This is a genomic window from Limnohabitans sp. 103DPR2, from assembly GCF_001412575.1.
Classification (GTDB): domain Bacteria; phylum Pseudomonadota; class Gammaproteobacteria; order Burkholderiales; family Burkholderiaceae_C; genus Limnohabitans_A.
The window spans coordinates 848,496-904,006 of record NZ_CP011834.1 but is presented as its reverse complement, the minus strand read 5'-3'; the positions used below and the strand labels follow the sequence as shown (position 1 = coordinate 904,006).

60 protein-coding genes and 1 tRNA gene (2 of these 61 cut by a window edge) are annotated in these 55,511 nt (G+C 53.3%); 22 read left to right on the top strand and 39 right to left on the bottom strand.

Annotated features, from left to right (window positions below; all coding sequences use genetic code 11):
- From L103DPR2_RS04435 to pth, 3 genes are all read left to right on the top strand, one after another.
- A protein-coding gene (locus tag L103DPR2_RS04435) for a ribose-phosphate pyrophosphokinase (protein ID WP_055359929.1) crosses the window boundary here: on the top strand, positions 1 to 372 show its end. Its footprint begins 606 nt before the window's first position; 372 of the gene's 978 nt are visible here — the last part of the coding sequence; its start codon lies off the left edge, out of view; the stop codon is at positions 370 to 372.
- Between the two features lie 87 nt (positions 373 to 459).
- Complete coding sequence (locus L103DPR2_RS04430) at positions 460 to 1,086, top strand: 50S ribosomal protein L25/general stress protein Ctc (protein WP_055359928.1); 627 nt, start codon at positions 460 to 462, stop codon at positions 1,084 to 1,086.
- A gap of 77 nt (positions 1,087 to 1,163) precedes the next feature.
- Positions 1,164 to 1,772, top strand: coding sequence for an aminoacyl-tRNA hydrolase (pth, locus tag L103DPR2_RS04425; protein ID WP_055361846.1), 609 nt, complete (start codon positions 1,164 to 1,166; stop codon positions 1,770 to 1,772).
- Positions 1,773 to 1,800: 28 nt separating this feature from the next.
- On the opposite strand, the gene L103DPR2_RS04420 is transcribed toward pth, so the two are convergent.
- On the bottom strand, positions 1,801 to 2,052 hold the full coding sequence (locus L103DPR2_RS04420) for a YfhL family 4Fe-4S dicluster ferredoxin (protein WP_055359927.1): 252 nt from the start codon (positions 2,050 to 2,052) through the stop codon (positions 1,801 to 1,803).
- A gap of 73 nt (positions 2,053 to 2,125) precedes the next feature.
- Between L103DPR2_RS04420 and L103DPR2_RS04415 the strand changes: the two genes are divergently transcribed.
- The 6 genes from L103DPR2_RS04415 (at position 2,126) to L103DPR2_RS04390 (ending at position 7,326) form a co-directional block, all read left to right on the top strand.
- Entirely contained in the window at positions 2,126 to 2,980 is an 855-nt protein-coding gene (locus tag L103DPR2_RS04415; RefSeq protein ID WP_055359926.1) for a 3',5'-nucleoside bisphosphate phosphatase, read from the top strand.
- Positions 2,977 to 3,873, top strand: a complete 897-nt coding sequence (locus tag L103DPR2_RS04410; RefSeq protein ID WP_055359925.1) for a DMT family transporter — start codon at positions 2,977 to 2,979, stop codon at positions 3,871 to 3,873. Before L103DPR2_RS04415 ends, L103DPR2_RS04410 begins: the two co-directional genes overlap by 4 nt.
- Before the next feature lie 14 nt (positions 3,874 to 3,887).
- On the top strand, positions 3,888 to 4,511 hold the full coding sequence (locus tag L103DPR2_RS04405) for an L-threonylcarbamoyladenylate synthase (RefSeq protein WP_055359924.1): 624 nt from the start codon (positions 3,888 to 3,890) through the stop codon (positions 4,509 to 4,511).
- A 44-nt stretch (positions 4,512 to 4,555) separates the two neighbouring features.
- Entirely contained in the window at positions 4,556 to 5,212 is a 657-nt protein-coding gene (locus L103DPR2_RS04400) for a site-2 protease family protein (RefSeq protein WP_055359923.1), read from the top strand.
- Positions 5,213 to 5,257: 45 nt separating this feature from the next.
- Positions 5,258 to 6,595, top strand: coding sequence for a tryptophan--tRNA ligase (locus L103DPR2_RS04395; protein ID WP_055359922.1), 1,338 nt, complete (start codon positions 5,258 to 5,260; stop codon positions 6,593 to 6,595).
- Positions 6,596 to 6,726: 131 nt separating this feature from the next.
- A complete protein-coding gene (locus tag L103DPR2_RS04390; RefSeq protein ID WP_055359921.1) occupies positions 6,727 to 7,326 on the top strand; it encodes a response regulator transcription factor in 600 nt (199 codons plus the stop codon).
- Here the strand turns inward: L103DPR2_RS04390 and L103DPR2_RS14360 are convergent.
- From L103DPR2_RS14360 to L103DPR2_RS04360, 7 genes are all read right to left on the bottom strand, one after another.
- A complete protein-coding gene (locus L103DPR2_RS14360) occupies positions 7,323 to 7,496 on the bottom strand; it encodes a hypothetical protein (protein WP_197274908.1) in 174 nt (57 codons plus the stop codon). The two genes, L103DPR2_RS04390 and L103DPR2_RS14360, sit on opposite strands and share 4 nt — an antisense overlap.
- A 67-nt stretch (positions 7,497 to 7,563) precedes the next feature.
- Positions 7,564 to 8,247 carry an esterase gene (ypfH, locus tag L103DPR2_RS04385; protein WP_055359920.1) on the bottom strand — a complete coding sequence of 228 codons (684 nt, stop codon included), beginning with the start codon at positions 8,245 to 8,247 and terminating at the stop codon, positions 7,564 to 7,566.
- Positions 8,248 to 8,264: 17 nt separating this feature from the next.
- Entirely contained in the window at positions 8,265 to 9,350 is a 1,086-nt protein-coding gene (locus L103DPR2_RS04380; RefSeq protein WP_055359919.1) for a sulfate/molybdate ABC transporter ATP-binding protein, read from the bottom strand.
- Between the two features lie 21 nt (positions 9,351 to 9,371).
- Positions 9,372 to 10,286 carry a sulfate ABC transporter permease subunit CysW gene (gene cysW / locus L103DPR2_RS04375; protein ID WP_055359918.1) on the bottom strand — a complete coding sequence of 305 codons (915 nt, stop codon included), beginning with the start codon at positions 10,284 to 10,286 and terminating at the stop codon, positions 9,372 to 9,374.
- Positions 10,283 to 11,149 carry a sulfate ABC transporter permease subunit CysT gene (cysT, locus tag L103DPR2_RS04370; protein WP_055359917.1) on the bottom strand — a complete coding sequence of 289 codons (867 nt, stop codon included), beginning with the start codon at positions 11,147 to 11,149 and terminating at the stop codon, positions 10,283 to 10,285. Before cysT ends, cysW begins: the two co-directional genes overlap by 4 nt.
- 3 nt (positions 11,150 to 11,152) lie before the next feature.
- Positions 11,153 to 12,145: a sulfate ABC transporter substrate-binding protein gene (locus tag L103DPR2_RS04365; protein ID WP_082466854.1), complete on the bottom strand. Its 993-nt coding sequence runs from the start codon at positions 12,143 to 12,145 to the stop codon at positions 11,153 to 11,155.
- A 153-nt stretch (positions 12,146 to 12,298) separates the two neighbouring features.
- The gene (locus tag L103DPR2_RS04360; protein WP_055359916.1) at positions 12,299 to 13,315 is read right to left on the bottom strand and encodes a sulfate ABC transporter substrate-binding protein; all 1,017 of its coding nucleotides are present in this window, start codon (positions 13,313 to 13,315) and stop codon (positions 12,299 to 12,301) included.
- 207 nt (positions 13,316 to 13,522) lie between these two features.
- On the opposite strand from L103DPR2_RS04360, the gene L103DPR2_RS04355 reads away from it, so the two are divergent.
- The gene (locus L103DPR2_RS04355) at positions 13,523 to 13,756 is read left to right on the top strand and encodes an antitoxin (RefSeq protein WP_055359915.1); all 234 of its coding nucleotides are present in this window, start codon (positions 13,523 to 13,525) and stop codon (positions 13,754 to 13,756) included.
- On the top strand, positions 13,753 to 14,154 hold the full coding sequence (gene vapC, locus L103DPR2_RS04350; RefSeq protein ID WP_231717681.1) for a type II toxin-antitoxin system tRNA(fMet)-specific endonuclease VapC: 402 nt from the start codon (positions 13,753 to 13,755) through the stop codon (positions 14,152 to 14,154). Before L103DPR2_RS04355 ends, vapC begins: the two co-directional genes overlap by 4 nt.
- Positions 14,155 to 14,163: 9 nt before the next feature.
- Here vapC and modC read toward each other — a convergent pair whose 3' ends face one another.
- Together modC and modB are read right to left on the bottom strand one after the other, a co-directional pair.
- A complete protein-coding gene (modC, locus tag L103DPR2_RS04345) occupies positions 14,164 to 15,234 on the bottom strand; it encodes a molybdenum ABC transporter ATP-binding protein (protein ID WP_231717680.1) in 1,071 nt (356 codons plus the stop codon).
- 23 nt (positions 15,235 to 15,257) lie between these two features.
- Positions 15,258 to 15,938 carry a molybdate ABC transporter permease subunit gene (gene modB, locus L103DPR2_RS04340; RefSeq protein ID WP_055359912.1) on the bottom strand — a complete coding sequence of 227 codons (681 nt, stop codon included), beginning with the start codon at positions 15,936 to 15,938 and terminating at the stop codon, positions 15,258 to 15,260.
- A gap of 107 nt (positions 15,939 to 16,045) precedes the next feature.
- Between modB and kynB the strand changes: the two genes are divergently transcribed.
- From kynB to L103DPR2_RS04315, 5 genes are all read left to right on the top strand, one after another.
- Positions 16,046 to 16,672, top strand: coding sequence for an arylformamidase (kynB, locus tag L103DPR2_RS04335; protein WP_197274907.1), 627 nt, complete (start codon positions 16,046 to 16,048; stop codon positions 16,670 to 16,672).
- Between the two features lie 2 nt (positions 16,673 to 16,674).
- A complete protein-coding gene (gene kynU / locus L103DPR2_RS04330; protein WP_055359911.1) occupies positions 16,675 to 17,955 on the top strand; it encodes a kynureninase in 1,281 nt (426 codons plus the stop codon).
- Positions 17,956 to 18,011: 56 nt separating this feature from the next.
- A complete protein-coding gene (gene kynA, locus L103DPR2_RS04325) occupies positions 18,012 to 18,875 on the top strand; it encodes a tryptophan 2,3-dioxygenase (RefSeq protein WP_156339937.1) in 864 nt (287 codons plus the stop codon).
- Between the two features lie 61 nt (positions 18,876 to 18,936).
- Complete coding sequence (locus tag L103DPR2_RS04320) at positions 18,937 to 20,091, top strand: efflux RND transporter periplasmic adaptor subunit (RefSeq protein WP_055359909.1); 1,155 nt, start codon at positions 18,937 to 18,939, stop codon at positions 20,089 to 20,091.
- Between the two features lie 3 nt (positions 20,092 to 20,094).
- Positions 20,095 to 23,175 carry an efflux RND transporter permease subunit gene (locus L103DPR2_RS04315; protein ID WP_082466711.1) on the top strand — a complete coding sequence of 1,027 codons (3,081 nt, stop codon included), beginning with the start codon at positions 20,095 to 20,097 and terminating at the stop codon, positions 23,173 to 23,175.
- Positions 23,176 to 23,201: 26 nt separating this feature from the next.
- On the opposite strand, the gene L103DPR2_RS04310 is transcribed toward L103DPR2_RS04315, so the two are convergent.
- On the bottom strand, positions 23,202 to 23,663 hold the full coding sequence (locus L103DPR2_RS04310) for a winged helix-turn-helix transcriptional regulator (RefSeq protein WP_055359908.1): 462 nt from the start codon (positions 23,661 to 23,663) through the stop codon (positions 23,202 to 23,204).
- Between the two features lie 130 nt (positions 23,664 to 23,793).
- Between L103DPR2_RS04310 and L103DPR2_RS04305 the strand changes: the two genes are divergently transcribed.
- A complete protein-coding gene (locus L103DPR2_RS04305) occupies positions 23,794 to 25,149 on the top strand; it encodes a D-amino acid dehydrogenase (protein ID WP_082466710.1) in 1,356 nt (451 codons plus the stop codon).
- On the opposite strand, the gene L103DPR2_RS04300 is transcribed toward L103DPR2_RS04305, so the two are convergent.
- Positions 25,079 to 25,867, bottom strand: a complete 789-nt coding sequence (locus L103DPR2_RS04300) for an enoyl-CoA hydratase/isomerase family protein (RefSeq protein ID WP_055359907.1) — start codon at positions 25,865 to 25,867, stop codon at positions 25,079 to 25,081. The genes L103DPR2_RS04305 and L103DPR2_RS04300 overlap by 71 nt on opposite strands.
- Before the next feature lie 108 nt (positions 25,868 to 25,975).
- Between L103DPR2_RS04300 and L103DPR2_RS04295 the strand changes: the two genes are divergently transcribed.
- Positions 25,976 to 26,302, top strand: coding sequence for a DUF6172 family protein (locus L103DPR2_RS04295; protein ID WP_055359906.1), 327 nt, complete (start codon positions 25,976 to 25,978; stop codon positions 26,300 to 26,302).
- A 34-nt stretch (positions 26,303 to 26,336) separates the two neighbouring features.
- Here L103DPR2_RS04295 and L103DPR2_RS04290 read toward each other — a convergent pair whose 3' ends face one another.
- From L103DPR2_RS04290 to apaG, 6 genes are all read right to left on the bottom strand, one after another.
- The gene (locus L103DPR2_RS04290; RefSeq protein WP_055359905.1) at positions 26,337 to 26,684 is read right to left on the bottom strand and encodes an HVO_A0114 family putative DNA-binding protein; all 348 of its coding nucleotides are present in this window, start codon (positions 26,682 to 26,684) and stop codon (positions 26,337 to 26,339) included.
- Complete coding sequence (locus L103DPR2_RS04285) at positions 26,681 to 27,007, bottom strand: toxin-antitoxin system TumE family protein (RefSeq protein WP_055359904.1); 327 nt, start codon at positions 27,005 to 27,007, stop codon at positions 26,681 to 26,683. The genes L103DPR2_RS04290 and L103DPR2_RS04285 overlap by 4 nt, the downstream gene beginning before the upstream one ends.
- Before the next feature lie 164 nt (positions 27,008 to 27,171).
- A complete protein-coding gene (locus L103DPR2_RS04280) occupies positions 27,172 to 27,423 on the bottom strand; it encodes a hypothetical protein (protein ID WP_055359903.1) in 252 nt (83 codons plus the stop codon).
- The gene (gene feoB / locus L103DPR2_RS04275) at positions 27,416 to 29,173 is read right to left on the bottom strand and encodes a ferrous iron transport protein B (RefSeq protein WP_055359902.1); all 1,758 of its coding nucleotides are present in this window, start codon (positions 29,171 to 29,173) and stop codon (positions 27,416 to 27,418) included. The genes L103DPR2_RS04280 and feoB overlap by 8 nt, the downstream gene beginning before the upstream one ends.
- Positions 29,170 to 29,430, bottom strand: a complete 261-nt coding sequence (locus L103DPR2_RS04270; protein ID WP_082466709.1) for a FeoA family protein — start codon at positions 29,428 to 29,430, stop codon at positions 29,170 to 29,172. Before L103DPR2_RS04270 ends, feoB begins: the two co-directional genes overlap by 4 nt.
- 207 nt (positions 29,431 to 29,637) lie before the next feature.
- Positions 29,638 to 30,030, bottom strand: a complete 393-nt coding sequence (gene apaG / locus L103DPR2_RS04265; RefSeq protein ID WP_055361842.1) for a Co2+/Mg2+ efflux protein ApaG — start codon at positions 30,028 to 30,030, stop codon at positions 29,638 to 29,640.
- A 78-nt stretch (positions 30,031 to 30,108) separates the two neighbouring features.
- Between apaG and L103DPR2_RS04260 the strand changes: the two genes are divergently transcribed.
- Together L103DPR2_RS04260 and brnA are read left to right on the top strand one after the other, a co-directional pair.
- On the top strand, positions 30,109 to 30,372 hold the full coding sequence (locus tag L103DPR2_RS04260; protein WP_055359901.1) for a BrnT family toxin: 264 nt from the start codon (positions 30,109 to 30,111) through the stop codon (positions 30,370 to 30,372).
- A complete protein-coding gene (gene brnA, locus L103DPR2_RS04255; protein WP_055359900.1) occupies positions 30,362 to 30,604 on the top strand; it encodes a type II toxin-antitoxin system BrnA family antitoxin in 243 nt (80 codons plus the stop codon). Before L103DPR2_RS04260 ends, brnA begins: the two co-directional genes overlap by 11 nt.
- Positions 30,605 to 30,630: 26 nt before the next feature.
- Here the strand turns inward: brnA and L103DPR2_RS04250 are convergent, their stop codons facing one another.
- The 6 genes from L103DPR2_RS04250 to L103DPR2_RS04225 all read right to left on the bottom strand — a co-directional run bounded on the left by L103DPR2_RS04250 (position 30,631) and on the right by L103DPR2_RS04225 (position 36,652).
- Positions 30,631 to 32,898, bottom strand: coding sequence for a xanthine dehydrogenase family protein molybdopterin-binding subunit (locus tag L103DPR2_RS04250; RefSeq protein ID WP_055359899.1), 2,268 nt, complete (start codon positions 32,896 to 32,898; stop codon positions 30,631 to 30,633).
- Positions 32,895 to 33,347, bottom strand: a complete 453-nt coding sequence (locus L103DPR2_RS04245) for a (2Fe-2S)-binding protein (protein WP_055359898.1) — start codon at positions 33,345 to 33,347, stop codon at positions 32,895 to 32,897. The genes L103DPR2_RS04250 and L103DPR2_RS04245 overlap by 4 nt, the downstream gene beginning before the upstream one ends.
- A gap of 391 nt (positions 33,348 to 33,738) precedes the next feature.
- Positions 33,739 to 33,828, bottom strand: a tRNA-Ser gene (locus L103DPR2_RS04240).
- A 49-nt stretch (positions 33,829 to 33,877) separates the two neighbouring features.
- Complete coding sequence (gene serS / locus L103DPR2_RS04235; protein ID WP_055361841.1) at positions 33,878 to 35,200, bottom strand: serine--tRNA ligase; 1,323 nt, start codon at positions 35,198 to 35,200, stop codon at positions 33,878 to 33,880.
- Positions 35,201 to 35,229: 29 nt separating this feature from the next.
- Entirely contained in the window at positions 35,230 to 36,174 is a 945-nt protein-coding gene (gene ispH / locus L103DPR2_RS04230; RefSeq protein ID WP_055359897.1) for a 4-hydroxy-3-methylbut-2-enyl diphosphate reductase, read from the bottom strand.
- 34 nt (positions 36,175 to 36,208) lie between these two features.
- Positions 36,209 to 36,652, bottom strand: coding sequence for an FKBP-type peptidyl-prolyl cis-trans isomerase (locus L103DPR2_RS04225; protein ID WP_055359896.1), 444 nt, complete (start codon positions 36,650 to 36,652; stop codon positions 36,209 to 36,211).
- A 173-nt stretch (positions 36,653 to 36,825) separates the two neighbouring features.
- On the opposite strand from L103DPR2_RS04225, the gene radC reads away from it, so the two are divergent.
- Positions 36,826 to 37,500, top strand: coding sequence for a RadC family protein (gene radC, locus L103DPR2_RS04220; RefSeq protein ID WP_055359895.1), 675 nt, complete (start codon positions 36,826 to 36,828; stop codon positions 37,498 to 37,500).
- Between the two features lie 41 nt (positions 37,501 to 37,541).
- Positions 37,542 to 38,186: a Smr/MutS family protein gene (locus L103DPR2_RS04215; protein ID WP_055359894.1), complete on the top strand. Its 645-nt coding sequence runs from the start codon at positions 37,542 to 37,544 to the stop codon at positions 38,184 to 38,186.
- A gap of 2 nt (positions 38,187 to 38,188) precedes the next feature.
- Here L103DPR2_RS04215 and L103DPR2_RS04210 read toward each other — a convergent pair whose 3' ends face one another.
- From L103DPR2_RS04210 to boxC, 15 genes are all read right to left on the bottom strand, one after another.
- On the bottom strand, positions 38,189 to 40,768 hold the full coding sequence (locus L103DPR2_RS04210) for an ABC transporter permease (RefSeq protein ID WP_055359893.1): 2,580 nt from the start codon (positions 40,766 to 40,768) through the stop codon (positions 38,189 to 38,191).
- Entirely contained in the window at positions 40,761 to 41,648 is an 888-nt protein-coding gene (locus L103DPR2_RS04205; RefSeq protein ID WP_055359892.1) for a formate dehydrogenase accessory sulfurtransferase FdhD, read from the bottom strand. The genes L103DPR2_RS04210 and L103DPR2_RS04205 overlap by 8 nt, the downstream gene beginning before the upstream one ends.
- A gap of 90 nt (positions 41,649 to 41,738) precedes the next feature.
- Positions 41,739 to 42,125 (bottom strand): hypothetical protein, encoded by a 387-nt coding sequence (locus L103DPR2_RS04200; RefSeq protein WP_055359891.1) that lies wholly within the window; start codon positions 42,123 to 42,125, stop codon positions 41,739 to 41,741.
- 18 nt (positions 42,126 to 42,143) lie between these two features.
- Entirely contained in the window at positions 42,144 to 43,307 is a 1,164-nt protein-coding gene (locus tag L103DPR2_RS04195; RefSeq protein WP_055359890.1) for a formate dehydrogenase subunit gamma, read from the bottom strand.
- Between the two features lie 61 nt (positions 43,308 to 43,368).
- Positions 43,369 to 43,614: a hypothetical protein gene (locus tag L103DPR2_RS04190; protein WP_055359889.1), complete on the bottom strand. Its 246-nt coding sequence runs from the start codon at positions 43,612 to 43,614 to the stop codon at positions 43,369 to 43,371.
- Positions 43,611 to 44,222, bottom strand: a complete 612-nt coding sequence (fdh3B, locus tag L103DPR2_RS04185) for a formate dehydrogenase FDH3 subunit beta (protein ID WP_055359888.1) — start codon at positions 44,220 to 44,222, stop codon at positions 43,611 to 43,613. Before fdh3B ends, L103DPR2_RS04190 begins: the two co-directional genes overlap by 4 nt.
- 27 nt (positions 44,223 to 44,249) lie before the next feature.
- Entirely contained in the window at positions 44,250 to 47,213 is a 2,964-nt protein-coding gene (locus L103DPR2_RS04180; protein WP_055359887.1) for a formate dehydrogenase subunit alpha, read from the bottom strand.
- Positions 47,214 to 47,250: 37 nt separating this feature from the next.
- Complete coding sequence (locus L103DPR2_RS04175; RefSeq protein ID WP_055359886.1) at positions 47,251 to 47,454, bottom strand: hypothetical protein; 204 nt, start codon at positions 47,452 to 47,454, stop codon at positions 47,251 to 47,253.
- A 119-nt stretch (positions 47,455 to 47,573) separates the two neighbouring features.
- The gene (locus tag L103DPR2_RS04170; protein WP_055359885.1) at positions 47,574 to 48,191 is read right to left on the bottom strand and encodes a TorD/DmsD family molecular chaperone; all 618 of its coding nucleotides are present in this window, start codon (positions 48,189 to 48,191) and stop codon (positions 47,574 to 47,576) included.
- Positions 48,192 to 48,201: 10 nt separating this feature from the next.
- Entirely contained in the window at positions 48,202 to 50,334 is a 2,133-nt protein-coding gene (locus L103DPR2_RS04165; RefSeq protein ID WP_231717679.1) for a 4Fe-4S binding protein, read from the bottom strand.
- On the bottom strand, positions 50,261 to 50,902 hold the full coding sequence (locus L103DPR2_RS04160) for a DUF3306 domain-containing protein (RefSeq protein WP_082466707.1): 642 nt from the start codon (positions 50,900 to 50,902) through the stop codon (positions 50,261 to 50,263). Before L103DPR2_RS04160 ends, L103DPR2_RS04165 begins: the two co-directional genes overlap by 74 nt.
- The gene (locus tag L103DPR2_RS04155) at positions 50,899 to 51,459 is read right to left on the bottom strand and encodes a DUF3305 domain-containing protein (protein ID WP_055361839.1); all 561 of its coding nucleotides are present in this window, start codon (positions 51,457 to 51,459) and stop codon (positions 50,899 to 50,901) included. Before L103DPR2_RS04155 ends, L103DPR2_RS04160 begins: the two co-directional genes overlap by 4 nt.
- Before the next feature lie 104 nt (positions 51,460 to 51,563).
- Complete coding sequence (boxA, locus tag L103DPR2_RS04150) at positions 51,564 to 52,838, bottom strand: benzoyl-CoA 2,3-epoxidase subunit BoxA (RefSeq protein ID WP_055359883.1); 1,275 nt, start codon at positions 52,836 to 52,838, stop codon at positions 51,564 to 51,566.
- A 27-nt stretch (positions 52,839 to 52,865) separates the two neighbouring features.
- Positions 52,866 to 54,293, bottom strand: a complete 1,428-nt coding sequence (boxB, locus tag L103DPR2_RS04145) for a benzoyl-CoA 2,3-epoxidase subunit BoxB (RefSeq protein ID WP_055359882.1) — start codon at positions 54,291 to 54,293, stop codon at positions 52,866 to 52,868.
- Between the two features lie 108 nt (positions 54,294 to 54,401).
- On the bottom strand, positions 54,402 to 55,511 hold the 3' portion of the coding sequence (boxC, locus tag L103DPR2_RS04140; protein ID WP_055359881.1) for a 2,3-epoxybenzoyl-CoA dihydrolase. 549 nt of this gene lie beyond the right edge of the window; the window shows 1,110 of its 1,659 coding nt (coding positions 550-1,659); the start codon falls outside the window, past its right edge; it ends in the stop codon at positions 54,402 to 54,404.

The following is a 55,511-nucleotide window of genomic DNA, read 5'->3' as shown; positions in this document are numbered from 1 at the left end:
CGTCCCAAGGCCAACGTGAGCGAAGTGATGCACGTCATTGGCGACATCGACGGCCGCAACTGCGTCATCATGGACGACATGATTGACACGGCTGGCACCTTGGTCAAAGCCGCTGAGGTTTTGAAAGAGCGCGGCGCCAAAAAAGTTTACGCATATTGCACACACCCTATTTTCTCGGGCCCCGCCATCGACCGCATTGCCAAAGGTTCTGCCCTCGATGAAGTGGTTGTGACCAACACCATTCCGTTGTCACAAGCCGCTGCGGCTTGCCCCAAAATTCGCCAACTCACTGTGGCGCCGCTGTTGGCCAAAACCATTCAGCGCATTGCCCACGGCGAGTCGGTCATGAGTTTGTTCACAGATCAAGACTGATCTGGAACATCAATGTGGGCTGCTGTTCGGCAGTCCTTTTTAAAACAGAGTCGTACTGGTCGCGGTCGACTCAACTTGGAGTGAGTTATGAAATTTGTCGCTTTTGAGCGCTCTATGCAAGGTACGGGTGCGAGCCGCCGTCTGCGCAATTCAGGTAAGACACCTGGTATTGTTTATGGCGGTGTGGATCAACAACCCCAACTGATCGAACTCGATCACAATGCCCTGTGGCACGCCCTGAAAAAAGAAGCTTTCCACGCAAGCATCTTGGACATGGAATTGAACGGTAAAGAAACCAAAGTGTTGCTCCGTGACTTCCAAATGCACCCTTACAAACAATTGGTTTTGCACATCGACTTCCAACGCGTTGATGCCAAGACCACTTTGAACCGCAAAGTGCCAATCCATTACACAGGTGAAGACGTTTCTCCTGCTGTCAAAGTAGACGCTTGCTTGATCAATCACATCATGAATGAGCTTGAAATCGCTTGCTTGCCAGCCGATTTGCCAGAAGCCATCAACGTTGATTTGTCTGGTTTGAAGAAAGGTGTTTCTTTGCACCTGGCCGACATCACATTGCCCAAGGGCGTGAAAGCCATCACACACGGTAAGAAAAACCCCGTGTTGGTGTCTGTGGTGGCCCCAGCAGTTGAAGAAGCCGCTCCTGCAGCCGACGCAGCACCTGCTGCGGATGCCAAAGGCAAGAAGAAGTAATTCTTCACACCCTTTCAACACTTTTTGTGTTTCAAACAACCCGCCTTGTGCGGGTTGTTTTGTTTTTATACTCACACATGATCAAACTGTTTGTTGGCTTGGGCAACCCAGGCGCCGAATACGAGGACACCCGCCACAACGCTGGTTTTTGGTGGATCGACGCCTTGGCACGCGAACTCAATGCCAACCTGGTTCCCGACAAAAGTTATTTCGCCAAAGTGGCGCGCACCCAAGTCAAAGGACAAACCATTTGGTTGCTAGAGCCTCAAACCTTCATGAACTTGTCGGGCAAGTCTGTAGGCGCTCTGGCCAAATTTTTCAAAATTGCACCCCAAGAAATTTTGGTGGTGCACGATGAACTCGATGTGGTGCCAGGCCAGGCCAAGTTGAAGTTTGGCGGCAGCCATGCCGGCCACAATGGGCTGCGCGACATTCACGCCCAATTGGGTACGGGCGACTATTGGCGCTTGCGTTTGGGCATTGGTCACCCTGGCGCTAAATCAGAAGTGGCCAATTGGGTGCTTAAAAAGCCCATGGCCGAACAACGCGAATTGATTCACGAGAGCATTGCACGCTCGGTCAAAGCGGCCGATTTGCTGATGGAGGGCAACATGGAAAAAGCCATGGTGCAAATTCACACCAGCAAACCACCCCGTCCCAAGCCTCCCCGACCTGAAGGGGTCTAAGCACTGCCTCCTTTGGCAGCCCCTGCTTTCAAGCCGCGTTTTGCAGGCGCTGGTACTTTTGGAACAAGGTCTCTTTGGTTTCCACGTGCTGTGGATTGACCGGAATACAGGCCACGGGGCACACCTGCACACATTGGGGTTCGTCGAAATGGCCTACGCACTCGGTGCACTTGTTGGGGTCAATTTCGTAAATTTCCGGGCCGAGGTAGATCGCCTGATTGGGACATTCAGGTTCGCACACATCGCAATTGATGCATTCATCGGTGATCATCAAGGCCATAGCAATCTCACTGTTTCTGCCCGAATTATCAGGCAGACAAGACAGCCTGCACCACTGCGCCTAAAATACCCCTGTGGAACCCTTACTCAACGCCGATTTACATTGCCACTCCGTGGTCTCTGATGGCACGCTCACGCCAGAAGCCTTGGCCGCGCGCGCCAAAGCCAACGGCGTGCAATTGTGGGCCCTCACCGATCACGACGAGATTGGTGGCCAAGAACGTGCCATGGCGGCAGCCAAAGCCGAGGGCATGAAGTACCTCACCGGTGTTGAAATTTCCATCACCTTTGCAGGCAAAACCGTCCACATTGTGGGTTTGGGTTTTGACCATCAAAACGAAGCCTTGGTGCAAGGTCTGCGCAATACACGCGGCGGCCGAAGCGAGCGCGCCAAAGAAATGTCAGAGGGTTTGGCCAAGGTGGGCATCATGGGCGCCTACGAGGGCTCCCTCAAATACGTTGGCAATCCTGAACTCATTTCACGCACACACTTTGCACGCTTTTTGGTTGAAACCGGCGTTTGCAAAGACACCTCTGAAGTGTTTCGCAAGTACCTCACCGAAAACAAACCCGGCTTTGTGCCGCACCGCTGGGCTTCGCTTGAGAATGCCGTGAAATGGATCACGGGCGCTGGCGGCATTGCCGTCATTGCCCACCCCGCACGTTATGGCTTCACAGCCAACGAAGAGTTTGCGCTGTTCACTGAATTTAAAAACCACGGTGGCCGCGCCGTTGAAGTCATCACTGGCAGTCATTCCAGCGCCGATGCCTTGCAATACGCAGACACTGCGCTCGAATTCGAATTGGCAGCCTCTCGCGGCAGCGACTTCCACAGCCCCGAGGAAAGCCACACCGACCTCGGCACCTTGCCTTGGTTACCAGGGCAACTGACCCCCGTGTGGGAACTGTTGTCAGACCGGATCCAGTGAAACACGCCCCTGCTCAAACGCTCGCCGGCATTGGCTTCATCGTTTTGTCTGTTGCATGTTTTGCGATACTGGACACCACCACCAAACACGTCAGCGCCAGTGTTCCATTGATGTTGGCTTTGTGGTTTCGCTACCTGATTCAAGCCTTGTTCAGCACCGTTTTCTTTTTGCCACAACGCGGCATGGCCCTCTTCAAAACCGATCACCCTAGATTTCAATTGGCGCGCGGCGCGCTCTTGTTTGGGAGCAGCCTGTGTGCGTTTTATGGTTTGAAGCACATGCCTGTTGGCGAGTTCACCGCCATTGCATCCATCACGCCCCTGGTGGTCACTGTAGTGGCCGCCATGGTGCTTGGCGAGAAAGTGCGCAAGCTCCGTTGGGCCTTGGTGATTGGCGCCTTCATTGGCACCCTGATCATGGTGCGTCCTGGCACCCAACACTTTGATTGGGTTTTGATATTTCCCTTGATGCTGATTGTGACCAATGGCAGTTTTCATTTGCTCACCAGCAAAATGGCCAAAACCGAAGACCCCATCACCATGAACATTCTGACCGGCTGGGTGGGGACAGCACTGGGCGCCTTTGTATTGCCCTTCGTTTGGGAGCTTCCCACCGATGGATTTGTGTGGGCACAACTGCTCATCATGGGCAGCTTTGCCACGGTGGGGCATTACCTGTTGATCAAAGCATTTTCCAAAGCACCTGCTACCGTGCTCACACCTTATTTCTACACGCAAATTGGGTTTGCCATGTTGGGGGGTTGGTTGGTCTTTGACCACATGCCCGACCAATGGACTTTGGTTGGCATGGGCGTGGTCACCTTGTGTGGTGCGTTGGGCGCCTGGTTGACGGTGCGCGAAAGTCGCATCCAAGTTTTACCCATTGAGTCTTAAGCGTTTGAATTGACATGGCCCAGTATTTTTCTGTTCACCCCGAAAACCCCCAACAACGCTTGCTCAAACAAGCAGTGACCTTGCTCAACCAAGGCGGCGTGCTGGCCGTGCCCACCGATTCCAGTTATGCACTGGTCTGCCACATGGACGACAAGGCTGCGGCCGATCATTTGCGCAAAGTACGCGGTGTTGATGACAAACACCATCTCACCATTTTGTGCCGCGACCTGAGTGAGTTGGCCAACTACGCCAAAGTGGACAACGCCCAATTCAGAATGTTGAAGCAAGCCACGCCAGGGGCCTTCACCTTCATTCTAGAAGCCACCAAAGAAGTGCCTCGAAGAATGAGTCATCCTCAACGCAAGACGATTGGCTTGCGTGTGCCAGAAAATGCCGTACTGCAAGAATTGCTGGCACTGCATGGCGCGCCCCTGCTGGCCACCACCCTCATTCCACCCGATGAAACTGATCCGCTGAACGATCCCGAAGAAATTCGCGATCGTTACGAGAAACTCATCGCTGGCGTGATCGATGCCGGCGCCTGCAACCGTGAACCCACCACCGTGGTCGATTGCACAGGGGATGGCATCGAGGTGGTAAGGCAAGGTTTGGGCGACATTGCCCTGCTGGGTTTGTAAACAGCCGCCCCAAAACCAAGCCAACTCTTTGAGACAATCGCTCTGTGGACACCTCTAACCTCATCCAAACCGTTTCGGTCTATGCCCTGCCCGTGATCTTTGCAATCACCTTGCATGAGGCTGCGCACGGCTATGCCGCCAAATACTTTGGCGACCGCACGGCTTACATGATGGGACGCGTCACGCTCAATCCCTTTGCGCACATCCATTGGGTCGGCACCATCTTGTTGCCCTTGCTGCTTTACTTCAGCACCAGCGGCGCCTTGTTGTTTGGCTACGCCAAGCCCGTGCCGGTCAACTTTGGCAATTTGCGTCATCCCAAACGCGACATGATTTGGGTGGCCTTGGCAGGGCCGGGGGCCAATTTGATTCAATCCATCATGTGGGCCCTGCTGTATGTGGTCTACACCGACTTTGGCGTTACCGAAAAATTCTTCTTGGCCATGTGCAAAGCCGGCGTGCTGAGCAACGTGGTGATGTTTGCCTTCAACTTGTTCCCCCTGCCACCCTTGGATGGTGGCCGCATCGTGGTGGGCTTGTTGCCTTGGCGCCAGGCCTATCAATTCTCGCGCATCGAGCCTTATGGTTTTTTCATTGTGATGGCCTTGGCCATCACAGGTGTGGTCAATCACCTGTGGCTCGACCCGGTGATGAACACCACGTTTGGACTGATCGAACTGATTTTGAAATCTCTGACTTAAAGACCTTAAAGCCCTTAAAGCCCTCTTCTTGAAGCATCCATTGCCATGACGACCAACCACTCCCAACGCACTCGCGTTCTTACCGGCATCACCACCACAGGCACGCCGCACTTGGGCAACTATGTGGGCGCCATTCGCCCCACAGTGCAAGCCAGTCGCAATCCGACCACACAAGGCTTTTACTTTTTGGCCGACTACCACGCCTTGATCAAATGCGATGATCCAGCGCGCATTCAACGTTCTACATTGGAAATTGCCGCCAGCTGGATTGCAGCCGGCTTGGACCCTGATGGCGTGATGTTCTATCGCCAGTCCGACATTCCCGAAATTCCCGAACTCACATGGTTTCTGACCTGCGTCACAGGCAAAGGCATGTTGAACCGTGCACACGCCTACAAAGCGTCTGTCGACAAAAACAACTTGGCTGGCAACGATCCTGATGCCGACGTCACTGCGGGTTTGTTCATGTACCCCGTGCTGATGGGCGCCGACATTTTGATGTTCAAGGCGCACAAAGTACCTGTGGGCCGCGATCAAATTCAACACATTGAAATGGCGCGCGACATGGCGTCTAGCTTCAACCATTTGTATGGTGAGCACTTGGTGTTGCCCGAAGCAGTCATTGAAGAGTCTGTGGCCTTGTTGCCAGGCTTGGACGGCCGCAAGATGAGCAAAAGCTACGACAACACCATTCCTTTGTTTTCGTCGAGTGCGCAGCTCAAGAAATTGATTTCTGGCATCGTGACCGATTCACGCGCACCTGGCGAAGCCAAAGACACCGAAGGCTCGGCCTTGTTTCAAATTTACCAAGCCTTTGCCAGCGCCGAAGAAACTGCCAGCTTGGCCAAGGCCTATGCCGATGGCATTGGCTGGGGTGATGCCAAACAAATGTTGTTTGAACGCATTGACCGCGAAGTTGCGCCCATGCGTGCCAAATACGAAGAGCTGATCAACAACCCCGCCACGGTCGATGCCATTTTGCACAAAGGCGCGGCCAAAGCACGTGAGTTGGCCACCCCGTTCATCAAAGAGTTGCGACACGCCGTGGGCTTGCGCTCCTTGGCCAGCGCGGCAAGCTCGCAAGGCCATGCCAAAACAGCGCGCGCGGCCAGCCCCGCCTTCAAACAATACCGTGAACAAGACAGTCAGTTTTATTTCAAACTGGTCGACTCACAAGGCCGTGTGTTGTTGCAAAGCTTGGGTTTTGGCTCCCCCAAAGACGCAGGCATGGCCATTGCGCAATTGCAACAAGACGACGCCAAAGCATTGGCAGCCTTGGGCGCACAAGTCACTTTCGGTGAAGGTGTCAGCGCAGCGCTTGTGGCAGAAGCCTTGGCCACTTTGCGCGCCGAATTGGCCGAAAAGGCCAAAGCCAAGTCTTGACGCTTGCGCCAGCAGGTGTGGTTTGGAATCTGTTAAATCTGCAATAAGTGTTCAAATTACGCAAAAGTTGCTTGATTTGTTGCAGGCTTTGCTGATACGCTCATACTTTAAGTTTCATTCTTGAGCACACCATGACCGTTTACGTGATTGACGACCACCCGCTGATGCGCGATGCCCTCACCATGTTGGTTCAGCGGGTTCGCCCCGGTTTGAAGGTGGTGTCCGTTCACAAACTCAGCAGTTTGGAGTCCACGGTTGAACGCCAAGGCGAGCCAGAGTTGTTCTGTCTCGATTTGAAACTGCCCGACACCTTGGGCTTGTCGGGCGTGCATGCTGTGAAGGCCAAATTTCCCAATGTGCCTTTGGTCATTGTGACCGGCTCGGAAGCCAGCGAGTGCGAAGCAGCTTGCTTAGAGGCAGGCGCCAATTTGTTTTTAGAAAAAGCCAGCCCACCCAACACCATCATCGAAGGTCTGCGCACTTTCTTGCCCACCCCTGAAGAAGCGGAGGCCGCTGCCAATGCCGCCGCTCCGACCAAGCTGTCAAAGCGTCAGAAGCAATTGATTTTGATGCTGGACCAAGGACTGAGCAACCGCGACATTGCCGACAAACTGGCCATCAGCGAGCACACTGTCAAGGTTCACTTTTGGCGTTTGTTCCGACGCTTGGGTGTAAACAGCCGCACGCAAGCTTTGTACTTTGCGCGCACCAACGGCTGGCTCGGTATTTAATCTTTTTTCTTCTTGTTGACGATGTCGGGGGTGACAGCGTCAAGCACATTGATCACCGTTTTACCGGTGTAAATGACGGTCGAGGCCACCACATCGGCCACAGCAACCACAGCACATCCCTGCAGTAACAGGCAGGTCATCAGAGCGGCGCAAGCAGTTGCAAATTTCATGACAAAGATCTCTTGAGGTACGACACCCTGAGGGTGACTGAAATGGTTGGGCGTAATTTTACGGGGCTCAGTGACGTACAGGTGAGTCACCCGGATCGGCTTCGTGAACTTGTTTGTAAAAACGCTTGGGCAAGTGCGTGGTGAGACGCTCAATGGCCAAGTCCATCATGTTGGGATGAATTTCATGCCCAATGTAGGGCAACACATCGGCCGTGACATCGGCCTCAATGGCCACCAAGTGCTCAGCCGCACTGACCGCGTAGCCGTAATGAATCACGTTGTCTGATTTGCCGTGGAACAAATGGTAGGTGACGGTTTCTGGCGCATGCGTTGGCAAAGTGACAAATCGACTGCCAAAGCCCATCACGCGACCGCACAATTGAGGCTCTTGCAAACTGGCGGCCAAGGACATGATGCCGCCTTGAGAGAAGCCAACCAAAGCTGTGGCTTCATGGCTTACACCTGCGCGTTGTTGCCATGCGCGAATGAGTGATACAAAACCAAGCATGGCATCGTTCACCCGTTGAGGGCGGTTTTCTTCGGTCACACCTTGAAGCGGAAACCACTGCCAACCAAAACCAGCCTCTGCAGGGTCAGTGGCCTGCACGCACACCACACAGGCTTGCGGAAATTCATCTGCAAATCGTTTGGCCAAAGGCTGCATGTCTTGTGCGTCTGCGCCATAACCATGGAACAGCAAGAACAGTTGCGCAGCTTGCGCGGGGGCTTGAACGACGATGTCTTGAGTCATGCCCCTATTTTGCCTGATCAGCTCTCAACAAAGATGCGTGCCTTGCGAGGTGTGAGAACCAAAGTTTCGCCTTCTTTGTATTGCTGCTCGGCAAACAAGTGCGCAGACAGTTGGGCTTCAATGACGGTGTCTTTGGCAAATTCATGATGGTCCACGGGCTCAAACTCTAAGCGCGCAATGGGGCCTACCACGATGGCGCGGGTCAGCTTGGCTTTGATGCCTGCATCGCCATTGCTGTAGCGCTTGACTTCAATGTCATGAGGGCGCACATAGGCAAACGCTTTGCTGTCTTGCACGTACTGATGCTCGGGGCTGTTGAGGCTGACAGCGTTGTCGCCGCCTATCAGCATTTCACCTTCGTGGGCGCGACCATGGAACAAGTTAACATCACCCAAAAAGCCATACACAAAGGGGCTGGCAGGATGGTCCCACACTTGTTGGGGGGAGCCAATTTGCTCTACGCGGCCGCTGTTCATGAGCACCACTCGATCGGCCACTTCCAAAGCCTCTTCTTGGTCGTGCGTTACAAAAATACTGGTGACATGCAAATCGTCGTGCAAGCGGCGCAACCAACGGCGCAATTCTTTGCGCACCTTGGCATCCAGCGCACCAAAGGGTTCGTCGAGCAACAACACCTTGGGTTCTACGGCCAAAGCACGTGCCAACGCAATCCGTTGCCGCTGACCACCCGAGAGTTGTGAAGGGTAACGATCAGCCAACCAATCGAGTTGCACCAAGCCCAGCAAGTCGTGCACCTTTTGTTTGATGACGGCTTCTGACGGACGCACACTGCGCGGCTTCATGCGCAGGCCAAAGGCCACGTTTTCAAACACGGTCATGTGGCGGAACAAGGCGTAGTGCTGGAACACAAAGCCCACTTGGCGCTCGCGCACATGCACGTGCGTGGTGTCTTCACCGCTGAAAGCAATGCTGCCCGTGTCAGCTGTTTCTAAACCAGCAATGATGCGCAGCAAGGTTGTTTTGCCGCAACCTGAAGGTCCCAACAAAGCGACCAACTCGCCAGAGTCAATGTCGAGGCTGACATCACGCAGTGCGTGAAAATCGCCAAACTGTTTGTGAACGTTTCTGATTTCGATGCTCATGGGGATACTTTCTTTCAGCCTTCAAGCTGCTTTCACTGAGGCGCCCACAGGCGCTGCATTGGCGTTTTCTGGCGGTAAATCGCGAATGGCTTTCATCTCGCGTTCGTGGCGCCACTCGGCCACCGACTTGATCACCAAGGTGACCAGCGCCAGCAGGGCCAACAAAGACGCCACCGCAAAGGCCGCCACCGATTGGTATTCGTTGTACAAAATTTCAACATGCAAAGGCATGGTGTTGGTCTGCCCACGAATGTGACCCGACACCACCGACACTGCACCAAACTCGCCCATAGCGCGCGCGTTGCACAAAATGACGCCGTAGATCAAACCCCACTTGATGTTGGGCAAGGTGACATACCAAAAGGTTTGCCAGCCTGTGGCACCCAACACAATGGCCGCCTGCTCTTCTTCGTTGCCTTGCGCTTGCATGAGCGGAATCAACTCGCGCGCAATGAAAGGGAACGTGACAAACACCGTTGCCAACACAATGCCAGGCACAGCAAAAATAATTTTGACATCGTGTTCTTGCAGCCAAGGACCGAACCAGCCTTGTGCGCCAAACATCAGCACGTACACCAAGCCTGCCACCACTGGGGACACTGAGAATGGCAAGTCCACCAAGGTGGTGAGAACAGATTTACCTTTGAACTCGTACTTGGCAATGCACCATGCTGCGGCAATGCCAAACACCAAATTGAGAGGCACGGCAATCAAAGCTGTGATGAGCGTGAGGCGAATGGCAGACCAGGCATCGGGTTCTTTGAGCGCTTCCCAATACGCATCAAAGCCTTTGCGCAGTGCTTCAGCAAAGACTGCAGCCAGTGGCAATACCAAAAACAAAAACAAGAAGATCAGCGTGATGCCAATGAGGGTGTAGCGCACCCACGCAGACTCTGTGGTGCCGGCTTCTGCGCGGCGAATGAGATTCGTGCTCATGCAGGCGCTCCTGTGTGACGGCGCTGCCAAGCTTGCAAGCCATTGATGATCAGTAGCAAGATGAACGAGATGACCAACATCACAGTGGCCACTGCAGTGGCACCCGCGTAGTCGTATTGCTCCAACTTGCCAATGATGATGAGGGGTGTGATTTCAGAAATCATGGGCATGTTGCCCGCAATGAAAATGACCGAGCCATACTCGCCCATGCCCCGTGCAAAGGCCATGGCAAAACCTGTAAGCAATGCCGGCGCAATGGAAGGAAAAATGACCTTGCTGAAAGTTTGCCAACGCGAGGCCCCTAAGCAAGTGGCCGCTTCTTCCAATTCTTTTTCAGCATCTTCAAGTACGGGCTGCACAGTGCGCACCACAAACGGCAAGCCAATGAAAATGAGTGCAATCACAATGCCGTTGGGGTTGAAGGCCAACTGAATGCCCATGGGTTCCAGATACTGCCCCACCCAACCATTGCCTGCCAGTAAAGCGGTCAGTGAAATACCTGCCACCGCAGTGGGCAAAGCAAATGGCAAATCGACCAAGGCGTCGACCACTTTCTTGCCAAAGAACTGATAGCGCACCAACACCCACGCCACCAACAAACCAAACACCACATTGACCAATGCCGCGATCAAAGAGGCTCCAAAGGTGAGGCGATAAGACGCCATCACGCGAGGGCCTGTGACGGCTGCCCAAAACTGATCCCACGTGAGTGTGAACGTTTTGAACACCAGGGCCGACAAAGGAATGAGCACAATCAAGCAAAGGTACATCAAGGTGTACCCCAAGGTGATGTTGAAACCGGGCAAAACCCGGGCCGGCGCTCTGCGCTTAGCAGGCGCCGCCGCAGCGGAACGAGACAGCATGAATTACTTAACGGTGTACAGCTTGTCGAACTGACCGCCATCGTTGAAGTGCACTTTTTGTGCTTCAGCGAAAGAGCCAAACACTTCGTTCACGGTGAACAACTGCAAAGGCTTGAAGGTCTTGCTGTATTTTTTCAAGATGGCGGGATTGGTGGGGCGCAAGGCATGCTTAGCGGCAATCTCTTGCGCTTCATCGGAGTAGAGGTAGTTCAAATAGGCCTTGGCCAAATCGCCAGTGCCTTTCTTTGCAACGGTACGCTCCACCACAGCGACTGGGTTTTCAGCCACGATGCTGATGGAAGGGTGCACCGCATCTACTTTGCCAGCGCCAAACTCGTTGTCGACAGAGATGACCTCGGACTCAAAAGTCACGAGCACATCGCCAATATTGCGTTGCAAGAAGATGGTGGTGGCATCACGACCACCTTTGGCCAACACAGGCACGTTTTTGTAGAGCTTAGCCACGAAAGCTGCAGCATCGGCTTCGCTGCCACCCTTTTTACGCACATAGCCCCAGGCTGCCAAATAAGCCATGCGGCCATTGCCACCTGTTTTGGGGTTGACCACAATCACCTGAATACCAGGCTTGATCAAATCGTCCCAGTCTTTGATGTTCTTGGGATTGCCATTGCGTGTGAGAAACAACATGGTGGAGCTGGTGGGCGATGCCGCGTGTGGAAAACGCTTGTTCCAATCGGCAGCCACAATGCCTTTACCGGCCAAAAAGTCGATGTCGGTGGTGGTGTTCATGGTGACCACGTCGGCGTCCAAACCGTCATTCACCGCGCGAGCTTGTGCACTGGAACCGCCATGGGCCTGGTCAATCTTGACATCTTTGCCAGTGGTCTTTTTGTAATTGGCAATGAAGGCGGCGTTGTAGTCTTTGTAAAACTCGCGGGCCACGTCATAAGAGGCATTCAGCAAAGTTTGGGCTGATACGTTGAGGCCAGAGATGGCCAGCAAGGTGGCGGCGGCAATGGTTTTGATCTTGTTCATGGTGGGTCTCAAATGAGTAAGGGTGTGATTGTCCAAGTCCATCCTCAAAACTCAAACGAATCATTTGTTGTTTGTTTATACGCTTAAGGCATATAATGCCCAATTGAGCGGCTAAAGTCTTCGCAGCAAAGCAACTCCTTGGTAAGTAGCCCCTTACTTCTTCAGATAAATCTGATCAAAGCTGCCACCGTCGGCAAAGTGATCTTTGTCGGCTTTCTCCCAACCGCCAAAGGCTTGCTCAATGGTGAACAAAGGAATCTTGGGCAATTGCTTTGAATACTTCGCTTGTGCCTTGGCAGAAATGGGGCGGTAAAAGTTTTTGCCAGCAATGTCTTGACCTTCATCGGTATAGAGGTACTGCAAGTAGGCTTCCGCCGCAGCGCGTGTGCCTTTGCGGTCAACTGTTTTGTCGACCACCGTCACGGGCGGCTCCGCCAAGATGCTGATGGAAGGATAGACCACGTCCACTTTGCTGCTGAATTCTTTTTCCAACAAGTACGCTTCGTTTTCCCACGAGAGGAACACATCGCCTTGGTTGCGTTGTGCAAAGGTGACGGAAGAACCACGCGCACCAGTGTCCAACACGGGTACGTTTTTGTAGAGCTTCTGCACAAACTCTTTGGCCTTGGCTTCGCTGCCGTATTTGCGCTTGGCAAATTCCCATGCAGCCAAATAGTTCCAGCGAGCGCCACCCGAAGTTTTAGGGTTAGGCGTGATCACGCTGATGCCTGGCTTGATCAAGTCATCCCAATCTTTGATGCCTTTGGGATTGCCTTCACGCACAACCAACACAATGGTCGAGGTATAGGGTGATGAGTTGTGGGGCAAGCGCTTTTGCCAATCAGCGGGAATCAACTTGGCTTGTTTGTTCAAAGCGTCAATGTCGCCCGCCAAGGCCAAGGTGACCACATCGGCATCAATGCCGTCGATCACGGAGCGGGCTTGTTTGCCTGAACCGCCATGTGACTGCTTGATGGTGACATCTTGGCCGGTTTTCACTTTCCAGTGTTTGGCAAACGCAGCGTTGAACTCGACATACAACTCACGGGTGGGGTCGTAGGAGACGTTCAACAAGCTGACAGCTTGGGCAGAAGCCAAGGTGGAGACACCCGCACTGGCCAAGATCAATGCGCTGAAAAGGCGGCTAATGAATCGAAGATTTGTTTTCATGGAAGACCTCAGAAATACATCTAAAAAATAAGATGAATGAATTCTGAAAGTCTTTTCTTAAAACCGAAACTACTTATTTATCAGTTGTTAATTACCAGATAACATATAACTTTCAAAAGGCAAGCAGATGCATGGCCTATTCTCAAGGATGTGGCATATGATGCATATCATTGGTATATATCAAATTAACCATGCAACGGAGCCAACATGGACACTGCCAAAATATTTCAAACGGGTCGCAGTCAGGCTGTTCGCCTTCCAAAGGAATACCGATTCAACGCCAAAGAAGTTGTTATCAAACGTGTGGGTGAAGGCGTTTTATTGATGCCGATCGAAGATCCCTGGGTCACGATTGAAGCAGCATTGAACGCTTTCGAATCAGGCTTCAAAATTGAGCGGCAACAACCCGAACATCAAATTCGCCCTGAGGTTTTATTGTGATTTTGCTAGACACAAACACGTGCATCTACATCATCAACAATCGCCCCCCAAACGTACTCGAAAGATTCAGCAAGTACAAAGCTGGCGAAGTCGGTATTAGCAGTATTGCCGCTTCAGAATTAGCTTATGGCGTCGCCAAATCAGGTTCTGTCAAGAATCGAAAAGCGCTTGACCTGTTTTTGGCGCCATTGCAGGTCCTTCCGTTTGACAGTCAGTGTCTCTGGTTCTATGCAGATCTCAGAGCCTCATTGGAAAAACAAGGCTTGACCATTGGCGCAATGGACACCTTGATCGCAGCACATGCACTGAGCATTGACGGCACATTGGTGACCAACAACTTAAAAGAGTTTGCACGCGTACCCAAACTCAAACTTGAAAACTGGTTTGAGGCGATTTAAAAAAACTGTTCAAGCTACCAAGGCCACAGACTTCACTTGCGCCCACACTGGCTGGCCCACCTGCAAGCTGAGTTCGTCCACCGCACGCTTTGTGACGCGCGCCAATACCTCTTCGGCACCACACTTCAAAACCACCATCACCTGAGAAGGATGCACATCGGGCGTGATGCTTTGAATGTGGCCACGCAGTTGGTTTTGAATGCTGGTGTTTTGCGGCTCGGTGGTGGCCAAACTGACGTCACGCGCCAAGATGCGAATGCGCACAGCTTTACCAACAGGCAACCCTGCATCGCGCATCCAAACGCAACCGCCCTCGAAATCGACACGCGACAAATGCCACTGTGTATCCACTGCGCCGATGCATCCTTCAATCAGCGCGCCAGCATCTTCACCCACAACCACTGGATTGACGACCTGGGTGAGGACCGATCCCACAGGACCTTGCGCTTTGACTTGCCCTTGATCCAACACCACCAAATGATCGGCCAAGCGAGTGACTTCTTCTGTTGAATGCGTGACATACAACATGGGCATCTTGAGTTCATCACGCAGCTTTGTCAGCCAAGGAAAAATCTCTTGCCGACGCGCAGCGTCCAATGACGCCAAGGGCTCGTCCATCAACAGCAATTTCGGCTTCATCGCGATGGCTCTGGCAATGGCCACGCGTTGACGCTCACCACCTGAAAGCTGATCGGGCATGCGCTGCAACAAACTGCCAATGCCCAAGAGTTCAATAGAGGCTTTCAGCGCCATGGCTGCATCTGACTGCGCGTTGCCTGAGGACTTCACTGCGCGTTTCAAACCGAAATTCAAGTTGTCTGTCACGTTGAGGTGTGGCAACAAACTTGATTCTTGAAACACATAGCCCAAGGGGCGTTGCCAGGTTGGCAAGTCGATGCCTTGCTGCGTGTCTTGCCAAACTTGCGAACCGATTTGAATGCGACCCACTTGATTCTTTTCCAAGCCAGCCACCGCACGAAGCAATGTTGTTTTACCTGAGCCAGAAGGACCAAAAATAGCGGTAATGCCCAACCCAGGCAATTGCAGGTCGAGGTTCATCTCAAAAACTGGACGACTCATCTTGATCTTGAGATGCAGGTTGCTCATACCACCTGCCTTTGACGTCGGTTCATCAAAGCCAAAGCCAAGAGCACCAAAAACGAAAAGACCAACATGCCCGCTGCCAACACATGCGCTTGTGCATAGTCCATGGCCTCCACATGCCCATAAATTTCTGTCGACACCACACGTGTCTTGCCAGGAATGTTGCCGCCAATCATCAACACCACACCAAACTCTCCCACGGTGTGGGCAAAGCTCAAAATAGCAGCTGTCAACATGCCGGGTTTGGCCATGGGCAATGCCACGGAGAAGAAAGCATCCAATGGACTGGCGCGCAAAGTGGCCGCAACTTCCATCGGCCTGGGTCCTATGGCGTCAAAAGCGTGCTGCAAAGGCTGCACGGCAAAAGGCAATGAAAACAAGATGGAACCGATCAACAGACCAGTGAAGGTGAACGAAAGCACACCCCAACCCATGGCCTGCGTGAATTGCCCCAAGGGTGCTTGAGGTCCCATCGCAATCAGCAAATAAAAACCCAGAACGGACGGCGGCAAAACCAAGGGCAAAGTGACCAGCGCATGAATGGGTGCTCGCCACGCAGATTGCGTTTGCGACAACCACCAAGCCAATGGCGTCGCCAAAACCAACAACAACACCGTGGTTGATGTGGCCAGTGCCAAGGTCAATTGAATGGCTTGCCAAGATTCGGGTGACAAATTCATGCGTGCAAGTTTACGACGAAGTCCCTAAGCCCTTGGATGTGAGAAATTTTGCATCTGTTGGATATAACCGACACCACAAATTCCTGAGGGCGCTATCTTTGCGCCTCATGAAAAAAATTTGGGACATTTCCCCACCCATTGATGCAAGCAGCCCGGTCTTTCCGGGCGACACGCCTTTCCATTTGAAATGGTCTGCCCAAATTGCGGCAGATTGCCCTGTCAACGTCAGCGCCATTACCTTGTCACCCCACGTGGGCGCACACGCCGATGCGCCTTTGCACTACGACCCTGAAGGCGCAGCCATTGGCCAAGTCGATTTACAGACCTTCATAGGGCCTTGCAGAGTGATTCACGCCATTGGCGTTGGGCCGCTGATCACGATGCAGCATTTATCTCATCAACTGGGCAATGCCCCCGATCGAATTGTGGTGAGAACTTACACAACATTTCCGACACACCAATTTGACAAGCAGCTCACGGCATTCGCACCCGAGACGCTGCATGCCTTGGCAGACCTCGGTGTGAAACTGATTGGCATCGACAGCGCCAGCATCGATCCAGCCGACAGCAAGACGTTGGACAGCCACCAAGTGATCCGACAGCGCAACATGCGTGTCTTGGAAAACTTGCAACTCGATCACATCGAACAAGGCGACTACGAATTGATCGCCCTGCCCCTGAAACTCATGAGCGCAGACGCAAGTCCCGTTCGCGCCATCCTTCGAGAACTTTGAACATGACCACCCACTCTTTAGCCGAATGCCAAGCTCTGGACCAACAAGACCCCTTGCGCTCATTGCGTGAATTGTTTCAACTGCCCGAAGGCGTGATTTACTTGGATGGCAACTCATTGGGCGTATTACCCAAAGCAACGCCTTCGCGCGTTGCACAAGCGGTGGCGCAAGAATGGGGCACCGATCTGATCAAAAGTTGGAACACAGCCGGTTGGTTTCAATTGCCACTCCAAGTAGGCAACAAAATTGCCAAACTCATTGGCGCCAAAGACGATGAAGTAGTGGCGGCAGACAGCACCTCCATCAATTTGTTCAAAGTGCTGAGTGCGGCCTTGTCGATTGCCAAAGCCGACCACCCCCAAAAGAACATCGTTCTGAGTGAGCGCACCAACTTTCCAACCGACCTCTACATTGCAGAAGCCTTGTGCAAAGAGCGCGGCTACCAACTCAAACTGGTAGAAGCCGAAGAACTACACAGCGCACTTCAACACGACGTGGCCGTGCTGATGTTGACGCATGTGAACTACCGCACTGGCGCCATGCTGAACATGAAAGACATGACCGCTGCTGCACACGCGGTAGGTGCATTAAGCGTTTGGGATTTGGCACACAGCGCAGGTGCAGTACCTGTTGATTTGAATGGTGCCCATGCCGACTTTGCTGTGGGCTGCGGCTACAAATACCTCAACGGCGGCCCCGGTGCACCCGCATTTGTTTGGGTCAACCCCAAACACACCGATCGTTTTTGGCAACCGCTCACGGGCTGGTGGGGTCACGCAGCCCCTTTTGAATTCACGCCAGATTACCAACCCGCTGCAGGCATCACACGATATCAATGCGGCACGCAGCCCATCTTGAGCTTGACCGCACTCGATACAGGTTTGGATGCTTTTTTAGAAGCAGAAAAACTGGGGGGCATGAAAGCGCTGCGCCAAAAATCCTTGGCCCTCACTGGCCTGTTCATGCAATTGGTACAAAACCAATTGCAAGGCCATGGCTTTGGCATTGCAACACCAGCGCAAGATGACCTGCGCGGCTCTCAAGTGAGCTTGACGCGCAACGAAGGCGCCTATGCCATTGTGCAAGCGCTGATTGCGCGCGGCGTCATTGGCGACTTCCGTGCGGGCGATGGCCAACATCACCCCGACATTCTACGATTTGGCCTCACACCTTTGTATGTAGGCTTTGCCGATGTGTGGCATGCCGTGCGGCATATCAAAGAAGTGATGGACACCCAGGAATGGCAACAAGCGCGCTTTTCGCAAAAGAACGCCGTCACCTGAACTAGAAAGAACGCACCATGTCTGGATGCCCCTTTAGCCAAGGCGCCTCTGCGCCAATGACCTCTGCAGAATCAGCAGACGAAGTCAGCACCGCACAAATTGTGCAAGACGAGAAAGCGCAATTGGATTTCAGCCAATCCATGAGCTACGGCGACTACCTGCAACTTGACGCCATCTTGAATGCACAAAAACCGCTGTCGCCCGATCACAATGAAATGCTGTTCATCGTGCAACACCAAACCAGCGAGTTGTGGATGAAGCTGATGCTGCACGAACTTCAAGCAGCCATTCATCACATTCAACAAGACGATCTGCCAGATGCTTTCAAAATGTTGGCCCGTGTCTCGCAAATTATGGCGCAACTGGTGCATGCATGGGATGTGTTGGCCACCATGACGCCGCCAGAGTACAGCGCCATCCGGCCTTACTTAGCGCAATCGAGTGGCTTTCAAAGTTGGCAGTACCGTTGCATTGAATTTTCAATGGGCAACAAAAATGCGGCCATGTTGATGCCCCATTCACACCGACCCGATTTGCATGCCATTGTTGAAAAAGCCTACACCGCGCCTTCGCTCTACGACGTGTGTTTGAAACTCTTGGAAAAACGTGGCTTGGCGGTACCGACCTCTCATTTAGAAAGAGACTGGCGCCAGCCTTATGCCGCCAACGCCCAAGTCGAAGAGGCTTGGCTGATTGTTTATAGAAATCACAAGCAACACTGGGACCTTTACCAACTGGGTGAAGAACTGGCCGATTTGGAAGACGCTTTCCGGCTTTGGCGCTTCAGGCATCTGACCACGGTGGAGCGCGTGATCGGCTTCAAACGAGGCACCGGCGGCACGGGTGGCGTCAGCTACCTTCGCAAGATGTTGGATGTGGTGCTATTCCCCGAAATTTGGTCCCTCAGAACCAGCCTTTAAAGCCTTGAAAATGAGGTTTTCATGATGTAATTCGGGAACTTTTTTCCTATTCGGAGTTCCCATGCTGCGTTCCCCTCGTTTGGGTCGATTCCCCTTCGTTTTGTCTTTAATAGCCAGCCTGTGCATTGCCAGCACTTTGGTGGCTTGCAAAAAACCTGATGGCAATGCCGACAAAGCCGCCGAGAGCGTGGCACTGAGTTTGGGCTCTGAAGACATCTTGCAATTGGGTACCGCTGACCACGGCACAGGTCCTGTCATCTCTGGCTCACTGCAACCCGAATTGCGCGCTGATTTGAGAGCAGAAGTGAGCGCCACCGTGGTCAAGGTTCACAAAGAAAATGGCGAACCTGTTCGCAAAGGCGATTTGCTGGTCTCCTTGGACAGCAGCGTTTTGCGTGACAACCTCAGCTCTGCCGAAGAATCTTTGCGTGCTGCCGCCCAATCTTTGGACGGCGCTGAACGCCAATACCAACGCATGAAATCCCTGCAGGCCCAAGGCATGGTGTCCATGCAAGGCTTGGAAGAGTCAGAGATCAAGCGCAACGCCGCGCAAAGCGAGCACGTGGCCAGCAAAGCACGTGTGGCGGCTGCCAAACAACAAATTGAGCGCACCGAAGTTCGCGCACCTTTTACAGGCGTCGTGAGCGCACGCAAAGCATCAGCAGGTGACACTGCGCAAATTGGCAAAGAACTGATTCAAGTGATAGACCCCAGCAGCATGCGTTTTGAAGGCCAAGTGTCAGCCGATCAAATGGGTGTACTCAAAGTGGGTCAACGTGTGAATTTCCGCATCAACGGCGTGGCCCAAAATGGCGATCAATTGGCCAGCCGCGGCATCGTCAAACGCATTGATGGCGCTGCCAACCCCATCACACGACAAGTGTCGGTGATTGTGGAAATCAACAGCAAAGACCGCCCGCCGGTGGTGGGTCTTTATGCAGAAGGTGTGGTGGAAACACTCACCAAACCCGCCGTGATGATTTCAGAAAGCAGTTTGCGCCGCGAAGGTGACAAAGTGTTTGCTTGGATCTTGGATGGCAACAAAATTGTGAAACGAGCCATTCAATTGGGTGATCGTGACACGCGCCTGGGCCAGTGGGTGGTGACTTCAGGCTTGACCGCTGGCGACAAAGTCTTGCGCAACAACGGCAGCTCTTTGAAAGACGGCCAAGTCTTTACGTTGCGCGCCGACACAGCTGTCAAAGTGGGCCCATAAACCATGTTTTTGTCCAACTTCAGCGTTAAGAAGCCGGTCGTCACGATCGTCATATTGCTCATGCTCATGGCCGTCGGGCTCATGGCATTGAAAAAACTCAAAGTCAATCAAATCCCAGATGTTGACATGCCCTTGCTGGTGATCGACATCAACTACCCAGGCGCATCACCCGACACGGTGGAACGAGAAGTTCTGAACCGTGTGGAAAAGGCCTTGCAATCGGTCAATGGCATCAAAGACCTGCGCGGCACGGCCAATGAAGGCAATGCCAACATGCTGGTGTTCTTTGAATTCAAAAAGAACATGGTGGAAGCCACCGATGAAGTGCGCAACGCCATCGGCAAAGTGCGTTACAAATTGCCCACCGAAATTCGGGAACCGGTCATCTTGCGCATCGACCCTGCTGCGCAGCCCATCATGCAATTGGCTTTGTCTACTTCAAGCCAAAGCCACGCTGAAATTTCCCGTATTGTGGAAGATCAAATTGCAGACAAGTTTCGCGGTATTCCAGGCGTTGCCCAAGTCAATGTGAATGGCGCTCTCAAGCGCGAATTGAGCGTTTTGCTGCATGCCCAAAAACTGCGCGAAGTGAATTTATCTGTGACTGAAGTGGTCAACGCCCTTCGCTCACAAAATGCCGCTGCGCCAGTCGGCAAAATTCGCGGCGCAATGGAAGACCAAAGCATTCGACTGCTGGGACGCATTGAAACGCCTGTTGAGTTCAATCAAATTGTGATCAAACGCAGTGGCAATGAACTCATTCGTTTGGGTCAAGTGGCCACCGTCAGCGATGGTTTTGCAGAACTGACCACCTTGAGCATGCGAAGTGGCAAGCCCAATGTGGGCATGGCCATTACGCGTTCGCGCGATGCATCCACGGTCAGCGTTGCCAATGAAATCCGAAAATTGGTCGCAGAAGTCAACAAGACCCTGCCAGAAGGAACAAAACTTGAAATCACCCAAGACGGTGGTGTTGAAGCACAAAACAGCCTGAACAACGTGGTGGACGCATTGATTTTTGGTGCAGGCCTCACCATCTTCGTGGTGTACGTGTTCTTAAATTCATGGCGTTCTACACTAATTACCGCCTTGTCTTTGCCCACGTCCGTCATCACAGCCTTCATTGCGGTTTGGCTCTGCGGGTTCACACTCAATTTCATGAGTTTGTTGGGCTTGTCCTTGGCCATCGGGGTCTTGATTGACGATGCCATTGTGGTGCGAGAAAACATTGTGCGGCACATGGAACGCGGCTCAGACCGACGCACTGCAGCTTTGAACGGCACCGCTGAGATTGGCATGGCAGTGGCAGGCACCACCTTTTCTATTGTGGCTGTGTTCATTCCGGTGGGTTTCATGCCAGGTGTTTCGGGAGAATGGTTCAGACCTTTCGGTCTCACTGTGGTCGCCTCGGTGTTGGTCAGTTTGTTGATTTCATTCACCCTCGATCCCATGTTGTCAGCTTATTGGGGTGACCCACCTGGTGAACACCTCAAGCCTAAAACCGGCATCAGCTTGAAATTGAAACAATTCAACGAATGGTTCGACCATCAAGCAGACCGTTATGGCAATGTCATTGCCTGGGCTCTGCACCACCGCCGTTGGATGATTGCCTTTGCCGTCGTCAGTTTCTTTGGCGCCATCTTTTTGCAAGTGCAATTTGGGGGCTCTAGCTTCTTACCGAAGACAGATGGCAAAACATTGGCCATTGATGTGCGCTCGCCTGCCAGCAGCAATTTGGAATACTCCCGCATCAAGCTTGAAGCTGCCGCCATCATGGCGCGCACCATGCCTGAGACCAAGGCCACCAACAGCTATGTGAATCCAACTGGCGGTCGCATTTATGTCGACATCGGCAAGAGCACAGAACGCAAACGCACAGCGCAAGAAATTGCCATTGAGTTGCGCAAGCGCACTTCGCAATTGGTAGGGGCTGAGTACACCGTGCTCGACGACCTTTCCAATGGCGCAGCCAAGCCCGTTCAAATTCGTTTCAGCGGTACCGATTCGCGCAAGCTGTTGGCCATCACCAGTGATTTCATGGAGAAATTGCGTCAAGTGCCGGGGGCGGTTGATGTGGGTTTGTCACAGCAAGACCCACAGAACGAATTGCAAATTGAATTGGACCGAGGTTTGGCCAATTCACTGGGCATTTCTGTCACAGATGCCGCCAATGCATTGCGCGTCGCGTTTGCTGGCATTGAAGTCGGCGACTGGGTAGACCCCACCGGCGAGTCACGTGATGTGGCCATTCGCTTGGCCCCAGAAGATCGCATGAGTGTGTCCAACATTGAACGCCTGCCCATCACGGTCAGCGGCATGAACACCGTGGTGCCCTTGGCGCAAATTGCCAAAGTGTCCATGGGCAAAGCACCTTCCAAAATTGAACACTCCGATGGCAAACGCACGATTGGCGTGTCAGCCAATGCCCAAGGTCGTTCATCGGGTGAGGTCACTGCCGATGCATTGAAGATTGCAAAAAGCATCAACTTCCCAGAAGGCTACGGCATTGAACTGGATGGTGCATCCAAAGACCAGAAAGAAGTCTTCGCAGAAATGGGCATTGCGCTGATCTCTGGCATCGGTCTGATGTACTTCATCTTGGTCATGCAGTTCAGCTCCTTCACTGCACCCTTGGCAGTGATGTTCTCGCTGCCGCTGTCGCTGATTGGTGTGGTCTTGGCTTTGTTGATCACCGGCGGCACACTCAATCTGATGAGCCTGATTGGTGTGATCATGTTGATGGGCTTGGTGGCCAAAAATGCCATTTTGTTGCTCGATGCTGCACGCACCTTAGAGGCTGAAGGCGTCGACCGTGAAGAAGCACTCATGACTGCTGGTCGCAAACGTTTGCGTCCCATCATCATGACCACCTTTGCTTTGATTGCAGGCATGTTGCCTGTGGCCATTGGCATTGGCGAAGGCAGTGAGTTTTACCGACCCATGGCGACGGCCATCATTGGCGGCACCATCACATCCACCATTCTGACCTTACTCATCATCCCCAGCTTCTACGACAGCATTGAGCTGACGCGTGAGGCGTGGGGTCGTCGGTTTCAAGCGCTGGGCAAACGCTTCAAGTTCTAAAACAACAACGCTGCATCATCGTCCGTTTAGACGGTGATGTACGTTGAATCTTTCACCTCTTCCATCACGACGTAACTGTGCGATTGTGAAGGCACCGGAATTTGATTCAAGATGTTGCTGAGCAAATCTCGGTATTGCGTCATGGCACTCAAACGTGCCTTTACCAAGTAATCAAAACTTCCCGACACCAAGTGACACTCCATCACTTCCGGCATATTGGCAATTTGATTTCGCACCTTGTCAAACACCTCGCCCGATTTGGTGGTGAGCGTGATTTCAACAAAGACCAACAAGGGCTTTTCGAGTGCCTTGGGTTCTATGCGGGCGTGATAGCCCTTGATAACGCCTTGTCGTTCCATGCGTTTAACCCGCTCTGCACAAGGCGAAGTTGACAGGCCAATTTGCTCCCCCAGTTCCGTCATGGAAATTCTTCCCTGGCGTTGCAAGATGTCGAGGATTTTTCGGTCGATTCGGTCTAACTCAGTCATTTTTTTTGCTTCGAGTGAAAGTTGAAGTTATATTTAATCAATTTACCTCAATAACCCAATTAATTCAGCAAAATTAACTGCTAAAACCTCCATAAACTTCGTTTTCATTGAGCAAAACAGGGGAAAACTCATGAAAACCATCGTTTTGGGAAGTGGCGTCATCGGTATCACCACGGCTTATTACTTGGCTCGCGCTGGCGTGGACGTCACGGTGATTGACCGCCAGCCCCAAGCAGCGGAAGAAACCAGTTTTGCCAATGCAGGACAAATCTCTCCAGGGTATGCCACGCCTTGGGCAGCACCTGGTATGCCACTTAAAGCCATGAAATGGTTGTTTGAAAAACATGCCCCTTTGGCCATCCGTCCCGATGGCACGTTCTATCAAGCACAGTGGATGATGCAAATGCTGCGCAACTGCACAGCCGCGCGTTACAACGTTAACAAAGAGCGCATGATGCGTTTGTCTGAATACAGCCGTGACTGCCTGCGCCAACTGCGCGCAGAGACTGGCATTGCTTACGAGCATCGCACAGGCGGCACACTTCAAGTGTTTCGCAAGCAAGCGCAACTCGATGCGGTGTCGCGCGACATCGAAGTGCTGAAAGAATGCAATGTTCCATATGAACTACTTGATCGTGAAGGCATGCTGAAAGTAGAACCTGGCTTGCGACAAGCATGCGAGCCACACGTAGGCAGATTATTGGGTGGTTTGCGTTTGCCTAATGACGAGACCGGTGATTGCCGTTTGTTCACCTTGCAGTTGGCTGAAATGGCAAAAACCTTGGGCGTCAAATTTCGCTACGGTGAAACGGTAGAGCGCATCCTGTCTGATGACCATTCCATTCAAGGTATATTGTTAGCGGGACCCGACAAAGAGCTCTTGCAAGCCGACCAATATGTGTTGGCGCTTGGCAGCTACAGCCGTCAAATGATTCAAAGCTTGCAAATCAACATTCCCGTGTACCCTGTCAAAGGTTACTCACTCACCATTCCTTTGATGGATGAAACCTTGGCACCTGTGTCAACGGTTCTAGACGAGACCTACAAAATCGCCATCACACGCTTCGACCAACGCATTCGCGTGGGCGGCATGGCAGAGCTCAGTGGATTCGACTTAAGTTTGAATCCCAAACGCCTTGCCACCTTAGAGATGGTGGCCCATGACTTATTTCCAGGAGGTGACTTGGCCCAGGCGCAGTTTTGGACGGGCCTGCGACCCATGACCCCCGATGGCACACCCATCGTGGGCGGCACTTCATTGCGTAACTTGTTTTTGAATACTGGCCATGGCACTTTGGGATGGACCATGTCGTGTGGCTCTGGCCAGTTCTTGACCGATGTGATGTTGGGTCGTCAACCCAAAATTAGCACGGAAGGCTTGAGCCTTGCGCGCTACTCAAAAACAAGGCCTGCGATCACTTACCCCGAAAAACCGGTTTGCGTCTTTCAGCAAACGCAGCACGTCCTTCCGCAAAGTCTTCACTGAGGCTGGTGCGATCGACGCGGGCGCGCAATGTGGCCTCTTGGGCAACACCTGTGGTGATTTCGTTGATGGATTTTTTGGTTTCTTCGGTGGCCAATGGCGCCAGTGAGATGATGTCTTGTGTGAGTTCGTTCAAGGCAGCCTGCCATTCTGTGGCTTGAACAAAATCTTCAAACAAACCCAACTTTTCAAGTTGCTGCCAGGTAAAAGGACGCGCAGTGAGGAAGGCACGCTGGGTGGCTGCTAGACCCATGCGCTGAATGTAGCGCGCCAAACCACTTGGGTAGTAATGCAAGCCAATGGCCGTGGCGGGCATGCGCCATTCAATGCCCTGCAAGCCGATGCGCAGATCGCAAGCCAACACAATGTCTGTGGCGCCGCCATACACACTGCCATTCAAAGCGCAAAGGGTGATGGGGCGTAGCACCGCCAAAGCCTCGGGGACTCTTTCAAATGAACTTGCCCCCTGCCCCTTTTCATCAAAACCGCCAATGTCGTAGCCTGCACAAAATACAGGTTTGGGTTGACCTTGGGTATTGGCCGTGATCACCACCACACGTACGGCAGGGTCGTCATTGACTTGTTGAAAATGGGCCAACAAAGTTTGCAAGTCTTCATTTTCAAGACGATTGCGTTGCGCAGGCCTGTTCAGCGTGATGGTGGCAATGCCATCTGCTATGTGAAGAACAGGTGAGCTGGGTGAAGTGGCTAATTGCGACATAAGCTGATGATTTGTTTGGTGCAAATTCTAGATGCCTTTAAGCTCTGGGCGATAATCAAGCCTTGCATCACCGTCCTCTGTGGGCGCTTGCCCCTCTAGGATCTTTCGATGAAAAAAAACTTCCCCCTGCAAATTGAAGGCAAAAACCCCGACCGCGTGTTGGAAGCTGTGAAGCACGAGATTCGCAAGTACTTCAAACGCGAGCGCAACCGTGCATTGCCCAAGGGCGTTGACTTCTGGGACTTTGACTGCAAAGTGGGGCTCACAGCCGAAACGGCCGAAGCGGTCAAAGTGAGCGCCGTGATTGAAAGCTTGGACGCATTGGCCAAAGAAGGTGCTGCATCGGTTTATGTCGAAATTTTGAGCAAGCACGGTGTGCGTGTGATCAACCCTGACAACGATCCCGTGATCATTGAGCGCTTAGCTGAAGATTGAACATCCCCATCGCCCAGATGGTCTGAACTGGTTCTCAAACCAAAATTTGATAATTCTGAGCTTTTGCAATCGGACGCAATGCCCGATCACTTTTTTCCATTTTGACCAAACCATAGCCCGACATTGTTTTCAGGGTTCGAGATAGATTGCCCTGCTTTCGGCCAGTCAATTCGGCAAGTTCTGTGATGGATGCTGGTTTTGCTGTGCGGATGACATCAAGCAATGCCCGGTTCTCATCACTTAGTACTTGCGCCAATGAGTGCATGGATGTGAACCAAATTTTAGGATCTGAGGGTTTTGGCTTCAATTCACCTTTTGCGATTGCCAGCACGCGTGCACGAATCTTTTCCTGAGATGCAATGCCGATTTTGATTATTTTCATTTTTTCTTAACCTCATTTAACACGCGGTCTGCCTCTTCAAAAAAATCGCTGATCAGCTTAAAAATACTTGTGAATGCATAAGGCACCCCTTGGTCTGCAGCGAAACGATGGCGGTGATCAAACGGGTATCTTTTTGCTTCGAATAGCTTTGTCTTCACCTTGGGCGCATGCGCATTGTCGTAACCCATCAAACGCTTGCCATTTGGGGCATGCAATGTCAGAGCGTATCGAACGCCATGCGGCACATCTTGGGTGATGAGAACCTGCCGCGCTTGAATCTTGATCCAATAGCCATCTTCTTGGTCTAAGACCATGTTGTTCATGTCAAGCAGAAGTTGAAGACTGTTACTGGAACTTGTCAAAGTATATCACCCGTTGATATTTATAACTTCGATGTTGAAGTTACAGCAAACCTGGCGATTCTCTGACTCAGAAGCTTTGATTTACAAAGTCAGTTTATAAGTACTGATGTCCACAGTGACACACATCAACTTGCATTTTGACGCTGGTTTTGCCAGCCAATGAAAAGCCCAGCGCCAATGACGATGGCGCAACCCAAGAGCATGGGTGCAAAGACGCACAAGCCGGCGGCACCAAACATCATCAAAACTTGGCCGACAGGAACGTGCTTGGTGACTGTTTTGAGAAACGCATCCTCAATGGAAAAGCCCGCCATGGAGGCAATCATCCAAGCAATGCCAATGAAATTTTCTTTTCGAATGTGATTTAAATTAGCCATGCAGGCGGATCCACATGGCCGTTTGATAAAACGCAAAACTGATCAACCAGGCAACGCACAAAGGCCATGCAACCGACAGCGCCGTGAACGCCCAGCTCTTGGTTTCATGGCGAATGGTGGCAATGGTGGACACGCAGGGCGTGTAGATCAAAGCAAACAGCATGAAGCTGTAGGCACTGATCCAATCCATGTTGTGAACAATGGCGTCGATCAAGGCCTGTCCTTCATGACCATAGATCACGGCCAGCGCCCCAATCACCACTTCTTTGGCCACAAAGCCAAAGACCAAGGCGAGGGTCAGTTGCTCATTGATGCCCAGTGGCTGAAGCAATGGTGCCATCCAATGGCTCAACTGGCCCGCCCACGTTTCCAAACTTCCGGCAGTGGCGCCTTGCGGAAAATTGGTGAGCACCCAAATGAGCAACACGCCAAGCATGATGAAGCGTGTGGTTCTGCTCAAAAAATGTCTGACTTCTTGCCAACCCTTCAGCACCATTTGACGCAAGGTCGGCAAACGATAAGGTGGAATTTCCAAAACAAATGCGTCAACGTTGACGTACTGCTTTTTAAAGATAACCGAGGTGAGCATGGCCATCAAAATGCTCACCATGTACAAAGAGAACAACACCCACGGCGCTTGCTCGGTGGTGAACATGGCGGCGATGAACAACACAAACACCTGCAAGCGCGCCGAGCACAAAGAAAACGGAATGGTCAGCATGGTGAGGTAACGCAGGCCTTTGGAGCGAATCACCCTCGTGCCCAGCAAGGCCGGCACATTGCAACCAAAGCCCATCAGCAACATTACAAAGCTTCTACCGTCCATGCCAAATTTGGACATCAGGGCGTCCATCAGGAAGGCAGCGCGCGACAAATAGCCAGTGTCTTCAACAATGCCAAGGAACAAGAAAAACAAAATGATGAGCGGCACAAAACTGGCCACGGTGCTGATGCCGTTGTACAAACCGTCCAACAGCAAGCCTTGTGCCATGGCAGGCAATCCACTGAGCAGAGGCTCTAGCGCTTCGGTTCGCAAGCTTGTGAACAGCCAACTCAGACCGTCTTGCAGAGGCTTGCCGATGGCAAACACCCCTTCAAACAGCAACAACATCACTGCAAAAAAGATCGGTAAACCCAGCCAAGGATGAAGCAACACTTTGTCGATGCGTTCGGTCAACTGATGTGAGGCCTGGGCTGGCACCATCACGCCGGCTTGGAAAGCCAGCTCTACGCTTGAAGGTGTCAACGCCTGCGGCGCCTCAGCCTTCAAGCCTTCTCGCATCAGTTTCTGAAGTTGCTCTGTGCCCTGCCCGTATTTGGCAGACAGCAAACAAATGGGCAAGCCTAAGTTTTGACTCAGCACTTCGGGCTTGATGGTGATGCCCAATGCGCTGGCCTCATCGGCCATGTTCATCACCATCACCACAGGGATGCCTTGCGCTGTGACTTGCGACAACAAGTTCATTTGACGGTCCACTTGTGACGCGTTCATCATGAACAAGATGAGATCGGGCTTTTGCGTTTGCAAATAAGTGGTGACCACTTTTTCGTCTTCTGAGTAGCCGCTTAAATCGTAAATGCCAGGCAGATCAATGAGCTGCGCCATTTGATCGCCCACCATCAAGCGCGCTGACAGCAAAGACACCGTGAGGCCCGGCCAGTTGCCCACTTTGGCATGCGCGCCTGTCAGGCGATTGAGCAAGGTGGACTTGCCCGTGTTGGGCATGCCAATCAAGACGATTTTTTTCATGGTGTTGCCATCAGGTCAAGCATGGGCACGACCACAATTCTCTTGGCTTCGATGCGTCGCATGATCACTTCCGTGGTGCCCACCCTCACATGAATCGGGCCACCCAAGCTGGCCTTGCGCAGGACCTGAACGACGCACCCTTCGCGCAAACCCAATGCCGCCATGCGCTGAAGCAATTCAGCTTCCGCCTGAATGTCCGTGATCCTGCCCTGCTCGCCGACCTGAAAATGGTCGAGCGCAAAAGCATCTTCCCCCATCGAAGGGGTCTGAAAACTTGAGGCGTTGGAAGACACTAGCTTTACAAATGAGAATTATTCTTATTTAGATTCTAATGCATCTGCGCCGCAGCTTGAACGTGGTCGACTACAAAGCTTGAGCTATCTCAAGAAAATAGCGAGCCCATTGCCTTGGGCTGTCAGATTGGGTGGCTTTTGGCCAAGTCAGGGGAAGGCCGATGTTGGCGATCAGTGCAAATTGCGCTTGCCTGATTCATTGCTCAGGGCGTCCAACACAAACATGGGAATGTCCACGTCAAATTTTTCGCCATCTTCGGCCACGCAGAAATAGCTACCGTGCATGGTGCCAGTGGGTGTGCGCAAACGTGTGCCACTGGTGTACTGAAACTTTTCGCCAGGTTGCAGCAAAGGTTGGTAGCCCACCACACCCAAGCCCTTGATTTTCTCGTGGAGGCCATTGGCATCGTTGACGCTCCAAGACCTTGAGATGACCTGCGCCGCAATGTCACCCGTGTTGAGGATGGTGATGCTGTAGGCAAATGTGTACAGATCTCCCGCAGGATCGGATTGTTCAGGCAGATACTGAGGGACAACTTCAACTTGGAGTTTGTAATTTGGCATGGTGTGATTTTGAACCAAGGATCATCGACCGACAATCTTTTTAGTCATTTTTAAATAATTAAGGTATATTTTCTACACATGCCTGATTTTGAATTTAATTCAAGCAAAAGCGAATCGAATTTCCTCAAGCATGGCATTGATTTTGAAGCGGCACAGGCTTTGTGGAACGACCCCTTGCTCTTGGAAATCCCTGCAAAAGTTGAAGATGAGCCCAGATATTTACTCATCGGCGTGATCGACCAGCTTCACTGGTCAGCCGTCGTGACATACAGAGGCTTCAATATTCGCTTGATATCTGTCAGAAGATCACGCAAGGAGGAAGTTGCACTTTATGAAAGCTAAAAAATTTGATCACGCATTTGACAGTGGCTTGGATGTCTCCAACAGTTTGGACCTCAACAACGCAAAACGTGTTCAACAAACTCCCAAACGCGTCAATGTCGATTTTCCAGCCTGGATGGTTGAATCATTAGACCGTGAAGCAAGCAAACTGGGCGTCACCAGGCAGTCCATCATCAAAGTCTGGCTTGCAGAACGCTTGGCATCCACCAACACATCCTCGCTCTCAAAGTAGCAGGCCAATGTGTAGCCCGCACTTTTTTAAACCAAAAGCGGCAAAGCCCTCATACGCTGACCCGATAACTTAAACATGGCGTTGGCCACGGCAGGCGCTAGGGGCGGCACAGCAGGTTCGCCCACACCTTCAGGCGAACGGGTGCTGGGCACAATCCAAGTTTCCACAACCGGCGATTGGGCCAGACTGACCAAAGGATAGTGGGTAAAGTTGGTTTGCTGCACAACGCCTTCTTGAATGTCAATTTTGCCAAACAGGGCAGCACTCAATGCAAAGTTCACCGAGCTTTCTACTTGCTGCTTCACTGTGCCAGGGTTGACCACCGTACCGCAATCGATGGCACACACCACGCGGTGTACACGCGGCACACCGTCCTTGATCGACACTTCGGCCACTTGCGCCACAATAGAACCAAACGACTCATGCAAAGCCACACCGTGCGCGTGACCGACTGGCAATGCAGTGCCCCATTTGGCTTTTTCTGCAGCCAACTTCAAAACTGCGGCATAACGCGGTGCTTGCTGAAGCAACGCCAAGCGAAACGCAACAGGATCTTGTTTGGTTTCAAAGGCCAACTCATCAATGAAGCTTTCAGTAAAGAATGCGTTGTGCGAGTGGCCCACTGAGCGCCAGAAACCAATGGGCACGCCCATCTTGGTGGACACATGCGCCATGTGCTGATTCGCAAATCCATAGGGCAAGTCAAACAAGCCTTCAGCGGTCGTTTTGTCGGGCGCATCGATGGGGCCAGACAATGCTGGCAAAACACGGGACATCCAGCGCGGGGAAATCGCATCGCCTGCTGACTTGATGCGCAAACTCTCCACCTCACCTTTGGCATTGAGGGCTGCACTCAGCTGTGCCACATGCATGGGGCGATAAAAGTCGTGTGCCATGTCTTCTTCACGCGACCAGACCAATTGAACGGGCGCGCCATCCAGTGCCAAGGCAATTTGGGTGGCTTGTGCCACCACATCGGCTTCTAAGCGACGACCAAAACCACCGCCCAATAGCGTGACGTTGACTTTGACTTTGTCATCGGACACCTTGGCCAACTTAGCAGCCGTTGCACGCGCCAAGCCTGGCACTTGCGTAGGGGCCCAAATTTCAAGCGAGCCATCTTTGAACTGCGCAGTACAGTTCATGGGCTCCATGGTGGCATGCGCTAAATACGGTGCTTTGTATTGCGCTTCAATCATTCGCGCAGACACAGACTCGGCTTTGGCGGCATCGCCTTTCTCGTAAAAAGCAAAACCTTTTTCTGTTTTGAGTTTGTCTTTGAGTTCAGACTCAATGCGCTTTGTGTCTAGGGCACCTTCTGCACGTTGCGCCCATTGCGCTTTGACTTTTTCTGCTGCTTGCTTGGCGTGCCAAGTGGTTTTGGCGACCACTGCAAAACCTTCTGCAGAGCCTGCAGCGCTGGCGAGTTGAACGCATTTCACAACACCGGGCATGGCGAGCGCTTCTTTGGCGTCGAAGCTGCTGAGCGTGCCACCCATCTGCGGCACTTGCACGATGCTGGCAAACAGCATGTTGGGCACGCGCACATCGATGCCAAATACGGCACTGCCATTAGTTTTGGCAGGCACGTCTGCGCGAGGTGCGGCTTGACCGATCAAGCGCCAATCTTTGCGATCTTTCAGAACGACATTGCCAGGCGTTTGGCCTGCAGCACCTTTGGCAAATTCACCATAGTGCGCAGACTTGCCGGAAGCATGATTGACCACGCCATCTTTCACGCTCAATTCTTTGGCAGGCACTTTCCACTGATCGGCAGCCGACAACAACAAACTGGCTTTGGCCGTAGCCGCTGCAGTTCTCAAGTGTTCCCATGCATCTTTGACAGACGATGAGCCGCCAGTGGCATTGACGCCCAATTCGCGCGCTACTTTGCTGACCATCCACTCGCCTGTTTTGACCATCATGGGCTTGTCTGGGCCTTCTGATTTCAGGGGATGGAAGGGCAAGGTGCCCACAAACATGGCCACATTGCCGTAGATGGCGTCGTGACCTGCTTGTTCTAAGCGAACTTGCTTGAGGGGCACGTCTAATTCTTCAGCCACCAACATGGCCAGTGCATTGTGAATGCCCTGCCCCATGTCGCTGCGGTGCATGGCCAACACCACGCCACCGTCTTTGGTAATTTTGATCCAACCGTTGAGCGCGACATCACCTTCTGTGAGCAGCATGTTGTCGGGCTTGCCCAAGCGTGAACGGGGGGGCATGACGCCCCAACCAACGACGAGTGCGCCTGTGAGTCCAAGGCCGCTGAGAATGAGGTTGCGGCGCTTCATGCTTGAGCTCCTGCAGCGCGGTGAATGGCGGCTCGCACGCGTTGGTAGGTGCCGCATCGGCACAGGTTGGTCATGGCTTCGTCGATGTCGGCATCGGTGGGTTTGGGTTTTCTGGCCAAGAGGGCTGCAGCTGCCATGAGCATGCCACTTTGGCAGTAGCCGCATTGGGGCACTTGCTCTTCAATCCAAGCTTGTTGCAAAGCACTGGGTTTGTCGGCTGTGCCGAGTGATTCGATGGTTTGGATGTTGGCGCCTGTAACGCTAGATACTGGTGTGACACAAGAGCGAATGGGTTGGCCGTCTTTGTGGACTGTGCAGGCTCCGCACGCGGCAACACCGCAACCGAATTTGGTGCCGGTGAGGTTGAGGGTGTCTCGCAGAACCCAGAGCAAGGGCATTTGGGGGTCGACGTCTAAGCTGACGTTGTTGCCGTTGACATTGAGGTTCATTGGGGCCTTCCGCTGTTGTTTTGAAGCTGATTGCTTGTTACATGCGGATGCTAGCAGGTGTTGGGTCTTTGTGCGGTTTAGACGGTTTAGTTGGTGAGACTTGTATGGCTTCTTTTGCGGGAGCGTTGAGCAGTCAGCCCTAAGGGGGGCCTCCTCATACTGGGGTACCAGAAATCGTCAGCCCCCCTTAGGGCTGACTGCTCAACGCTTGGTCGGCGGAGGATTTCTGAACACCATCGCTGCTGTTCGCAGTCTGGGTGAGGGTGTATTGGGTGGGTGACGATTTCTGGTACCCCAGTATGAGGAGCCCACCCAATGCATCCTCGCCCAGCGAGCTCAGCACCTGGCGTCCAAAAAAAAGCCCCGCAAAAAATGCGAGGCTATCAATCGTTGGCGGAGAGGGAGGGATTCGAACCCTCGGTGATGTTGCCACCACGCCTGATTTCGAGTCAGGTACATTCGACCACTCTGCCACCTCTCCTACACTCACATTTGCGGCTGGTCTCTGCCGCAAATTCTATCAGCGGACTTTAAGCGCGTAGCTCCGTGATGCCGCCCATGTAAGGACGCAACACTTCAGGCACCGTCACTGAACCATCTGCATTCTGATAATTCTCAAGCACCGCCACCAAAGCGCGGCCCACCGCCAAACCAGAACCGTTCAAGGTGTGCACCAACTCGTTCTTGCCTTGCGCATTTTTAAAGCGCGCTTGCAAACGACGTGCTTGGAAAGCCTCGCAGTTTGAGCAAGAGCTGATCTCACGATAGGTGCCTTGCGCAGGCACCCAAACTTCCAGGTCATAAGTTTTGGTAGCACCAAAACCCATGTCACCTGAACACAGCAACATCACGCGATATGGCAAGCCCAGTTTTTGCAGAATGGCTTCAGCGTGGCCTGTCATTTCTTCCAGCGCTTCGTAGCTTTTCTCTGGATGAACAATTTGAACCATTTCTACTTTGTCGAATTGGTGCTGACGAATCAGGCCGCGTGTGTCACGCCCTGCACTGCCCGCTTCTGAACGGAAGCAAGGTGTGTGGGCTGTGAGCTTCATGGGCAAGTCTGACTCGGCCAAAATTTCATCGCGCACCACGTTGGTCAAAGTGACTTCTGAGGTGGGAATCAAATACAGCGCTTGATTGTCTGCAGCCTCTTCGCCTTCTTGACCGCCCTTTTTAGCAGCAAACAAATCGCCTTCAAACTTGGGCAACTGACCCGTGCCACGCAGCGTTTCTGCATTCACCACGTAAGGTGTGTAGCACTCTGTATAGCCGTGTTGCTGCGTTTGCGTGTCCAACATGAACTGCGCCAAGGCGCGGTGCATGCGAGCAATTTGACCGCGCATGAACGTAAAGCGTGAACCGGACAATTTGATGCCGGTGTCAAAGTCGAGGCCCAACTTTTCGCCAATGTCGACGTGGTCGCGCACTTCAAAGTCGAAGGTCTTGGGGCCTTTGCCGTCCACACTCCATTTGCGAACTTCCACATTGCCGTGTTCGTCCGCGCCAACAGGCACGCTTTCGTGGGGCAAGTTGGGCACGGCCAACAGCATGTCCTGCAACTCAGCCTGCAAAGCCTCTAAGCGAATGGCTGAAGCATCGAGTTCTGTTTTGATGCTGGCCACATCGGCCATCACCTGGTCAGTGCTTTCACCTTTGGACTTCAACATGCCAATTTGCTTTGACAAATTGTTGCGCTGACTTTGCAATTCTTCCGTGCGAGTTTGCAAAGTTTTGCGCTCATTTTCTAAAGCACGAAACTTTTCCACATTCAAAAATGCTTGTGGATTTTTACGAGTTTCCAGGCGCGCCACAGCAGCGTCGAGGTCTTTGCGGAGTAGAAGAATGTCTAGCATGTTGAGAGAGAGATTGAAGCGGCCAAAAATCAATGGCCATCGTTTAATTTAAGGCCCTTGGGCAAGGGGAATTTGATGGTTTCGGTGACACCGTCCAATTTGCGAATGGAGGTAGCACCCAAGGCGCGCAAGCGAAGAATGACATCTTGCACCAACACTTCAGGCGCTGAGGCACCCGCTGTCAGGCCCACACGGTGTTTGCCAACAAACCATTCATTTTGCAGTTCGTCAGCACTGTCAATCATGTAACTGTCGGCGCCCATGCGGCTGCCCAGTTCGCGCAGACGGTTGCTGTTGGAACTGGTGGGGCTGCCCACCACCACCAACACATCCACCTCAGGCGCCATCAGCTTGACGGCATCTTGTCGGTTTTGGGTGGCGTAGCAAATGTCTTGTTGTTTGGGCTCGCGCACCTTCGGAAAGCGTTGCTTCACGGCCAACAAAATTTCTTCGGCATCGTCCACACTCAAGGTGGTTTGCGTCACAACGGCCAAGAGTTCGGTTTGCTTGGGCTGAACTTTCAACACATCCTGAACGTCTTCTACCAAGTGAATGCCATCGGGCAATTGACCCATGGTGCCTTCCACTTCAGGATGGCCCTTGTGGCCAATCATGATGAACTCATAACCTTCTTTGTGCAGCTTGGCCACTTCCACATGCACCTTGGTGACGAGGGGGCAAGTGGCATCAAAAATATTGAAGCCGCGCGCTTCTGCTTCGGCTTGCACCGCTTTGCTCACGCCGTGAGCGCTGAAGACCAAGGTGGCGCCAGGCGGCACATCACTCAGTTCTTCGATGAAGATGGCGCCTTTGGTTTTGAGGTCGTTGACCACGTAGGTGTTGTGCACAATTTCATGGCGCACGTAAATGGGCCGGCCAAATTTGGCAATGGCCGCTTCCACAATGTCAATGGCACGGTCAACACCTGCGCAAAAGCCGCGAGGTTCAGCCAATAAAATTTCTTGTACGCCCATGAGTTGCCCGTTTCAATGATTGACTGCTTGGGTTTTACAAAATGCCAATGATGTGCACTTCAAACGTCACTGGCTGTCCGGCCAAGGGATGGTTGAAGTCGAACAACACCGCGCCATCTTCGGCCACTTGCATCACGGCGCCTGCATAGGTGCCATGGCCATCGGGTGTGGGGAACTGCACCACATCACCAGGCACATAGTGTTCTTGCGCAGCACCCAGTTGAGCCAACAGCTTGCGGGCCACCCATTGCTGCATGTCGGGGTTGCGATCACCAAAGGCTACCCCTGCGGCCAATTCAAAGGTGGTGCGCACGCCCTCTTCCAAGCCCATCAAGCACGCCTCCATGCCGGGAGACAACTCGCCCGAGCCCAACGACAGGGTGGCGGGCTTGTCCTCAAAGGTGTTGATGAGGGTGCCTTGTGGCCCTGCCAGTCGGTAGTGCAGCGTCAAAAAGGATCCGGCTTGTACGGTGGTCATAGTGTGTCAATGCAAATAAGGCAATTCAATGCAGGCCAATGAAAAAGTAAAGCACCGCCAAAGGCAGGCTGAGGGCACAGACTCGAACTGTCCATCCCCGCATTGTAAAAAGCTTCTAGGCCTTTGGCCGGGAAATGCGCTGCAAAGGGGCATTTATCTGAAAGAACTGGCCCATGAACCTGCAAGAAATACCGCCCGACGCCCGTCCCCGCGAAAAAATGCTCGCCCGGGGACCCAGCGCCTTGAGCGATACCGAACTGCTCTCACTGCTGCTCAGAACAGGGGTGGCGGGCCGCAATGTGCTGCAGTTGGCGCAAGACATGCTGTTGGCCAGTGGCGGATTGGCCAACTTGCTCATCACGCCGGCTTATCAGCAGGGGCACATCAAGGGCTTGGGGCCGGCCAAACAAACCGAGCTGTTGGCCGTGATGGAACTGGCCAAACGGGCCATGTCGCAGCAGTTGCAAACACGTGAGGTGATGCAAAACGCCGCCAGCGTACAACTGTATTTGCAACTGCACATGGCCCACAAACACCACGAGGTGTTTGCCATGCTGTTTTTGGATGCTCAGCACAAATTGCTGTGCATGGAAACTTTGTTTCGCGGCACGCTCAGCCAAACCAGTGTGTACCCCCGCGAGGTGGTGCTGCGGGCGCTTCACCATCACAGCGCCGCCGTGGTTTTGGCGCACAACCATCCCAGTGGCTCGGTCCATCCCAGTCCCGCCGATTTGCACCTCACCCACACCCTCAAGTCAGCATTGGCCATGGTGGATGTGCGGGTGCTCGATCATGTCATTGTGGGGCCAGGCCAAGCCTTCTCCATGGCAGAGCAAGGTGTTTTGTAAGTGAAGCGAAAAATGGCACTGGCTTATGGCAACATTGGACCGTGAAATTTCAATCGCTTCAAGACCTTAAACACATTCAAAAGCAGATTGCCGAGGCGCAAGCCAAAGCAGCTGCCGAGGCAGCTGCGCGCGCCGCCGCTTTGAAGAAGGCTGAAGCCGAAAGGAATTTGTTCACCCGGGCCATCGGCAAAGTGGCCCCTTTGCCTGTTCACAACAAAGCGCATCTGCCCAAAGCGCCCCGCTCACCCGTGGCCACGCAGTTGAAAAAAGACGAAGCCCAGGTCATTCAAGACTCCCTCAGCGATGAGTTTGATGTCAGCACCTTGCTCGACACCGATGAGGCCCTGAGTTTCAGAAGGCCCAGCGTTGGACCCGAAGTGACGCGCAAATTGCGCAAGGGCGATTGGTCGATTCAACGTGAAATTGATTTGCACGGCTTGCGCAGCGATGAAGCCCGCTTGGCTCTCACCACTTTCATTCGCGAAGCCCACAAGCACGGCATACGCTGTGTGCGTGTGGTGCATGGCAAAGGGCTTGGCTCGCCTGGCAAAACGCCTGTCCTCAAATCCAAGGTGCACAGTTGGCTGGTGCAAAAAAACCAGGTCATGGCTTTCGTACAAGCCAAGCCTGCAGAAGGTGGCGCAGGTGCATTGGTGGTTTTGCTGACCCCCTCAGAGGCGCGCTAACTTTATTCAGCAGCTTGTCGCAGCGTTTGTGACACGGGCTGACGCAACACTTCCGACAAGCCCCACCATCCGGCCAGCCACGCCAGGCCAGCGCCAGACAAGGCGCCTGCTAAGGGCACCCACAAAGAGGCGGTCCAATCGAATTCAAAGACGTAATGGGCCAAGCCCCAACCGACGCCTACGGCCACCGAACTGGCCAAGAAACCAGCCAAAAGTCCAACACCCATCAGCTCTGCCGTTTGCACCTGGCTCAGCAATCGACCTGTGGCGCCCAACGCTCGCATGATGGCAAATTCACGTTTTCTTTCTTCGCGGGTTGAAGTGACTGCAGCCATCAGCACCAGCAGACCCGCAATCAGGGTGAAAGCAAACAAAAATTCAACCGCGCGAATGACCTGGTCCAAGACTTTTTGGACTTGGGTGATGGTGGCCCGCATGTCAACACTGGTGATGTTGGGAAACTGTTGAAGCAAATTGCGTTCAAATGATTTTTGAGGCGGGGTTTTGAATGCAGCCATGTAACTCAAGGGCACGTCGGGCAACTCGTCGACGGGGTACATCACGAAGAAGTTGGCGCGCATCGAGCCCCAGTCCACTTTGCGAAGGGAGGTGATGCGCCCTTCAGAGATCACACCACCCACATCAAAGCGCAGGCGATCGCCCATTTTCAAACCCAAGGTCTGGGCAATGCCCGCCTCGACGCTGACGGCATCTTTTTCGCCATCGGTCCAAGTGCCCTCAACCACGGCGTTGTGATCAGGTTTGGCCGCTCGCGCAGACAAATTGAACTCACGATCGACCAAACGTTTGGCGCGGTCTTCAACGTAATCGGCCGGGCTGACGGCTTTGTCATTGATGGCAACCAAACGGCCGCGAATCATGGGGTACCAATCGTATTGCGCCACACCGGCTTGCGATAGGGCAGATTGAAATGCAGCAGTTTGATCGGGCTGCACATTGATCACAAAACGATCGGGTGCATTGACGGGTGTGGCCTTGCGCCAGCTGCTGATCAAATCGGTTCTGAGCAAGACCAACAACACCAAAGCCAACAAGCCCACAGACAACGCACTGACTTGGACCACGGCATACACCGGGCGGGCCATCACTTGCCTTGTGGCCAACAGCAACCAACGTGGTGTGGCCGAGCTGGGCACCCATTGCCGAAGCAACTTCAACAAGACCCACGTGATGGCCGCAAAGAACAAGGTGGCCGCCGCAAAACCACCGACGGTCATCAAGCCCAGCTTCACATCACGGCTGGCCCACATCAAGGCAGCCGCAAAACCCAACAAGCCCGTGAACAACACGCCCACTGAAGCAGGTTGCAAACCACCCATGTCACGGCGAATGACACGAATGGCCGGCACTTTGGCCAATTGCAAAACTGGCGGCAATCCAAAGGCCAACAACAGGGTCAAGCCCATGCCCAAACCCAAGATGGCCGGTGCACCCGAGCTAGGCGGCAACTGCGCATCCACCAGACCTGCCAACAACCATACAAAGGCATGGTGAACACCGTATCCCAAAGCCAGACCCAAGAGGCTGGCCAGCACACCCGCTGTGACAAACTCAAAACCATAAGCCAGTGTGAGCGTGCGTTGGCTTTGACCCAAGACGCGCAGCAAGGCGCAACCATCCAAATGTCTGGCAGCAAATGTGCGCGCTGCCAGTGCCACGGCCACAGCACACAACAAGGCTGCCAGCAGCGCTACCAGGTTCAAGAACTTTTCGGCACGGTCCAAGGTTTGGCGCATTTCTGGGCGGCCGCTTTCCATGGACTCTATTTGCACGCCCCGAATGTTGGGGGTTTGGACTTGCTCGCGAGCCCAGCTCAAAAACTTTTGCACATCGCGTTGATCCTCAGCTCCGGCCACAGCCATGCGATAGCTGATGCGGCTAGCAGGTTGCACCAAGCCTGTCGCGGCCACATCTTGTTGATGCATCATGACGCGCGGTGCGAAATTCATAAAGCTGGCACCGCGATCGGGCTCGCGCTCAATGAGGGCGGCAATTTGAAAAGCTTGATCGCCCAACCACAAGCGATCGCCCAATTGCAAGTTGAGGCTTTCTAACAAAGGGGGATCGACCCACACCGTGCCAGGCTTGGGCACTTCACGCGTTGTGACCACTTCGTCGCTCAACATGCTGGGCTGCTGCACATTCGCTTTGAACAAGCTCATGTTGCCGCGCAAGGGATAACCTTCTGAGACGGCTTTCAAAGCCACTAACTTGGTCTCTCCTCCCTTGGCGTCGTCTGCACGTGCCATGCTGGGAAAGTTCAAGGTGGTTTGAGTTTTCAACGCGAGGGATTTGGCTTTTTCAAAAAAGACATCGGGCGTGGGCTTGTCACTCACCACCACAGCATCGCCGCCCAGCAGTTGGCGCGCGTCACGCCACAGACCTGCTTGTAAACGGTCTGCAAAAAATCCAACCGCCGACAGCGCCGCCACGGCCAGCACCACCGAGACGATGAGCAAATTCAGTTCGCCAGCGCGAAGGTCGCGCCACAGATTGCGCCAACCCAATTGAGTGGCGAGCAGCCACTCAGGGCTTGTAGGCTGCGTCAAAGCTTTAGTCATGCGCAACTGACTTGACGCTAGGCTCTGCCAGTTCAGTTTGCCATGTGAGGCGATGCGCAGCGCTAAAGCACAAGAAACGTTTGTTGGTGGCACGGCCAATGGCACACAGGTCCACACGCTGTGCAACTTCCAAACCCATTTGGGTGATGCCACTGCGAGATACCGCAATGGGGACACCCATTTGCGCAGACTTGATCACCATCTCACTGGTCAGTCGACCGGTGGTGTAAAACACTTTGTCGTGGCCACTGACATCGTTCATGGCCATCCATCCCGCAATGGTGTCAACTGCATTGTGGCGGCCTACATCTTCCACAAACATCAGCATCTCTGCGCCTTTGAACAAAGCACAGCCGTGCACAGAGCCAGAAGATTTGTAAGTGGTTTCTTGCACGCGAATGGCATTGACCAAGGCATACAAGGTGGCTTGATCAATGCGTGAATCGGGTGGCAATTGAATGGCATCGATGTCGTTGACCAGATCACCGAACACACTGCCCTGACCACAACCTGTGGTCACCACGCGTGCCGCCGTTTTGCTGCCTGCTTGGCTTTGACCTTCACGTGTCTTGATGGCAGCGACACCCGGCTGCCCCATTTCACCTTCACCCAAACTCCAATCGACCGTGATGGACTCAATTTCGGCAACAGAATGAATGAGGCGCTGGTTCAACAAAAAGCCCAACACCAAGAATTCAGGGCTGGCGCCCAATGTCATCAGGGTCACCAGTTCGCGTTTGTCCAAGTACACCGTCAGTGCACGCTCTGCAGGAATGTGAACTTGCGAGCTTTCACCCAACTCGTTGATGACCTCAATCTGCCGCGTCAATTCGGCATGGGCTTGGGTCAGTCGGGGTTTGAGAGAAGATGGGTGCGACATGGGTAATACAAAGTTCAGGCACGAGCCTAACGCAAAAAGTCCCTCGCTGACTCAGCGAGGGACTTTCAACCTGTTGAATTCAGGGAAAAATCAGGATTTTTTAGCGGGCGCTGCTGCAGCGGGTGCAGCAGGTGTGGCACCCGGCTTGGCTGCCGCTGGTGCAGGTGCTGCGGCCACTGCAGGGGCTGCTGGTGCAGCTGCGACGTAAGGTCCTGGATCAGCACAAGCTGGCGTAGCCACAGGCGGTGTAGTGGGCTTGCCAGTGGCCTTGGCTGTCTTGTAATAGTGCGCAGCCACTTTTTCACGTGACTTGCATAGCTGGTAATCAGCGACTTTGTTGCCGTGGGCCGTTTTGGCTGCAGCCTCTGCCGCTTTGGCTTTGGCCTCGTCGCTGGGTGCTGGCAACTTGGCCATGGCCGAGACGCTGAACAGAGATGCCAACAACAGTGTGGCCAAGCTGATGAATGTTTTTTTCATGATTTGAATCCTCAAACGTCAGGCAGATACCGAGGTAGAAGCAGCACCACCATGGGCGGAAGCTTCAGGCGATCGGTGCGCAGGAATCTTGCCTGCTTTGATGTCGTTGTACCAAAGTTCGTGGTGTTCTTTGGCCCAAGTTTCGTCAACATAACCATCGCGCATGGCACTGTAGGCGCCTTGCATGCCAATGGTGCCCATGTAGATGTGGCCCATGAACATGGCCATCATGAGGATGGTGGCGACACCATGAATCATGTTGGCAATTTGCATGGTGCTGCGCTCGTAAATGAGACCGGGAATGAGTTTGTCGAGAACCAAACCTGACGCCACCACAACAAGGCCCAAGCCCAAGACACCAAACCAGAACACCACTTTTTCACCGGCATTGAAGCGATGTGAAGGAACTTCTTGGCCAGAAAGCAAGCCACCGCCCTTCAACAACCATGTAATGTCTTCTTTGCTGGGGAAGTTGTCCTTCAAGAAGGTGACAAACACAATGATGAGCGACACCGCAAACAAGGGGCCTGCAAAATTGTGAATGTTTTTCAAGGCATAAGTCAGCCAACCAAACAAAGCATTGCCAATGATGGGTTGAATGAAAAACTTACCGAACGCCATCACCACGCCAGAAACCGCCAACAACACAAATGCAATGGCATTGGTCCAATGGGCAGAGCGCTCTAGGGGTGTAAAGCGTTCAATCTTCCGGCCAGTTTCAGCGCCATGCAATGTCATGGTGCCTTTGCCGTAGTAAAAAAGCGCAATGGCCAATGCTGCAATCAGCAACAAAGAACCCCCATAAGGAATGATCCAGTTGTTGCGAACTTGACGCCATGCCTCACCTGCGGTGGTGAGTTTGGAGCCTGGGTATTGGACAAAAGGCTGAATGAGGTTGCCGGCTTCGGGCGCTTGCGACGCAGGCAAGCTGCTATAGCCCGTCACACCCGCACCCACTTGGCGCCACATGGGGGCATTGTTGCCAGGCTGAACCTTGCCACGCTCACCATTGTTTTGGTCTGCGTATTTAGGATCTGTGTTGGCGTCGGGTGCAATGGAAAAGATGTTGGCACTTTGAACACCCGGAGCGGCTGCTTTGGCGCTTTCAGCTGCTGGCGCAGCAGTTGCAGGCTGCGTTTGTGCAGACACGCTCAACACAGCCCCCAACATCAAGCAGGCCATCAAGAGACCCGACTGAATGTGTGTGCTTACCGAAGATCGGTTCATGGTTGCTCTCCCACTTTCAGTTGGATCGCGAGTGATCGTTTTGCCCATATTGAGCGCGTGTTTTGAGTTGCTGGGCCCAACTGTTTTTGTCGCCGGCTTTCCAGCCGGACGTGGTGAACACTTGAACGCCGGTGCCGGTGTAGGGCGCTGCGTCAAGTTTGGGTTGGCCTGCCAACTCTTGCACTTTGTCGCCGCAAGCGGAAAGGCCTGAAGCCAACAACACGGCGCAAGCCAGGCCTGTTAAACGATGGATGCGGCTCATGATTTGGCACCTTTCGAATCGGTTTTGCTGCCATAGGCAGTGCCCCAACCCCAAACTTCTGCGCCTTTGCCGCGTTGTACAACGCGGTTGCGGAAGATGTCGGCCACCACGTCGCCGTCGCCTGCGAGTAAGGCTTTGGTGGAACACATTTCGGCACAAGCTGGCAACTTGCCTTCTGCCAAACGGTTGCGACCATACTTTTCGAATTCAGCTTGGCTGCCATTGGCTTCGGGGCCACCTGCGCAGAATGTGCACTTGTCCATCTTGCCGCGAACACCAAAGGTGCCTGCGCTGGGGAACTGGGGTGCGCCAAAGGGGCAAGCATAGGAGCAGTAACCGCAGCCAATGCACACATCTTTGTCATGCAACACCACACCCTCTTCGGTGCGATAGAAACAGTTCACGGGACACACCGCCATACAGGGGGCGTCTGAGCAGTGCATGCAGGCCACCGAAATGGATTTCTCGCCAGGCACACCGTCGTTCAAAGTGACCACGCGGCGACGGTTGACGCCCCAAGGTACTTCGTGTTCGTTTTTACAAGCCGTGACACAACCATTGCATTCAATGCAGCGCTCTGCATCACAGATAAATTTCATTCTTGCCATGTTTTACTCCTGTGTGTGGCAAAGGCTTTACGCCTTCTCCACATCGCAAACGGTTGTTTTGGTTTCTTGCATCATGGTGACGCTGTCGTAGCCGTAAGTGGTGGCTGTGTTGACTGCTTCACCCCGCACGATCGGTGCGGCACCATTGGGGTAGTGCGCCAGCATGTCGGCACCTTGCCAACGACCCGAGAAGTGGAAGGGCAAGAACACGGTGTCAGGCGCCACGCGCTCTGTCACCAAAGCTTGCACATTCAAGCGTGCACCCGTAGGTGTTTTGACCCATGCACGTTCACCATTGCGAATGCCGCGTTTGGAAGCAGTTTGAGGATTGATCTCCACAAACATTTCTTGCTGCAACTCGGCCAGCCATGGGTTGGAACGTGTTTCTTCGCCACCGCCTTCGTATTCCACCAAGCGGCCTGAGGTCATGATGAGCGGGAACTTCTCATGCACCTTGTCGGCAATGTTCTTGTCTTGAATGGTTTTGTACAAAGTGGGCAGACGCCAGAAGGCTTTCTTGTCGTCGTGCGTGGGGTACTTGGCCATCATGTCGGCACGGGTGCCATAAAGTGGCTCACGGTGCTGAGGAATAGGATCGGGGAAGTTCCAAACCACAGCGCGGGCCTTGGCATTGCCAAAGGGATGGCAACCATGGTTCTTCATGAACACACGGATCATGCCGCCAGAAGAATCGGTCTTCCAGTTTTTGCCTTCGGCTGCTTTGGCTTCAGCTTCGGTGAGTTCACCCCACCAGCCCAATTTCTTGAGCAGCACATGGTCGAGTTCGGGGTAGCCGGTGGTGATGTCAGCGCCCTTGGAATGAGAACCGTCTTCGGCCAACAAGGATTTACCTTCACGCTCCACGCCAAAGTTAGCGCGGAAGTTGCCGCCGCCTTCCATAACGTGTTTGGAGGTGTCGTACAAATTGGGGGAACCTGGGTGTTTGAGTTCGGGCGTGCCGTAGCAGGGCCATGGCAAACCAAAATAATCATCACCAAAGTCGTAGCCTGTTTCTTTGTCTTTACCGCCCTTGGATTTGAGCGTTTTGACATCAAACAAATGCATATTGCGCATGTGCGCTTTCAGGCGCTCTGGGCTTTGGCCGGTGTAGCCAATGGTCCAGACGCATTTGTTGATTTCACGCAGGATGTCTTCTGGCACGGGTTCGTCCATGCCTTTGACTTTTTGCATTTTGTAGTTCTTGACCAGCTCTTTGCCAAAGCCCAATTTGTCGGCCAATTGGTACATGATCATGTGGTCAGAGCGGCTTTCCCACAAGGGATCGATGACCTTGTCGCGCCATTGCAATGAGCGATTGGACGCTGTGCAAGAACCGCTGGTTTCGAACTGTGTGGCTGCGGGCAACAAATACACCGCGCGATTGGGGTTCAGGTCTTCTGGCTTGCCAGGCATGGCCGCCATGGCAGCGGTTGCGGATGGATAGGGATCGACCACCACCAACAAGTCGAGCTTGTCCATGGCGCGCTTCATTTCCAAACCACGTGTTTGAGAATTGGGGGCATGGCCCCAATAGAACACGCCGCGCAAGTTGCTGTCTTGGTCGATGAGTTCGTTTTTCTCGAGCACACCATCGATCCAGCGCGACACCGTGATGCCGTTTTTGCCCATCATGGCAGGGCTGGCGTAGCGGCCCTTGATCCATTCAAAGTCAACATCCCACGCTTTGGCAAAGTGCTTCCAAGAGCCTTCAGCCAACCCGTAGTAGCCAGGCAATGAATCGGGGTTGGGGCCCACGTCGGTGGCGCCTTGTACGTTGTCGTGACCACGGAAAATGTTGGTGCCACCACCCGATTTACCGATGTTGCCCAACGCCAACTGCAAGATGCAAGAGGCACGAACCATGGCATTGCCAATGGTGTGCTGAGTTTGACCCATGCACCACACGATGGTGCTGGGGTTGTTTTCGTGCAGCATCTTGGCCACTTTGAAAACTTGCTCTTCTTTCACACCACAAGCTTCTTCCACTTTGTCGGGTGTCCACTTGGCCATGATGTCGGCCTTGACCGCTTCCATGCCGTACACACGGTCATTGATGTACTTCTTGTCTTCCCATCCGTTTTTGAAGATGTGATAGACGATGCCAAACAAGAAAGGAATGTCGGTGCCGGAGCGAATGCGCACGTACTCGTCGGCCTTGGCCGCAGTGCGTGTGAAACGTGGATCGACCACGATCATCTTGCAACCATTTTCTTTGGCATGCAACATGTGCAACATGCTGACAGGGTGCGCTTCGGCCGCATTCGAGCCGATGTACAAAGCGCACTTGCTGTTCTGCATGTCGTTGTACGAATTGGTCATGGCGCCGTAGCCCCATGTATTGGCCACACCCGCCACCGTGGTGGAGTGGCAAATACGCGCTTGGTGATCGGTGTTGTTGGTGCCCCAGAAGCTCACAAACTTGCGCATCAAATACGCTTGCTCGTTGTTGTGCTTAGAGGAGCCAATGAAGTAAACGCTGTCGGGGCCGCTGGCTTTGCGCAGCTCCATCATGCGTTCGCTGATTTCTTTCAGGGCCAAGTCCCAGCTGATGCGCTCGTACTTGCCATTCACCAGCTTCATGGGGTAGCGCAGGCGGTATTCGCCGTGGCCGTGCTCACGAAGCGCTGCACCTTTGGCGCAATGTGCACCCAAATTGATGGGCGAATCGAACACAGGTTCTTGGCGAACCCACACGCCGTTTTCAACAACGGCGTCAACAGCACAACCCACTGAGCAGTGGGTACAAACGGTACGCTTCACTTCAACTTTGCCTGCGCCAATGATGGAGCCGCCTTGCGTGCCCGCCTGGGCTTTTTTCACCAAGCTCAGTTGCGAAGCGGCCAAGCCAACGCCAACCCCTAAGCCAGAACGGCGCAAGAAAGTGCGTCGATCGAGTGTGGGCAAAGCCTGTGTGAGGCCGCGGCGCAAACTGTGCACGAACGGCGACGCTGAAGCACCTGAGGTGCCAGAATTCTTTTTGGTCAACAACATGAAACTCTCCAGAAGAGGTGAGTGTTTGAGAAAGGACTTAGACCAAGGTGGTCTTGTAGTAACGCTTGACGTGCTCGGATAGCTCGTAGCCACCACCGCGTTCGGGTTTGGCTTTTTGAGTGATTTGGGGCGCCAAGTCTTTTACTTGGGGTAAGAAACTTGTTGCAGCTGCCACAGCGCCAACTGTGCCTGCACCAGCGAACAATGTGCGACGTGAAACTTTAGGGTTTTGCGTACTCATGAATGTTTCCTTGAAAGATGCTTAGGAAATACTTTGCATACCTCAGTGATGTTAACAGTTCGCCTTATTGCAACAATGGGGAAACCCTTATGTTTGTGCGCTTTCCGGCTTGACAATTTTCAAGTCAGCAAATCAAAACCTTGGGTCTCAATGTTCAAAAATGCTTGGGTGAACGCAGCCAATTGCGCAAAGAATTGCGCTCTGGGATGTTTCAAGATGACATCCAGCATCTCTTGAACCCAAGGCTGAACATGCTTTGCGAAGAACTCGCGTTGTTGTGTGAGGTTGGAGATGGCCACATCGTCACCCGCAATCAGATAGCGCATCACTTCGCAAAGGCACGCAAAATGGTCCTCTGTTTCCGACATGCTGTCGTCGCGCTCCAAGCCTAGCGCGGCCAAATCTTCACGCAATCTGGCAACCGGTTTGTCGTTGAGAAAACCACTCACGTAATGTGAGGCGTAAAGGTAAATTTCAGGCTTGCCCACACCCCCAAACAATTGGTTGTACTCCGAGGCGATGTCAGCATCAGTTGACACTCGCGATGCAGCAACAAGTTGACGCCATGGCTCTTCTAAAAATCCACCGGCCACGGGCGCATCCGTCACTGCAACGCGCAGTTGTGCCAACAATTCAGGACTGGGCACTTGATAAAACAATTGCGCGAGCAAGCCATAAATTTCAGCGCGCGCCGTTTCTTCGTCTAGGGCTGAGGACGATGACAGATTGGAAGTCATTTGGATTTCTTCAAGATTTGGGAGGGATGTTGGCAATCTTGGCCTCATCCGAATTGGAATAGATGTCGATGACGCGGCAATCGCCACACATCTTGAGGCGCTCTAATGCGGCACCTTGGAACATACTGTGACCGGCCAATTTACCCAACATGGCCTCGATGGCCTTGAGGGTGCCAAATGGTTTGCCACACTTTACACAACCATAGGGTTGAGATTGGTTCAAGACTTGCGCTTGCTTGCGCTCGGGCGTGCGCAAGAAACGTGGCACCAACTCAATGGCATCTTCGGGGCACGTGGTGGCACACAAGCCGCACTGCACACAGTTCTTTTCGATGAAACGCAGTTGCGGCAAATCGGGGTTGTCTTGCAATGCGCTGGCTGGGCATGCACTGACACAACTCAGGCACAACGTGCATTTGTCAGCATTGACTTTCAAAGCACCTAAAGGTGATGCTACAGGCAACGCAATGGCGCTGTTGCTGGCCTGCAATGCCGAGGGTGCATGCTCGCTCAAATGGTCCAATGCCAATTCAAGGGTGCTGCGCTTTTCGGGGGCTACGGCGTACTTGGCATACACGGCCGGCACTTGGTTCTTCCATTTGGCTTGTGCTTTTGCGGCGCTGTTGGCTTGCAAACTAGCGTCTAAGTCTATGCCGTTTTTGGCACGCATAATTTGAAAATGAATGCCTTCGTAGCCCAGACCCGCCAACAAACTCTGGGCAACGGCCATTTGCGCCTCTAGCCCCTCCAAATATTGTGGTGCTTCTTCGTGTGTGCAGAGCACCAAAACTTGATGCGCACCATAGGCCACTGCCGTTAGCCAAACTTCCAAACCCAAACTGGCGGTGTGCCATAGGGACATGGGAATGACATTGGCGGGGGTGCCCTTGGCCAACTTGAGTTGCGCTGCACGGCCTAACTCTTCCACCACTTTGAGTCCGGCTTCTTGGCTGTGCAACATCAGCACCGCATCTTTGCCACCTGCCGCATGGTAGGTAGACAACAGCGTTTTGATTTTCGAACCTTGCTCTTGTGCCTTGGGGTAGGCATACGTCAAAGCGCCCGTAGGACACACGGTGGTACACGCGCCACAACCCACGCACAAATTGGGATTCACCTTGATTTGTTGACGCGACTTGTCGCTTGAAATGGCCTCAGCAGAACAAATGTCGACGCAGGCATTGCAGCCCACCGTTTCGTTGCGGCTGTGTGCACAAAGTTTTTGTTTGTAAACAAAGAACTTGGGTTTTTCAAACTCGCCCACCATGTCGCGCAACTTGATGAGCGTTGCCAGATCCTGGCCGTTCCATTTGAAATAACCTTGTGGTGGCGCGTGTTGCAAAAACTGAGGACCATTTGAGCCTGCAGGTCGAAGGTCCAAAATGAGGTCGAATTTTTCGGAAGCTTCTGTGGGCACACGGTTGAAATCAATGGCCCCTGCAGATTGGCAAACCTTGACGCACGCGCGGCTGTCATTGCACACGCTCATGTCGATCTGATAATCCAAACCAATGGCGTTCTCGGGGCAAGCCTCCACACAAGCATTGCAGCGCGTGCACAAATCCAAGTTGATGGGGTTGTTGTCAGACCATGACACATCAAAGGCCCCCAACCAACCGCTCAATGATTTCAATTCGCCAGCGATCACAGGGTATTGACGCTCTTGCGAGCCACCCGCTTCACCAGCACCCTGCGAAAAGATCACCACTTGCAAGACATCGGCCACCATGGCGGCAGCCTTTTCAGCTTGATCGAGAGGGCCAATGATCAACAAGCGCCCCTCGGTTTTGAAGGGTACGACTGGCACAGGGTCAGGTTCAGGCAAATGGGCTGCTGCCAATAGCGCCGCCAGTTTGGGGGAGGCGTTTTGTGCATCACTGCTCCAGCCGCCAGCCTCACGGATGTTCACAAATTTGATGGGGGACGTTGCGCCTTCTGTTTGTGAAGCCAACTCAGAGAAAAGCTTTTTCTCTTGGGTGCAGGCCACCACCACTTCTTGACCCGATTGAATGGCCTTCTGAAATGCGCCTGCTTCTCGGCGGCAAAGTGTGCTGTGCAGTGTGAGCGATTCACCCAGCGCCTGACCCAGCTTCTGGGTCTGCAGGGGCATGGTTTGATTGCAATCGCAAATGAGTGTGGTCATGTTGTACCGAGTTGTTTTCTAGGGGCTCAGGGTTGTCTAAGTTGTTTGCGTTGGCAGCCAACTTTGTCTCTGCGGGTTTGGGAGTGTCGCTATCTGAAGTGCTGGACTGTGCCACATCTTCGGGGGCTTTCACCAAACCCAAAAATTGTGCGCCCACCATTTTGGCCAGCATGCCAGCGGGCAAAGGATCTGGCGTGTTGTAGTCGCCAATGTAAATGTCCAAACCGTCCATCACGTTGTAATGCGGATCGGTGAAAAGTTTTTTCATGGCCGCATTGCGAACTTCTGGGGAGACGCCTTGCGTCATGAACGTCGAAAAATCAGAATCAGGTGTCAATTGCTCAACATCCGACAACGTGGGCAACTTGGGTGGCTCAGCAGCAGGTTCGGCCGATTCAGGCTTGACACTGGCCCCAGAAACTTCGCTGTTCTGTACAGAGGGCTGCGGTTTGTCTTGCGCTTTGTCTTGCGCTTTGTGTGGACTGATGTCTTCTTCAGCCAATCCCAACTTCACAGCCTGTTTGCGCTGCGACCAACGGCTGAAAAAACCACCCGAATTCTCAGTCATGCGCCGTCCACCTTTCGGCCAGAGCGATCGCTGGTGGTGACCTTGGCGGGTTGACCAAAACGATCGGTGAGCGCTTGAAAACTTTGCGGCCGCTGGCGACGCTTCACCTCGGGGGTGTAATGTTGTTTGGCAAATTCACGCACCCATTCAACGATGTCGGGTGACGCAGGAACCTGCTCGATGGTTTCTTGCGCGTCTAGCCATCGGCCAGCATCGTGATAACTGAGCGAGACGCGTTCGGGCACGGCCACCAGATCGTCGCTCAAGGCAGCTTGCTCTTCCATGCGCCACATCACAAAGAAACAGGGATCGGGCGAGGTGACGTTCAAAAGGTAGCCTTCTGCATCGTCTGGATACAACTCGACTTTGAAATTGGGAAACAGCCACAGCGCGCCATCCTCTCCCTCGCGCAAGCACTTGGGGTGCTTGCCAAAGCCTTCTTCGTGGGGCGTGACGTCGTCCAGAATCCAACGCCAAGTCTGCCATTTGGCCATGTCACCCTGCACGCGCTCGCGGCGCATGACAACGGCAACATCAATGGAGGGTCTGGAACTCATGGGCGGATAGTACCAATGATTCAAAGTCATTGGCGCTTGTCCGCCTTTCAGACGGCGTGAAACTTCTGAAATTCAACGAATGCTCAGAAGTATGGGTCAGAAACTCAATAAGTTTCTAGGTGCAAACGGCCTTCTTTTTTGAGCGTGGCGCCCAACTGGTCCCAGTTCAGTCCTGCATGGGTGGCCACGTCGTGTAAAGCCAAGACCACGCCTTCTTCCATGCTCTTCAAACCGCACACATAGAAATACGTGTTGGGATCTTGAAGTAAGGCCACCAAATCGGCAGCACGCTCGCGCATGGCGTCTTGCACATAGCGCTTGGGCTGACCTGGTGTGCGCGAGAAAGCAAAGTTGATGTCAATGAAATCTTTGGGCAACTTTTGCAGCGGACCAAAGTAAGGCAGCTCTTCTTGGGTGCGGGCACCGAAGAACAACATGAGTTTGCCACCTTCAAACTTGCCCGTTTGACGCAAACGACGGCGCCACTCTGTCATACCGCGCATGGGCGCACTGCCTGTGCCGGTGCAAATCATCACGATGTTGGACTTGGGGTGGTTGGGCATCAAGAAGCTGCTGCCGAACGGGCCGATCACTTGAAGCGTGTCACCCACTTTCACATCGCACAAATAGTTGGAACACACGCCTTTGACCGGCTTGCCGTCGTGATCTTCCACCACGCGCTTCACCGTCAAAGACAAATTGTTGTAACCGGCGCGCTCACCATTGCGCGGGCTGGCAATGGAGTACTGGCGTGCATGGTGCGGCTTGCCAGAAGCATCCACACCTGGCGGCACGATGGCCACAGACTGGCCTTCCAACACGGGGAAAGGCATGCTGCCGAAATCGATCACGATGTGATGGGTTTCGTTGGACGTACCGACCTCGTTCACTTTGAAATTGCCGACCACCGTGGCTTGTGTGGGCGTTTTAGGGCCGTACAAGTTGGTGTACGCATGCGCTGCGGACCAAGGTGGCAAGGTAGAACCATAAGCGGCGGAATTGAACACAACTTCGCCAGAGGCATTGACAGCTTGTGCAGGTGCAGCCTCTACGGCAGGGGCAGAAGTCACAGCTTGACTGTCCACACCCATGGCTTGAAGCTCAGCTTCGCTCAAGGCGGCAGGCAGATCATCCCATGTCAATTGCTCTTCGATGGAATAGGCCTTGGCCTTGGGCATGCTGCGCCAGTTGTCAATGGAGCCTGTGGGGCAAGGTGGCACACAGGCCATGCACAGATTGCATTTTTCAGCGTCGACCACGTAATTGCGAGAATCGTGCGTGATGGCGCCAACGGGGCAAGTGGCCTCGCAGGTGTTGCAACGAATGCAGATCTCGGGATCAATCAGGTGTTGCTGAATTAAAACGGCTTCTGTGGTCATGGCGTGTGGGTAAGATCTTTTCAGATCTCAGTTGAAACGAACGTAGTCGAAGTCTACAGGCTGACGGTTGATGCCCATGACAGGAGGGGCAATCCAGTTGGCAAACTTGCCTGGCTCTGTGACGCGGCCCATCAGGCTGCCCACATAAGCGCGGTCTTCGTTGGTAGGCAACCACTCGCCCACTTTGGCCATCCACTCTTCGGCTGTCACCACACGGCCATCGGGCGTGATTTTGGCGCCAGACAAAGAACCGATGTTGCGGTGGAAAGCTTTGTGAGGGGCTGTGAGCTTGAAAGGAATGCCTGCCTTTTCAATCACACGGTTCCAACGCTCAATGCCGCCTTTGGAATCAACGATGTAATCGTCACGCAGAACTTCGTTCAAGGCGTTCAACATGGGCACTTCTTTTTCAATCAGCTTGTCATTTTCAACAGCCAAGATCTTGTAAGTGTTGCCCTTCAACACGTGATCGTCATTGCGCTTGCCTTCTTCGTAGCGGCCCTTCAAGCCAGAGCTGTAGAAAGTCGCAGCATTAGAAGACTCATCTGCACCAAACAAATCGATGGTGACGGAGAAGTGGAAGTTGATGTAACGCTGGATGGTGGGCAAATCAATCACGCCAGCAGCGCGCAGTTTGGCCACGTCGTCGGTTTTGAGTTGGTTCATCACATCCACAGTACGCTGGATGGTGCGGCTGACACCAGACTCACCCACAAACATGTGGTGTGCTTCTTCGGTCAACATGAACTTGGTGGTGCGTGCCAGCGGATCGAATGCAGATTCGGCCAAGGCGCACAGTTGGAACTTACCGTCACGGTCGGTGAAGTACGTGAACATGAAGAATGACAACCAGTCAGGCGTCTTCTCGTTGAAGGCTTGCAAGATGCGGGGATTGTCTTCGTTGCCGCTGTTACGTTGCAACAAAGCATCGGCTTCTTCACGGCCGTCTCTGCCAAAGTATTTGTGCAACAAGTACACCATGGCCCACAGGTGACGGCCTTCTTCCACGTTAATTTGGAACAGATTGCGCAGGTCGTACATGCTGGGTGCTGTGAGGCCCAAGTGGCGCTGCTGCTCCACAGATGCTGGCTCTGTGTCGCCTTGCGTCACGATGATGCGGCGCAGGTTGGCGCGGTGTTCGCCTGGCACATCTTGCCAAGCTTTCTCGCCCTTGTGATCGCCAAAGTGAATTTGACGGTCTTGCTCGCCTGGGTTCAAAAACACACCCCAACGGTAGTCGCGCATTTTGACGTGACCAAACTGTGCCCAACCTTGTGGGTCAACGCTAACCGCGGTACGCAAATACACGTCCATGTCGGTTGAACCTTCGGGGCCCATGTCGTCCCACCAGTTGATGAAGTTGGGCTGCCATTGTTCCAAGGCGCGTTGCAACGTACGGTCTTCAGACAAGTTGACGTTGTTAGGAATTTTTTCGCTGTAGTTGATACCGGACATGTGAGTCTCCAGAAATTAAAGCAACGGTGGGGTCAAATTTTGGTTGCAGCAAAGACCACCGGGAACCTTGCTGCACAACACTTTCAAAAAACTTTTGTACGTTGAGGCTTAAACGCGGTTCATGTCGAACTGCACTTTTTCGCCTTTGCCGTACACCTTCAAGGCACCTTTTTCACCCACGGCATTGGGGCGCTGGAAGATCCAGTTTTGCCATGCAGTCAGGCGACCAAAAATACGAGTCAACATGTTCTCTTGGCTGGCGAAACGCAAGTTGGCTTCGAGGCCTGTGAGCGCATCGGGTGACATGGCCGCGCGCTCTTCCAAGCACATGCGAATTTCGTCATCCCAATCGATGTCATCGGGTGCAGCGGTGACCAAGCCGAGTGCCAATGCAGCGTCAGCGTCCAATGCTTTGCCAATGGCGCCGCGCGCAGCTTCCATGGCAGGCACTTCTTCGTAGAAGCGACGTGCCAAACGGGACTGCTCGTTCACCATGGGGTAGAAGCCAAAGTTGAACTCATTCAATTGAATGGTGGGTGCTTTGTCTGCATCGTCGGGCAAGGCCAACATGTAAGTGCGGTCGGCACAGAAAGCCAATTCAGCGAAGGTGCCTACGAAGCAAGTGCCTGGTTCAACGAGTGCAAAAATGCTGCGTGAAGAAACGTCCAAGCGTGCCAAGGTACGGCGCAAGTGACCAATGGTTTCGCGCACGAACCAGTGGTCTTTGTGAGCCAACAAAGTCGCATCGCTGGCCAAGACTGCTTTGGCATCGCCTGTGGCTTTGAGCAACCAAGTGCCAATGTCGAGTTCATTGGTGCGCATGTGCAAAATGGCGTCGTCCAATTCACGCACCATTTGCAAAGGCCACCACTGAGCGCCAGCTGCCAAGATGCCGGCGATGTCTGTGGGTTGTGCAGATGCTGGTGCTTTAACCGTGAAGGTGGCCAGGCGCTTGGCGCGGTCGATTTCAACCGTCACGTTGTTGTAGCTGATGCGGTCGGCTTCAATGTTGCGCTGAATGGGTGTGAGCGCCACGCCTTTTTCTGAAGCAGGACGATCGCTTTTTGCGGCCAATTTGTCAGCGCGTTCACGCACCACTTGTTGGAATTGGTTGGGCTTGGCAATCGCATCGACTAAACGCCAGTCGACGGCTTTTTGACCACGAACACCTTCTACGCTGGTGCAGAAAATATCGGCCAAGTCGTGGCGCACGTGGCG

Bases quoted from the DNA above. Each gene is read 5' to 3' on its own strand.
- cysT (WP_055359917.1), bottom strand. From the start codon at position 11,149: ATGCTGTCTCGTTCCGCTGCGGCGGCGCCTGCTAAGCGCAGAGCGCCG.
- L103DPR2_RS04260 (WP_055359901.1), top strand. From the start codon at position 30,109: ATGCCTGATTTTGAATTTAATTCAAGCAAAAGCGAATCGAATTTCCTC.
- L103DPR2_RS04170 (WP_055359885.1), bottom strand. From the start codon at position 48,191: ATGACTTCCAATCTGTCATCGTCCTCAGCCCTAGACGAAGAAACGGCG.
- L103DPR2_RS04180 (WP_055359887.1), bottom strand. From the start codon at position 47,213: ATGTTGTTGACCAAAAAGAATTCTGGCACCTCAGGTGCTTCAGCGTCG.
- L103DPR2_RS04285 (WP_055359904.1), bottom strand. From the start codon at position 27,007: ATGAACAACATGGTCTTAGACCAAGAAGATGGCTATTGGATCAAGATT.
- L103DPR2_RS04205 (WP_055359892.1), bottom strand. From the start codon at position 41,648: ATGTCGCACCCATCTTCTCTCAAACCCCGACTGACCCAAGCCCATGCC.
- L103DPR2_RS04160 (WP_082466707.1), bottom strand. From the start codon at position 50,902: ATGACTGAGAATTCGGGTGGTTTTTTCAGCCGTTGGTCGCAGCGCAAA.
- L103DPR2_RS04315 (WP_082466711.1), top strand. From the start codon at position 20,095: ATGTTTTTGTCCAACTTCAGCGTTAAGAAGCCGGTCGTCACGATCGTC.
- L103DPR2_RS04320 (WP_055359909.1), top strand. From the start codon at position 18,937: ATGCTGCGTTCCCCTCGTTTGGGTCGATTCCCCTTCGTTTTGTCTTTA.
- kynA (WP_156339937.1), top strand. From the start codon at position 18,012: ATGACCTCTGCAGAATCAGCAGACGAAGTCAGCACCGCACAAATTGTG.
- serS (WP_055361841.1), bottom strand. From the start codon at position 35,200: ATGCTAGACATTCTTCTACTCCGCAAAGACCTCGACGCTGCTGTGGCG.
- L103DPR2_RS14360 (WP_197274908.1), bottom strand. From the start codon at position 7,496: ATGAAATTTGCAACTGCTTGCGCCGCTCTGATGACCTGCCTGTTACTG.
- L103DPR2_RS04305 (WP_082466710.1), top strand. From the start codon at position 23,794: ATGAAAACCATCGTTTTGGGAAGTGGCGTCATCGGTATCACCACGGCT.
- L103DPR2_RS04380 (WP_055359919.1), bottom strand. From the start codon at position 9,350: ATGAGCATCGAAATCAGAAACGTTCACAAACAGTTTGGCGATTTTCAC.
- kynU (WP_055359911.1), top strand. From the start codon at position 16,675: ATGACCACCCACTCTTTAGCCGAATGCCAAGCTCTGGACCAACAAGAC.
- cysW (WP_055359918.1), bottom strand. From the start codon at position 10,286: ATGAGCACGAATCTCATTCGCCGCGCAGAAGCCGGCACCACAGAGTCT.
- L103DPR2_RS04210 (WP_055359893.1), bottom strand. From the start codon at position 40,768: ATGACTAAAGCTTTGACGCAGCCTACAAGCCCTGAGTGGCTGCTCGCC.
- modB (WP_055359912.1), bottom strand. From the start codon at position 15,938: ATGAATTTGTCACCCGAATCTTGGCAAGCCATTCAATTGACCTTGGCA.
- L103DPR2_RS04300 (WP_055359907.1), bottom strand. From the start codon at position 25,867: ATGTCGCAATTAGCCACTTCACCCAGCTCACCTGTTCTTCACATAGCA.
- L103DPR2_RS04395 (WP_055359922.1), top strand. From the start codon at position 5,258: ATGACGACCAACCACTCCCAACGCACTCGCGTTCTTACCGGCATCACC.
- L103DPR2_RS04175 (WP_055359886.1), bottom strand. From the start codon at position 47,454: ATGAGTACGCAAAACCCTAAAGTTTCACGTCGCACATTGTTCGCTGGT.
- L103DPR2_RS04295 (WP_055359906.1), top strand. From the start codon at position 25,976: ATGAAAAAAAACTTCCCCCTGCAAATTGAAGGCAAAAACCCCGACCGC.
- ypfH (WP_055359920.1), bottom strand. From the start codon at position 8,247: ATGACTCAAGACATCGTCGTTCAAGCCCCCGCGCAAGCTGCGCAACTG.
- ispH (WP_055359897.1), bottom strand. From the start codon at position 36,174: ATGGGCGTACAAGAAATTTTATTGGCTGAACCTCGCGGCTTTTGCGCA.
- kynB (WP_197274907.1), top strand. From the start codon at position 16,046: ATGAAAAAAATTTGGGACATTTCCCCACCCATTGATGCAAGCAGCCCG.
- L103DPR2_RS04190 (WP_055359889.1), bottom strand. From the start codon at position 43,614: ATGAGCCGCATCCATCGTTTAACAGGCCTGGCTTGCGCCGTGTTGTTG.
- feoB (WP_055359902.1), bottom strand. From the start codon at position 29,173: ATGAAAAAAATCGTCTTGATTGGCATGCCCAACACGGGCAAGTCCACC.
- L103DPR2_RS04360 (WP_055359916.1), bottom strand. From the start codon at position 13,315: ATGAAAACAAATCTTCGATTCATTAGCCGCCTTTTCAGCGCATTGATC.
- L103DPR2_RS04420 (WP_055359927.1), bottom strand. From the start codon at position 2,052: ATGGCCTTGATGATCACCGATGAATGCATCAATTGCGATGTGTGCGAA.
- modC (WP_231717680.1), bottom strand. From the start codon at position 15,234: ATGAGTCGTCCAGTTTTTGAGATGAACCTCGACCTGCAATTGCCTGGG.
- brnA (WP_055359900.1), top strand. From the start codon at position 30,362: ATGAAAGCTAAAAAATTTGATCACGCATTTGACAGTGGCTTGGATGTC.
- radC (WP_055359895.1), top strand. From the start codon at position 36,826: ATGAACCTGCAAGAAATACCGCCCGACGCCCGTCCCCGCGAAAAAATG.
- boxA (WP_055359883.1), bottom strand. From the start codon at position 52,838: ATGACCACAGAAGCCGTTTTAATTCAGCAACACCTGATTGATCCCGAG.
- L103DPR2_RS04430 (WP_055359928.1), top strand. From the start codon at position 460: ATGAAATTTGTCGCTTTTGAGCGCTCTATGCAAGGTACGGGTGCGAGC.
- L103DPR2_RS04195 (WP_055359890.1), bottom strand. From the start codon at position 43,307: ATGGCCTGCTTGATGTTGGGGGCTGTGTTGAGCGTGTCTGCACAAACG.
- pth (WP_055361846.1), top strand. From the start codon at position 1,164: ATGATCAAACTGTTTGTTGGCTTGGGCAACCCAGGCGCCGAATACGAG.
- L103DPR2_RS04250 (WP_055359899.1), bottom strand. From the start codon at position 32,898: ATGAAGCGCCGCAACCTCATTCTCAGCGGCCTTGGACTCACAGGCGCA.
- L103DPR2_RS04165 (WP_231717679.1), bottom strand. From the start codon at position 50,334: ATGACCACACTCATTTGCGATTGCAATCAAACCATGCCCCTGCAGACC.
- L103DPR2_RS04270 (WP_082466709.1), bottom strand. From the start codon at position 29,430: ATGGGGGAAGATGCTTTTGCGCTCGACCATTTTCAGGTCGGCGAGCAG.
- fdh3B (WP_055359888.1), bottom strand. From the start codon at position 44,222: ATGGCAAGAATGAAATTTATCTGTGATGCAGAGCGCTGCATTGAATGC.
- boxB (WP_055359882.1), bottom strand. From the start codon at position 54,293: ATGTCCGGTATCAACTACAGCGAAAAAATTCCTAACAACGTCAACTTG.
- L103DPR2_RS04245 (WP_055359898.1), bottom strand. From the start codon at position 33,347: ATGAACCTCAATGTCAACGGCAACAACGTCAGCTTAGACGTCGACCCC.
- L103DPR2_RS04390 (WP_055359921.1), top strand. From the start codon at position 6,727: ATGACCGTTTACGTGATTGACGACCACCCGCTGATGCGCGATGCCCTC.
- L103DPR2_RS04310 (WP_055359908.1), bottom strand. From the start codon at position 23,663: ATGACTGAGTTAGACCGAATCGACCGAAAAATCCTCGACATCTTGCAA.
- L103DPR2_RS04355 (WP_055359915.1), top strand. From the start codon at position 13,523: ATGGACACTGCCAAAATATTTCAAACGGGTCGCAGTCAGGCTGTTCGC.
- apaG (WP_055361842.1), bottom strand. From the start codon at position 30,030: ATGCCAAATTACAAACTCCAAGTTGAAGTTGTCCCTCAGTATCTGCCT.
- L103DPR2_RS04280 (WP_055359903.1), bottom strand. From the start codon at position 27,423: ATGGCTAATTTAAATCACATTCGAAAAGAAAATTTCATTGGCATTGCT.
- L103DPR2_RS04290 (WP_055359905.1), bottom strand. From the start codon at position 26,684: ATGAAAATAATCAAAATCGGCATTGCATCTCAGGAAAAGATTCGTGCA.
- L103DPR2_RS04155 (WP_055361839.1), bottom strand. From the start codon at position 51,459: ATGAGTTCCAGACCCTCCATTGATGTTGCCGTTGTCATGCGCCGCGAG.
- L103DPR2_RS04365 (WP_082466854.1), bottom strand. From the start codon at position 12,145: ATGAACAAGATCAAAACCATTGCCGCCGCCACCTTGCTGGCCATCTCT.
- L103DPR2_RS04405 (WP_055359924.1), top strand. From the start codon at position 3,888: ATGGCCCAGTATTTTTCTGTTCACCCCGAAAACCCCCAACAACGCTTG.
- L103DPR2_RS04200 (WP_055359891.1), bottom strand. From the start codon at position 42,125: ATGAAAAAAACATTCATCAGCTTGGCCACACTGTTGTTGGCATCTCTG.
- L103DPR2_RS04225 (WP_055359896.1), bottom strand. From the start codon at position 36,652: ATGACCACCGTACAAGCCGGATCCTTTTTGACGCTGCACTACCGACTG.